This is a genomic window from Xanthomonas sp. WHRI 6108, assembly GCF_040202385.2.
Taxonomy (GTDB): domain Bacteria; phylum Pseudomonadota; class Gammaproteobacteria; order Xanthomonadales; family Xanthomonadaceae; genus Xanthomonas; species Xanthomonas arboricola.
Map to the genome: position 1 here is coordinate 3,086,197 of NZ_CP168198.1, position 56,959 is coordinate 3,143,155.

The 56,959-nt window shown below is 67.6% G+C and carries 47 protein-coding genes, 2 other RNA genes and 1 pseudogene (2 of these 50 running past the window's edge); 25 read left to right on the forward strand and 25 right to left on the reverse strand.

The features are described from left to right. The 3 genes from ABQ039_RS12970 to ABQ039_RS12980 all read left to right on the forward strand — a co-directional run. Nucleotides 1-262, forward strand: partial view of a hypothetical protein gene (locus ABQ039_RS12970; protein WP_104543374.1) — the final stretch only. 386 nt of this gene lie to the left of the window's left edge; the window shows 262 of its 648 coding nt (coding positions 387-648); its start codon lies beyond the left edge, outside the window; it ends in the stop codon at nucleotides 260-262. 152 nt (nucleotides 263-414) lie between these two features. Further along, on the forward strand, nucleotides 415-657 hold the full coding sequence (locus ABQ039_RS12975; protein WP_024939760.1) for an RNA-binding S4 domain-containing protein: 243 nt from the start codon (nucleotides 415-417) through the stop codon (nucleotides 655-657). Further along, nucleotides 654-974: a hypothetical protein gene (locus ABQ039_RS12980; RefSeq protein WP_046343502.1), complete on the forward strand. Its 321-nt coding sequence runs from the start codon at nucleotides 654-656 to the stop codon at nucleotides 972-974. The genes ABQ039_RS12975 and ABQ039_RS12980 overlap by 4 nt, the downstream gene beginning before the upstream one ends. Before the next feature lie 207 nt (nucleotides 975-1,181). Here the strand turns inward: ABQ039_RS12980 and ubiM are convergent, their stop codons facing one another. The 6 genes from ubiM to ABQ039_RS13010 form a co-directional block, all read right to left on the reverse strand. Continuing rightward, complete coding sequence (gene ubiM / locus ABQ039_RS12985) at nucleotides 1,182-2,360, reverse strand: 5-demethoxyubiquinol-8 5-hydroxylase UbiM (RefSeq protein ID WP_349778061.1); 1,179 nt, start codon at nucleotides 2,358-2,360, stop codon at nucleotides 1,182-1,184. Between the two features lie 31 nt (nucleotides 2,361-2,391). Continuing rightward, nucleotides 2,392-2,467: non-coding RNA, sX9 sRNA (locus tag ABQ039_RS12990), on the reverse strand. A 202-nt stretch (nucleotides 2,468-2,669) separates the two neighbouring features. Beyond that, nucleotides 2,670-3,071 (reverse strand): MAPEG family protein, encoded by a 402-nt coding sequence (locus ABQ039_RS12995; RefSeq protein ID WP_065049842.1) that lies wholly within the window; start codon nucleotides 3,069-3,071, stop codon nucleotides 2,670-2,672. Between the two features lie 25 nt (nucleotides 3,072-3,096). Further along, on the reverse strand, nucleotides 3,097-3,606 hold the full coding sequence (locus tag ABQ039_RS13000; RefSeq protein ID WP_349778060.1) for a DUF4019 domain-containing protein: 510 nt from the start codon (nucleotides 3,604-3,606) through the stop codon (nucleotides 3,097-3,099). 150 nt (nucleotides 3,607-3,756) lie between these two features. Further along, nucleotides 3,757-4,005, reverse strand: coding sequence for a hypothetical protein (locus ABQ039_RS13005; RefSeq protein WP_054591543.1), 249 nt, complete (start codon nucleotides 4,003-4,005; stop codon nucleotides 3,757-3,759). A 64-nt stretch (nucleotides 4,006-4,069) separates the two neighbouring features. Next, on the reverse strand, nucleotides 4,070-5,239 hold the full coding sequence (locus ABQ039_RS13010; RefSeq protein WP_349778059.1) for a hypothetical protein: 1,170 nt from the start codon (nucleotides 5,237-5,239) through the stop codon (nucleotides 4,070-4,072). Nucleotides 5,240-5,387: 148 nt separating this feature from the next. Between ABQ039_RS13010 and ABQ039_RS13015 the strand changes: the two genes are divergently transcribed. The 4 genes from ABQ039_RS13015 to ABQ039_RS13030 are packed head-to-tail and all read left to right on the forward strand — an operon-like array spanning nucleotide 5,388 to nucleotide 10,123. Then, the gene (locus ABQ039_RS13015; protein WP_127159171.1) at nucleotides 5,388-6,851 is read left to right on the forward strand and encodes an AlkA N-terminal domain-containing protein; all 1,464 of its coding nucleotides are present in this window, start codon (nucleotides 5,388-5,390) and stop codon (nucleotides 6,849-6,851) included. Further along, nucleotides 6,848-7,390, forward strand: a complete 543-nt coding sequence (locus ABQ039_RS13020) for a methylated-DNA--[protein]-cysteine S-methyltransferase (protein ID WP_016904575.1) — start codon at nucleotides 6,848-6,850, stop codon at nucleotides 7,388-7,390. The genes ABQ039_RS13015 and ABQ039_RS13020 overlap by 4 nt, the downstream gene beginning before the upstream one ends. A gap of 36 nt (nucleotides 7,391-7,426) precedes the next feature. Continuing rightward, nucleotides 7,427-8,740: an ectonucleotide pyrophosphatase/phosphodiesterase gene (locus tag ABQ039_RS13025; protein ID WP_349778058.1), complete on the forward strand. Its 1,314-nt coding sequence runs from the start codon at nucleotides 7,427-7,429 to the stop codon at nucleotides 8,738-8,740. A gap of 39 nt (nucleotides 8,741-8,779) precedes the next feature. Further along, nucleotides 8,780-10,123 (forward strand): chloride channel protein, encoded by a 1,344-nt coding sequence (locus ABQ039_RS13030; protein WP_024939916.1) that lies wholly within the window; start codon nucleotides 8,780-8,782, stop codon nucleotides 10,121-10,123. A 256-nt stretch (nucleotides 10,124-10,379) separates the two neighbouring features. Here ABQ039_RS13030 and ABQ039_RS13035 read toward each other — a convergent pair whose 3' ends face one another. Both ABQ039_RS13035 and ABQ039_RS13040 read right to left on the reverse strand, forming a co-directional pair. Next, complete coding sequence (locus tag ABQ039_RS13035; RefSeq protein WP_016904806.1) at nucleotides 10,380-10,562, reverse strand: 30S ribosomal protein THX; 183 nt, start codon at nucleotides 10,560-10,562, stop codon at nucleotides 10,380-10,382. A 135-nt stretch (nucleotides 10,563-10,697) separates the two neighbouring features. Then, nucleotides 10,698-11,114 (reverse strand): MerC domain-containing protein, encoded by a 417-nt coding sequence (locus ABQ039_RS13040; RefSeq protein WP_024939915.1) that lies wholly within the window; start codon nucleotides 11,112-11,114, stop codon nucleotides 10,698-10,700. Nucleotides 11,115-11,277: 163 nt separating this feature from the next. On the opposite strand from ABQ039_RS13040, the gene ABQ039_RS13045 reads away from it, so the two are divergent. From ABQ039_RS13045 to ABQ039_RS13060, 4 genes are all read left to right on the forward strand, one after another. After that, nucleotides 11,278-13,344 (forward strand): TonB-dependent receptor, encoded by a 2,067-nt coding sequence (locus tag ABQ039_RS13045; RefSeq protein WP_349778057.1) that lies wholly within the window; start codon nucleotides 11,278-11,280, stop codon nucleotides 13,342-13,344. A gap of 415 nt (nucleotides 13,345-13,759) precedes the next feature. Then, nucleotides 13,760-14,188 carry a MarR family winged helix-turn-helix transcriptional regulator gene (locus ABQ039_RS13050; protein WP_226427201.1) on the forward strand — a complete coding sequence of 143 codons (429 nt, stop codon included), beginning with the start codon at nucleotides 13,760-13,762 and terminating at the stop codon, nucleotides 14,186-14,188. Next, on the forward strand, nucleotides 14,185-15,408 hold the full coding sequence (locus tag ABQ039_RS13055; protein WP_349778056.1) for an MFS transporter: 1,224 nt from the start codon (nucleotides 14,185-14,187) through the stop codon (nucleotides 15,406-15,408). The genes ABQ039_RS13050 and ABQ039_RS13055 overlap by 4 nt, the downstream gene beginning before the upstream one ends. A gap of 411 nt (nucleotides 15,409-15,819) precedes the next feature. Next, complete coding sequence (locus ABQ039_RS13060) at nucleotides 15,820-18,195, forward strand: TonB-dependent receptor domain-containing protein (RefSeq protein WP_349778055.1); 2,376 nt, start codon at nucleotides 15,820-15,822, stop codon at nucleotides 18,193-18,195. 330 nt (nucleotides 18,196-18,525) lie between these two features. Here the strand turns inward: ABQ039_RS13060 and ABQ039_RS13065 are convergent, their stop codons facing one another. Together ABQ039_RS13065 and ABQ039_RS13070 are read right to left on the reverse strand one after the other, a co-directional pair. Then, entirely contained in the window at nucleotides 18,526-19,557 is a 1,032-nt protein-coding gene (locus ABQ039_RS13065) for an aldo/keto reductase (RefSeq protein WP_024939909.1), read from the reverse strand. Between the two features lie 153 nt (nucleotides 19,558-19,710). Continuing rightward, nucleotides 19,711-20,922 carry an MFS transporter gene (locus ABQ039_RS13070; protein ID WP_102251656.1) on the reverse strand — a complete coding sequence of 404 codons (1,212 nt, stop codon included), beginning with the start codon at nucleotides 20,920-20,922 and terminating at the stop codon, nucleotides 19,711-19,713. A gap of 100 nt (nucleotides 20,923-21,022) precedes the next feature. Here ABQ039_RS13070 and ABQ039_RS13075 point away from each other — a divergent pair, with 100 nt between their 5' ends. After that, the gene (locus tag ABQ039_RS13075) at nucleotides 21,023-21,937 is read left to right on the forward strand and encodes a LysR family transcriptional regulator (protein WP_104543398.1); all 915 of its coding nucleotides are present in this window, start codon (nucleotides 21,023-21,025) and stop codon (nucleotides 21,935-21,937) included. 910 nt (nucleotides 21,938-22,847) lie between these two features. Here the strand turns inward: ABQ039_RS13075 and ABQ039_RS13080 are convergent. Next, nucleotides 22,848-23,051, reverse strand: a complete 204-nt coding sequence (locus ABQ039_RS13080; RefSeq protein ID WP_024939907.1) for a hypothetical protein — start codon at nucleotides 23,049-23,051, stop codon at nucleotides 22,848-22,850. Between the two features lie 233 nt (nucleotides 23,052-23,284). On the opposite strand from ABQ039_RS13080, the gene ABQ039_RS13085 reads away from it, so the two are divergent. Then, nucleotides 23,285-24,193 carry an AraC family transcriptional regulator gene (locus tag ABQ039_RS13085; RefSeq protein WP_043088272.1) on the forward strand — a complete coding sequence of 303 codons (909 nt, stop codon included), beginning with the start codon at nucleotides 23,285-23,287 and terminating at the stop codon, nucleotides 24,191-24,193. Nucleotides 24,194-24,306: 113 nt separating this feature from the next. Here ABQ039_RS13085 and ABQ039_RS13090 read toward each other — a convergent pair whose 3' ends face one another. After that, nucleotides 24,307-24,780: a cupin domain-containing protein gene (locus ABQ039_RS13090; RefSeq protein WP_024939905.1), complete on the reverse strand. Its 474-nt coding sequence runs from the start codon at nucleotides 24,778-24,780 to the stop codon at nucleotides 24,307-24,309. A gap of 169 nt (nucleotides 24,781-24,949) precedes the next feature. Between ABQ039_RS13090 and ABQ039_RS13095 the strand changes: the two are divergent. Next, nucleotides 24,950-25,598 (forward strand): annotated as a pseudogene (locus tag ABQ039_RS13095) (LysR substrate-binding domain-containing protein); the annotation flags it as partial. 733 nt (nucleotides 25,599-26,331) lie between these two features. On the opposite strand, the gene ABQ039_RS13100 reads toward ABQ039_RS13095, so the two are convergent. The 4 genes from ABQ039_RS13100 to ABQ039_RS13115 are packed head-to-tail and all read right to left on the reverse strand — an operon-like array spanning nucleotide 26,332 to nucleotide 32,892. Then, nucleotides 26,332-27,015 carry a TetR/AcrR family transcriptional regulator gene (locus tag ABQ039_RS13100; RefSeq protein ID WP_349778054.1) on the reverse strand — a complete coding sequence of 228 codons (684 nt, stop codon included), beginning with the start codon at nucleotides 27,013-27,015 and terminating at the stop codon, nucleotides 26,332-26,334. Continuing rightward, nucleotides 27,008-28,504, reverse strand: a complete 1,497-nt coding sequence (locus ABQ039_RS13105; RefSeq protein ID WP_349778053.1) for an efflux transporter outer membrane subunit — start codon at nucleotides 28,502-28,504, stop codon at nucleotides 27,008-27,010. Before ABQ039_RS13105 ends, ABQ039_RS13100 begins: the two co-directional genes overlap by 8 nt. A 1-nt stretch (nucleotide 28,505) precedes the next feature. After that, a complete protein-coding gene (locus tag ABQ039_RS13110; protein ID WP_349778052.1) occupies nucleotides 28,506-31,649 on the reverse strand; it encodes an efflux RND transporter permease subunit in 3,144 nt (1,047 codons plus the stop codon). Nucleotides 31,650-31,665: 16 nt separating this feature from the next. After that, nucleotides 31,666-32,892: an efflux RND transporter periplasmic adaptor subunit gene (locus ABQ039_RS13115; RefSeq protein ID WP_039813086.1), complete on the reverse strand. Its 1,227-nt coding sequence runs from the start codon at nucleotides 32,890-32,892 to the stop codon at nucleotides 31,666-31,668. 130 nt (nucleotides 32,893-33,022) lie between these two features. Between ABQ039_RS13115 and ABQ039_RS13120 the strand changes: the two genes are divergently transcribed. Continuing rightward, the gene (locus ABQ039_RS13120; protein ID WP_349778051.1) at nucleotides 33,023-33,643 is read left to right on the forward strand and encodes a TetR/AcrR family transcriptional regulator; all 621 of its coding nucleotides are present in this window, start codon (nucleotides 33,023-33,025) and stop codon (nucleotides 33,641-33,643) included. 360 nt (nucleotides 33,644-34,003) lie between these two features. Here the strand turns inward: ABQ039_RS13120 and ABQ039_RS13125 are convergent, their stop codons facing one another. The 7 genes from ABQ039_RS13125 to creD form a co-directional block, all read right to left on the reverse strand. After that, a complete protein-coding gene (locus ABQ039_RS13125) occupies nucleotides 34,004-34,498 on the reverse strand; it encodes a transcriptional repressor (RefSeq protein ID WP_024939899.1) in 495 nt (164 codons plus the stop codon). A gap of 15 nt (nucleotides 34,499-34,513) precedes the next feature. Then, complete coding sequence (gene gltX / locus ABQ039_RS13130; protein WP_065032529.1) at nucleotides 34,514-35,917, reverse strand: glutamate--tRNA ligase; 1,404 nt, start codon at nucleotides 35,915-35,917, stop codon at nucleotides 34,514-34,516. 67 nt (nucleotides 35,918-35,984) lie between these two features. Beyond that, nucleotides 35,985-37,076, reverse strand: coding sequence for a DUF3616 domain-containing protein (locus tag ABQ039_RS13135; protein ID WP_349778050.1), 1,092 nt, complete (start codon nucleotides 37,074-37,076; stop codon nucleotides 35,985-35,987). A 172-nt stretch (nucleotides 37,077-37,248) separates the two neighbouring features. Continuing rightward, nucleotides 37,249-38,133 (reverse strand): carbon-nitrogen hydrolase family protein, encoded by an 885-nt coding sequence (locus ABQ039_RS13140; RefSeq protein WP_065032530.1) that lies wholly within the window; start codon nucleotides 38,131-38,133, stop codon nucleotides 37,249-37,251. A 46-nt stretch (nucleotides 38,134-38,179) separates the two neighbouring features. Beyond that, nucleotides 38,180-38,830, reverse strand: a complete 651-nt coding sequence (locus ABQ039_RS13145; RefSeq protein WP_349778093.1) for a GNAT family N-acetyltransferase — start codon at nucleotides 38,828-38,830, stop codon at nucleotides 38,180-38,182. Beyond that, nucleotides 38,827-39,249, reverse strand: a complete 423-nt coding sequence (locus ABQ039_RS13150; RefSeq protein ID WP_349778049.1) for a hypothetical protein — start codon at nucleotides 39,247-39,249, stop codon at nucleotides 38,827-38,829. Before ABQ039_RS13150 ends, ABQ039_RS13145 begins: the two co-directional genes overlap by 4 nt. Nucleotides 39,250-39,256: 7 nt before the next feature. Beyond that, nucleotides 39,257-40,576: a cell envelope integrity protein CreD gene (creD, locus tag ABQ039_RS13155; protein ID WP_349778048.1), complete on the reverse strand. Its 1,320-nt coding sequence runs from the start codon at nucleotides 40,574-40,576 to the stop codon at nucleotides 39,257-39,259. Between the two features lie 437 nt (nucleotides 40,577-41,013). Between creD and ABQ039_RS13160 the strand changes: the two genes are divergently transcribed. Then, the gene (locus tag ABQ039_RS13160; RefSeq protein WP_349778047.1) at nucleotides 41,014-41,826 is read left to right on the forward strand and encodes a C1 family peptidase; all 813 of its coding nucleotides are present in this window, start codon (nucleotides 41,014-41,016) and stop codon (nucleotides 41,824-41,826) included. 202 nt (nucleotides 41,827-42,028) lie between these two features. Further along, nucleotides 42,029-42,104: non-coding RNA, sX9 sRNA (locus ABQ039_RS13165), on the forward strand. A gap of 4 nt (nucleotides 42,105-42,108) precedes the next feature. On the opposite strand, the gene creC is transcribed toward ABQ039_RS13165, so the two are convergent. Next, the gene (gene creC / locus ABQ039_RS13170) at nucleotides 42,109-43,557 is read right to left on the reverse strand and encodes a two-component system sensor histidine kinase CreC (protein WP_349778046.1); all 1,449 of its coding nucleotides are present in this window, start codon (nucleotides 43,555-43,557) and stop codon (nucleotides 42,109-42,111) included. Nucleotides 43,558-43,605: 48 nt separating this feature from the next. Then, nucleotides 43,606-44,310: a two-component system response regulator CreB gene (creB, locus tag ABQ039_RS13175; RefSeq protein ID WP_349778045.1), complete on the reverse strand. Its 705-nt coding sequence runs from the start codon at nucleotides 44,308-44,310 to the stop codon at nucleotides 43,606-43,608. A 34-nt stretch (nucleotides 44,311-44,344) separates the two neighbouring features. Here creB and ABQ039_RS13180 point away from each other — a divergent pair, with 34 nt between their 5' ends. The 8 genes from ABQ039_RS13180 to ABQ039_RS13215 all read left to right on the forward strand — a co-directional run. Then, a complete protein-coding gene (locus ABQ039_RS13180) occupies nucleotides 44,345-45,253 on the forward strand; it encodes a 23S rRNA (adenine(2030)-N(6))-methyltransferase RlmJ (RefSeq protein ID WP_016902309.1) in 909 nt (302 codons plus the stop codon). A gap of 192 nt (nucleotides 45,254-45,445) precedes the next feature. Continuing rightward, a complete protein-coding gene (locus ABQ039_RS13185) occupies nucleotides 45,446-45,988 on the forward strand; it encodes a GNAT family N-acetyltransferase (RefSeq protein ID WP_039526258.1) in 543 nt (180 codons plus the stop codon). Nucleotides 45,989-46,715: 727 nt separating this feature from the next. After that, complete coding sequence (gene mfd / locus ABQ039_RS13190) at nucleotides 46,716-50,186, forward strand: transcription-repair coupling factor (RefSeq protein ID WP_104544101.1); 3,471 nt, start codon at nucleotides 46,716-46,718, stop codon at nucleotides 50,184-50,186. A gap of 505 nt (nucleotides 50,187-50,691) precedes the next feature. Beyond that, nucleotides 50,692-51,021: a lipid asymmetry maintenance protein MlaB gene (locus tag ABQ039_RS13195; protein WP_016905011.1), complete on the forward strand. Its 330-nt coding sequence runs from the start codon at nucleotides 50,692-50,694 to the stop codon at nucleotides 51,019-51,021. Between the two features lie 16 nt (nucleotides 51,022-51,037). Further along, nucleotides 51,038-53,044 carry a chemotaxis protein CheA gene (locus ABQ039_RS13200; RefSeq protein ID WP_349778044.1) on the forward strand — a complete coding sequence of 669 codons (2,007 nt, stop codon included), beginning with the start codon at nucleotides 51,038-51,040 and terminating at the stop codon, nucleotides 53,042-53,044. 68 nt (nucleotides 53,045-53,112) lie between these two features. Further along, the gene (locus ABQ039_RS13205; protein ID WP_349778043.1) at nucleotides 53,113-55,269 is read left to right on the forward strand and encodes a methyl-accepting chemotaxis protein; all 2,157 of its coding nucleotides are present in this window, start codon (nucleotides 53,113-53,115) and stop codon (nucleotides 55,267-55,269) included. Between the two features lie 10 nt (nucleotides 55,270-55,279). Then, entirely contained in the window at nucleotides 55,280-55,807 is a 528-nt protein-coding gene (locus ABQ039_RS13210; protein ID WP_184608984.1) for a chemotaxis protein CheW, read from the forward strand. A gap of 28 nt (nucleotides 55,808-55,835) precedes the next feature. Then, on the forward strand, nucleotides 55,836-56,959 hold the 5' portion of the coding sequence (locus ABQ039_RS13215) for an EAL domain-containing protein (protein WP_039519918.1). Its footprint extends 160 nt past the window's final position; 1,124 of the gene's 1,284 nt are visible here — the first part of the coding sequence; it begins with the start codon at nucleotides 55,836-55,838; the stop codon falls past the right edge of the window.

The window sequence follows — 56,959 nt, forward strand, 5'->3', positions numbered from 1 at the left end:
GGGCGTGGCGTTCTGGGTGCTGTGGGTGGCCGTGGCCGACGCCGGCTGGCGCGGGCTGACCGGCCTGACCCTGCCGCACGACTGGCTGCTGCTCAATCTGTTGGTGGGCGTGCTCGGCGGCATCGGCACCTGGCTCGGCTATCGACGGCTGCAGCGCAAACGCCATCCATGGCTGGAGCGCATCGACAACGCGCATGCCGGGCCCGGCGTCGTGCGCGCCGAAAGCATGCTGGACGAGATTGCACGTTTTCGACGCGAATAAGCGTGCCGCCCCGCACCGCGCCTCCGGCGTCGTGTCCGCCGCTGGCGCGCCTGCGTCGCGCACGACTCCACCTGCCGGGGCTGCGTTCGGCACAGTGGTGTTGCCGGCTGCGACAGGCGGATAATCGCCGTCTTCCTGTCACCGAGCGCACCATGCAATTTCTGGAATTCGACCTGGACGGCGAGTACATCGAACTCAACCAGTTGCTCAAGCTGGCGGGTATTGCCGACAGCGGTGGGCAGGGCAAGGCGATCGTCGCCAGCGGCGCGGTCAGCGTCGATGGCGTGCAGGAATTGCGCAAGACCGCCAAGATCCGCCCCGGCCAGTGCGTGCAACTGGACGATGTGGAGATCCGCGTGCTGGCGCTGGACCCCGATGCGGAGCCGGCAGAATGAGCGTGGTGCAGGTCAGCTGGCGCAACAACGCGCCCTCGGCTGAAGACCCGGACCACGATGTCTATATTTTCTCGATCGACGTCGATTCACCCACGCCGTTCTGGTTCGAGCAGTCGATCCGTGGCGGTCACGCCGAGCGTGGCGGTTGCAGCATGCTGGCCTTGCACGAGCTGGAAGCCTGGCCCGGCGGCTGGCGCGCAGACGTGACCAAGGCCGGCTGCGCCTGGGTCATTCCACTGTTGGAAGACGCCTTGCGCAGCGGCGATGCGCGCAGCGCGATCGATGCGATTCTTGCGCGGGTCAACACGCCGGCCTGATGGCTGCGTGCCCGATGCGGCGCGTGTGACGAAAGCCGACCTCATGCAAATCCGGTCTGATCGAGCCCGATTGCCGCAAAAGCACCTGCGAGCGAGCCGCTGACCGCATTGCGTGCCCGCATGTCGAACACCGTTACCAGCCACTGCGCGTGAGGACCACAGCGCAGCGCTGCACGCACTGTGCCTCCCTGCTCCCACTTCGATACGTCAGACGCTGCGCTGGGTCAGATGCGCCGCAATCGCCTGCTTGAACGGCGCCACCGCATGCGCCGCACGCAAGGCACCACGTCGCAGCAGGCGGGCCGGCGCACGGTCGTCGGTATACAGCGCGGCCAATGCGTTGGTCGCTTCATACAGCGGCCGCGTCGCCAGCCGGTGCGCCCGCTCGTAGCCCTGGAGCAGGGCCGCAGCCCCGATGTCGCGCCCAGCGGCGGCAGCGGCGCGCACACGCTCGGCCAGGCGCGCCTGGCTCTGCAATCCGAAATTAAAGCCGTGCGCGGTGACCGGGTGCATGCCCACCGCCGCATCACCGATCAACGCGGCACGCTCGGCGATCAAGCGTTGCGCATAGGCCGCCACCAGCGGATAGGCATGCCGGCTGCCGTCCTGCTGCATCGGCCCGAGCCGATGCTCGAACGCCTCGGTCACCGCCGCACTGAAGTCCACCGCCTCCATCGCCAGCAAGGCCTCCACCTGTCGCGGCGGCAGGGTCAGCACCGCACCGGCCCGATTGCCCTGCAGCGGCAACAACGCCAGCGTCTTGCCGTAGCCAAACCACTCCCAGGCGGCATGCCCGTGCGGCAGCGCATGCCGCATCCGGCACACCAGCATGGTCTTGCCGAAATCACGCAGCTGCGCACCGATGCCGAGCAGGCGCCGGGTGCTGGAAAAGCGACTGTCGGCCGCCACCAGCAGGCGCGCTGACACCGTTTCCCCATCGGATAACTGCAGCACCACGCGGTCGCGCTGCTGCTGCACGGCCTGCAGCGTGCAAGAGCAGCGCATCTCCAACGCAGCTTGTGCCTGCACCGCCTGCCAGGCCGCGCGACGGATCAGATGATTGGGAACCAGCCAGCCCAGATCGCCGGCACCACGCGCGGAGGCGGCGAAGGTCAGCGCGAAGTGCGAATGTCCGTCCATGACGCGGGCGTCGCGCAGCGGCGAGATCGCATCGGCGGGAAATTGCGGCCAGATGCCCAGTTGCTCCAGCAACGCACGCGAGGCATGGGTCAGCGCGATTTCGCGTGCGTCGAAGGCCGGCTCGGCCAGTTGCGCGCGCGGCTGCTGGTCGACCACCAGCACCGACAGGCCACTGCCGGCCAACGACCGCGCAAAACTCAGGCCGACCGGCCCGGCACCAATGACTGCGATATCCACCGATTGCATGCCGCGCTCCTTCACCACCGAGACCCAGAGGAGCTAACAAGACCTCGCGTGCAGTGGTCCGCTGGATGCGGTCGGCGCAGAGCAACCGGCATGTCCGCGTGGCACCTGCCGCACCGGGCTCGCCCGCCTGGCCGTGAGCGCAGCCGTCTTGGTAGCGGCTTTCAGTTTAACGGCAGTGGTGCTGGCCGGCGTTGATCAGGATCAAGCAGTGACCGGAACAGGCGACCTACCGCAGTCGCAGGCGCGCGATCTTTCGCTGCGTTTTCTCAGCCACTCACCACAGGCTGCGCACACGCAGCCTGGCCTGCGTCACCAGCCCAGCAACGCCCGCACCAGCTTGACGATGCCCCAGAACGACACCACCCAGATTGCGCTGCGCAGATAGGGAATGCCTGCCGCATACGCAGGCACGTAAGCCACGCGCGCCCACAGGTACAGCTGCACACCCAGTGCGGTGTCCGCGTTGGTACGGCCGGCAACGCTCACCGCCAGTACCGCAGCAGCGAAGATCGGGAAGGTCTCCTGATAATTGCGGAAGGCGCGATCCAGCCGCGCCGCAACGCCGGTCAAGGGCTTGGGGTCGCCATCGCGGGCGCTGGCATTCCACTTGGTCCCACGCTGGGCGGTCATGCTGGCCGAGGCGGCCAGCAGTTGCACCAGACCGAGCACCATGGCCCAGCCCAGCATCTGCAGTTCGATGGTCAATTCCACGCGGGTCTCCCGATGAGCTGCAAGATCACTTGATCGACGCGCGCAGGCTGTAACCGGCGAGCCGCCAGGTCTTGTCCTCGTCCAGGCGGAACGACACCAGCTCGCGCACCGGCTGCTGGGCCTTGGCAAACCGGGTCGGGAAGCTGACGTTGACGTACAGGCCTTCGGGCACCTGCGCGCCGGCAGCGTATTTGACCCGCGTCACCGAGCCCTGCCCGCGTCCGACCACCGGCCCCAGGCGCGCACGCTCGGCACCGATCTGGCTCACGAAGACATCGCGCTTGACCGCGGTCTTGGCGACGCTGGAGGCGCCATCCCATAGCGAGGCCACCTGGTTGGCATCCACCATCTGCGCCACCCGCAATGCCGCCTGGGTCATCTCGGTGTTCTGTTTGGTCAGCTGCGCCTGCTGCGCCGGGCTGGCCGTGGGCGCCGCCTGGGGAGCGGCGGCCGGACGTGCAGCCGTCTGCGGCTGTTGTGCCAGGACCAGCGAGGGAGCCAACAGCAGTGCGGCAAGCAGACGAGGACGGAACATGGGGCAGATGACCTTGTGCCTAGCAAACGGATGGGAACCGCCGCGGGGTTCGCGGCGAGTGCGGCAGTTTAAGACCTGCGCTGCATGGTGAGGTGAGTGTGCAAGCGACGCGCGAGCCGGGTGCCGGGAACGCACGCCTTGACTCAAAAATCAGATGTCGCCGCCCGGCGGAACCGCCGCGACGCCGCGTGGCCGCCACAGTCGCCAACTGACCCACAGTGCGCGCGCGATGGCCGCGATCAGGGCCGCCAGGCTCAGCCACACCGCCAGCGTCGCCGGCCACTGCACATGGCTGGCCGCAGCGATCACCTGCAGCAGTTCGGCCACGCCAAACCCGGCCAGCACCAACAGCGCCGATGGCAGATATGCCAGCGCAACGCCTTTCGTCTTTCCAAGCATGTCGCCCCCCGGCTCCGTGGTATGCCGCGACCATAGGCAGCCGGCAGTGCGGTGGGTGTGAAGCTCAGCCCTCGCCCTGGGCGGGGTCCGGCGCGGGTTCGGCAGCCGACTCTGCGGCAGGTGCCGCAGTTGGCGCTCCTGCCTCTGCGTCGGCCGACGGCGCGGCCTGCGCTGCGGCGGTGGCCGGCAGCGCGGCGGCATCGGTTTCGGCCAGCGGGCTTTCTTCCGGGCAGGCCGCATCCGGGAAGCCGAAGCGCTGCTTCAAGGCCAGGCCGCAGGCGTTGACCGCCTCCAGATCGGCCCCCTCGCCCTTGCACTTCTGGTCGAAGGCAACCAGAAACGCGTCCTTGCGGCGCACGAAGGCGTCGCCGCACTTGCGCATCTGGCGGATGCGCTCCAGGTCGTCCTGCACCGCGTTGGTGCCATCCAGCCCGTACTCGCGCAGCTCGTCCATCGTCAGCAGGCGCAGGCTGCGGTTGGGCACGGTCATCATCAGGTCGGCCACCGCCACCGCCACGCCGTTGCGCTCCAGATAATCCTTGACGTTGCCGTAGACCTCGCGCAACTCGCGATTGAGTTCCGCGCGCGAGGTGGCCTTGGAACTGATCCGCATCATGCGGTGGATACCGACCTTGCCGGCCACCAGCCGGTTGTCGCCGGCGGCCAGCACGAACACGCAGGCGCTGTGGCAGATCGAGCCTTCGCGCACCCAGATGGTCCAGTTGGATTCGCCGATGACATCGCCGGCGCGAATCGCCGCTTCCACCTGCCCGCCACTGGAATCCAGGTCCAGGATGCGATGCGGCAGCCGCAGTTGCTCGGCCACCGCAGCCAGCCGCCACACCAACGCAGCGAAGCCGGCGTTGATCTTGCCGGCGTAGCGCACCCGCAGCAGGCCGGTGTCGCGACACGGCGCCAGCGCCGCCTCCACGCTGGCGCGGTCCAGCGCAGGCAGCAGCGTGCCGTCGCCGGCTTCGCTGCTGTAATCGGTGGCGCAACTGATCCAGGCCTTGCCCGCGTCCAGCTCCGCCTGCGGCCAGCCGGCTTCGCCGGCCTGTGCACGCGGCCGCGGCGGCGCCACCGGCTCGGGCGTATCCACCGACACCATATGGTCGCCATCGCCCTGCCCCGCGCCGCTTTGCTGCGTCGCGGCGGCATCGGCCGAGGTACTGGTGCGGTCGCAGGCCGCCAGCGCCAGCACGTATGAAAGGGACAGGCAGAGCAGTTTCAGCATGATGTCAGGCAACGGACCGCGACGGAGATCACTCTCAGTCTATGGCTGAATGGGCGAAGCGTTTGACCCTGCCATGAACGCAGCGGCCTGGTGCAACCCTGTCCGAAAACGGCCAGCCCGGGCCGGGGCGAGCGCATAGACTGGCGCCATGCAGACCGCCACGCCCGACCGACTCCAATGCGACCGCGCCCGCCTGGCGCGCGATGCACGCTTCGACGGGCTGTTCTTTACCGCAGTGCGCAGCACCGGCATCTACTGCCGCCCGGTCTGTCCGGCGCCGCCGCCCAAGCCGGGCAACATCAGCTATTACCCCAGCGCGGCGGCAGCCAGTGCCGCCGGCTACCGGCCCTGCCTGCGCTGCCGCCCCGAGCTGTCGCCGCAGGCGCAGCAGCATCTGGGCGAAGAGAGCGTGCAACGCGCACTGGCGATGATTGCCGACGGTGCCCTGCAGGAGCAGCCTGTGCAGACCCTGGCCGACGCAGTGGGCCTGAGCGCACGCCAGCTGCAGCGGCAGTTCGTGCAGCAGCTCGGTGCCACCCCGATCCAGGTGCACGGCACGCGCCGGCTGCTGCTGGCCAAGCAACTGCTGACCGAGACCGCATTGCCGGTCACCGAGGTCGCGCTGGCGGCCGGCTTCAACAGCCTGCGTCGCTTCAATGCCGCGTTCCTGGAAGGCTGCGGGATGCCGCCATCGGCGCTGCGCAAGCAGCGTGCCGAGGTCCCGGGTGGCGAGTTGACCCTGCGCCTGGGCTACCGCCCGCCGCTGGATCTGCCGGCGATGCTGGCATTCCTGCAACGCCGCGCGATTCCCGGCATCGAGCAGGTCGACGCCAGCGGCTACCGGCGCGTGATCGGCACGCCGGGCAACGCAACGCTGATCGAGGTCAGCGCGGCGCCGCAGCGTGCGGAGTTGCTACTGCGCATCGGCGCCACCGACCCGCGCCAGATTCCGCAGATCGTGCGGCGGGTACGCCGCCTGTTCGATCTGGATGCAGACCTGCAGGCGGTGCACGCCACGCTGGCGACCGAGCCGCTGCTGGCCGAGGCGATCGCGCGCCGTCCCGGGCTGCGCGTGCCGGGTGGCTGGGACGGCTTCGAGGTGGCCGTGCGCGCCGTGCTGGGCCAGCAGATCAGCGTGGCCGGCGCGGCAACGCTGGCGGCGCGGCTGGTCGACCGGCATGGCGGCCATCATCTGGAGATGCCGCCCGGCCTGGACCGCATCTTTCCGACCCCGGCACAGCTGGCCGAGGCGCCGCTGGAACAACTCGGCCTGCCGCGGGCGCGCGCGGCCACGCTGCGGGCGCTGGCCTCGGCCTGCGCGCAAGGGCGGCTGCATTTCGGTGCCGGCCAGCGCCTGTCCGAGTTCGTCGCCGCCTGCACCGCGTTGCCCGGTATCGGGCCGTGGACCGCGCACTACGTCGCCATGCGTGCGCTGTCGCATCCGGACGCGTTTCCGGCCGGCGACCTGATCCTGCAGCAGGTGCTCGGCACGCCCGAGCGCCTGAGCGAGCGCGCCACCGAAGCGCGCTCGCAGGCCTGGCGGCCGTGGCGCGCCTACGCCGTATTGCACCTGTGGCATCTCGCTGTCGATCGCAAGGACACCCGCTCATGAGCACGTTGTATTACGACACCTTTCCCTCGCCGATCGGCGCGCTCAGCGTGGCCGCCGATGCTGCCGGCGTGCACCACATCCTGTTCGCGCAGAACCGCTACGACGCGGTCGGCCGCGCGCGTTGGCAGCACGACCCCGATGCGCCGCTGGTGCGCGAGGCGCGCGAGCAATTGCTCGACTATCTGTATGGCGGGCGGCGCAGCTTCGATTTGCCATTGGCCCCGACCGGCACGCCGTTCCAGCTGCAGGTCTGGCATACGCTGGCGCAGATTCCGTTCGGGCAGACCTGGAGCTATGCGCAGCTCGCGCATGCGGTGGGACGCCCCGCCGCCAGCCGCGCGGTCGGCGCTGCCAATGGGCGCAATCCATTGCCGATCGTGCTGCCCTGCCACCGCGTGATCGGCGCCAATGGTGCGCTGACCGGCTTCGGCGGCGGCCTGCCGACCAAGCAGGCCTTGTTGCAGCTGGAAGGCTGGTCGCCGCGCCAGGGCGCAGCGGCCGACGATCTGTTCGCCGCATCCGCCGCCGGCACGCGCTGACTTCGCGACGTCATTGCCAGGCCGTAAACTGGCGCGATGATCGATCGACGTTTTGCGTTTGCCGCGCTCGCACTGCTCGCGGCCTGCAGTTCTCACGCCCCTTCGCGCAGTACGCCAACGCCCGCCCCGGCGGCGCCCGCGTCGGCCGGCGCACCGCACAGCGATGTACCGCACAGCGTGCTGCTGATCTCCATCGACGGGCTGCGCGCGGACATGCTCGATCGCGGCATCACACCGACTCTGTCGCAGCTCGCGCACGACGGCGTACGTGCGCGCTGGATGACGCCGTCGTACCCGTCGCTGACCTTTCCCAATCACTACACGCTGGTCACCGGCCTGCGCCCGGATCACCACGGCATCGTGCACAACAGCATGCGCGATGCGACGCTGGGCGGCTTCTGGCTGAGCAAGCAGGATGCCGTCGGCGATGCGCGCTGGTGGGGTGGCGAGCCGCTGTGGGTGGGTGCGGAAACCCATGGCCTGCATGCCGCAACCTGGTCGTGGCCAGGCAGCGAGGCGGCGATCGGCGGCGTGCGCCCCACGCGTTGGCGCCATTACGAAGAAGGCACCAGCCTGGACGCGCGCGTGGACGAAGTGCGGGGCTGGCTGGCCGCCTCCGGCGCCGACCGCAACCGCCTGGTCACGCTGTATTTCGAACACGTGGACGAAGCCGGCCACGACCACGGCCCGGAGTCGCGCGAATACGCCGACAACGTGCGTGCGGTGGATGGCGCGATCGGCCGGCTGCTGGCCGGCATGCAGCGCGACGGCACGCGCGAGCGCACCAATATCGTCGTGGTCTCCGACCACGGCATGGCCGAGGTGGCGCCCGGGCATGCGATCAGCGTGGAAGACATGGCGCGCCCGGACATCGCCACTGCCGTGACCGACGGGCAGGTGATCGGCTTTGCGCCATTGCCGGGACAGCAGGCCCGCGCCGAAGCCGGCCTGCTCGGTGCGCATGCGCAGTACGACTGCTGGCGTAAGACGGAGCTGCCGGCACGCTGGCACTACGGCACGCATCCGCGCATTCCGCCGATCGTGTGCCAGATGCACGAAGGCTGGGATGCACTGTTCCCGGACAAGCTGGCCAAGCGCCCGCGCGATCAGATGCGCGGCTCGCACGGTTTCGATCCGGCGCTGCCGTCGATGCGCGCGGTGTTCCTGGCGCAGGGCCCGGATCTGGCGCAGGGCAAGAGCTTGCCGGGCTTCGACAACGTCGATGTGTATGCGCTGATGACCCGGCTGCTGGGCATTCCCGCCGCGCCCAATGATGGAAATCCCGCCACGCTGCTGCCGGCCCTGCGCGTGCCGCCGGCCGCCGGCCGCCGGCCGCCGGCCGCTGAGTGACGCGTCGCGGCCGCGCGGCGCGGATGCGACAATGGCGCCATGTCTGCTCCTGATCCCTCGCCGCGCCGGCTTCGGCTGCGGCCGTTGTTGTCCAGCCAAGGCTGGCGTCGTCGCGCCGCACTCTGGGGTGGCGCAATTGCAGTAGCACTGGTGGCGATCGTGTTCGCCAAGGCCAGCGACGCCGCCTTCCAGTTGTTCCAGCGCATCACCGCGCATTCGATCTGGTGGGCACTGCTGCTGACGCCGGGCATCTTCGCCCTGCTGGCCTGGCTCACCTCCGGCGCGATGCGGCCGACGCGCGGCAGCGGCATCCCGCAGGTCATCGCGGCGCTTGAACATGACGACGCGGCGTTCCGCCAGACCAATCTGTCGCTGCGCGTGTCGATCGGCAAGCTCGCCCTGACCACCCTGTCGCTGCTCGGTGGCGCCTCGGTCGGACGCGAGGGCCCCACCGTGCATGTCGGCGCCAGCCTGATGCATGTGTTCGGGCGCTGGTTCGGGTTCCGCGATCCGCGCGAGCTCTCGCATTTCCTGCTTGCCGGCGGCGCGGCCGGTATCGCCGCGGCGTTCAACACGCCGCTGGCCGGGGTGGTGTTTGCGATCGAGGAATTGAGCGGTCGCTTCGAGCACCGCTTCTCCGGCACCTTGCTGACCGCGGTGATCGTCGGTGGCGTGGTGTCGCTGGGCCTGCTGGGCAACTACACCTACTTCGGCAAGGTGGCGGTGGCCTTGCCGCTGGGCCAGGCCTGGCTGGCGATCGCGCTATGCGGCAGCGTGGCCGGCCTGCTCGGCGGCATCTTCGCGCGCCTGGTGCTGGCCAGCGTCAGCGGCAAACCGCGCTGGCTGGCAACGCTGCGCCAGCGCCATCCGGTGCTGCTGGCCGCGCTGTGCGGGGTGGCCTTGGTCGGGCTGGCGCTGGTGTTCGGGCAAGGCGCGTTCGGCACCGGCTACGAGCAGGCACGCAGCCTGGTGCAGGGCCATGCAGTGGTCGGCCACGAATTCGGGCTGATGAAGCTGCTGGCCAATCTGGTCTCCTACCTGGCCGGCATTCCGGGCGGGCTGTTCTCGCCGGCGCTGGCGGTGGGCGCCGGCATCGGCCACAACCTGTCGGTGCTGATGCCGGGCGTGGACCCGCGCACCTTCGTGCTGCTGGGCATGTGCGCGTATCTGACCGGCGTGACCCAGGCGCCGTTGACCTCGGCGGTGATCTCGCTGGAACTGACCGACACCAGCCAGATGCTGTTGCCGATCCTGGCTACCGTGCTGATCGCGCGCGCAATGTCCGGGCTGGTGTGCAAGACGCCGATCTATCGCGGCCTGGCCGAACAGTTGCTGGCGCCGACGCCGTCCCGCACCTCGCCGGCTACGGCGACGACGCACTGAACATCCCAGGCTGGAGAGCGGCGCAGGGCCGACCGACCGCAGTGTGCAGCTGCCGGCCGTGACCGCCGCGCACTGCGGCCGGCGCTGCCGTGCCATGCGCGAACCGACGCCAGCGGCGCGCAGGTAGCCGCTTCGACGCAGGCCGGTAGCGGAATGGCTGCTCGGGCGAGCGCTGCAGCGCGCGTCTGCGCCGATGCCGGACATAAAAAAACGCGGCGCAAGCGCCGCGTTCTGGTGTCGCGAAGCGGGCTAAGGATCAGCCGGCCTTGGCAACGGTCTTCTTGGCCACAGCCTTCTTGGCCGGCGCCTTGACCACGCCCTTCTTGGCAACCGGGGCAGCTGCACCCACGACAACCTTGCTCACCGCGTGCGAACGCGAATTGCCGTAGCTGGAATTGTAGCGCTTGCCCTTGGCGGTCTTGCGGTCACCCTTACCCATGTTCGTCGACTCCTGAATGTGAATACTGAATACAAAATCCCCGCGCTGAACACGGGTCTGGCGAGGTTTACGCCGGCGGCGCCCTCGCGCAAGGCCGGCAAGCCTACCACGTAGGCCCTGCCCGCGCAGCCCGGGCTAGTGCGCGCAGCTGGCGTCGTGGACGTGGGCGTGCCCGTGGTTCAGACGCAGGTTGACCAGGTGGGCGATGCCGACCAGCGCGCCGCCGAGCGTCATCACCACCGCATGCGGCACCACCGCGTGGTGCAAGGGGTCATAAAGCAGGCCGGCCCACAGCAGCAACAAGCCCGGCAGCAACAGTGCCAGCGCGTGCAGCGCCTTGTGGCGGCGATAGCCCAGCACCAGGCTGAACAGCCCCAGCAGCGTCACGAACACCACGATGGCCAGTTCGACCCCGTCGCCCAACCAGAACGACAGGCCCAGTGACGGGGCCAGGGCCAGGACCAGCGGCAGCACCGCGCAATGCACGGCACATAGCAGCGAACCGGTCGCACCGAAGCGGTCGAGCACATGGCGAAGGGACGGTAGAGGCATGACTTCCAGCAGGGGCTCGCGGCGACGTGGAATAATATAACATCTTCCTTGTTCCAGACCCGCACCGCTGCATCGCGCAGGTGAGCGGGTCCTGCCGTCGGCACAGCAGTCAAGCTGCGCCTTATCATTGATATACAGTAACAATCACAGAGTCCGGCCCGCCATGCACCCTCGCCTCGCTTTCTCTCTCCGCCGCTCCACGCTCTCGCTGGCGTTGACCAGCCTGCTGACGCCCGCCCTGGCCCTGGCCGAGGACGCACCGGCAGCCGCCGACCCGCAGACCCCGCCCAGCTCGGACACGCGCCACGACGCCACCGCTTCCAGTGGCCGCCATATCAAGGACCTGGACAAGGTCGTCGTCACCGCCAGCCCGCTGCGCGATGCGGCCGGCGAGTTGAGCCGCCCGGTCGAGGTGCTGGCCGGCGAGCGTCTGGACGAGGTACGCAGCTCCAGCCTGGGCGAGACCGTGGCCAGCCTGCCCGGCGTGCAGAGTTCCAACTTCGGCCCCGGCGTCGGCCGGCCGATCATCCGTGGCCTGGACGGTCCGCGCGTGGCGGTGCTGCGCGATGGCCTGTCGACCCAGGACGTGTCTACGGTCAGCCAGGATCACTCGCCGGCGATCGAGCCGTTCCTGGCCAACCAGATCGAGGTGCTCAAGGGCCCGTCCACGCTGCTGTACGGCTCCGGCGCGATCGGCGGCGTGGTCAACGTGGTCGACGGGCGCATTGCCGAAACCCCGGTGGACGGCTTCAGCGGCCGCGCCGAAGTGCGCTTCGACGGCGGCGACAAGGACGGCAACACCGACATGTTCCGCGTCGATGCCGGCAATGGCAGCGGCCTGTCGATCCATGCCGACGGCGTGTACCGCAACCAGAACGATTACGACACCCCGCAGGGGCGCCAGCTCAACAGCTGGATCGACTCCAAGGTCGGCTCGGTCGGCGCCTCGCTGTCCGGCGACTGGGGTTTCGTCGGCCTGTCGGCCTCGCGCTTCCGTGACAACTACGGCAACCCCGGCGAGCCGGGCGACCCGACGATCGGCGAGCGCGGGGTGTCGTTGAAGCTGCAGCAGGACCGCTACGACCTCAAGGGCGGGCTGACCGATCCCTGGGGCGAAGGCAGCGCACTGCGCTACAGCTTCGGCCACACCGATTACGCGCATACCGAGTTCGAAGGCGCCGAAGTCGGCACCGTGTTCACCAAGCGCGCCAACGAAGGCCGCGTGGAAGCCTCCTTCACCTTTGGCGGCGGCTGGCAGACCGCGTTCGGCCTGCAGGGCAGCGACACCACCTTCCAGGCGATCGGCGAGGAATCCTTCGTGCCCAAGACCGACACCCGCTCGCTCGGCGTGTTCGGCGTGGCGCGCAACAGCTGGGAGCGCGTCACCGCCGAAGTCGGCGCGCGCGTGGACAAGGTCAAGTACCGCACCGACATCGGCGTGAACCGCGACTTCACCCCGACCAGCTTCTCGGCCAGCGGCGGCTTCCGTTTCAACGAACAGTGGCGCCTGACCGCCAACCTCGACCACGCCGAACGCGCACCGGCCGAGGAAGAGCTGTTCGCCAACGGCCCCCACATCGCCACCCTCGCCTACGAGATCGGCGATGCGGATCTGAAGACCGAAAAGGCCAACCAGGCCGAGCTGGGCCTGAACTTCCAGAACGCATGGGTGGATGCCAAGATCGCCGCGTACTACAACCGCTACAACGACTTTGTCTACATCGTCGATACCGGCGGCCAGTGGTTCAACGAAGAAGACAACGACTTCCTTCCGATCCGCCAGTGGACGCAGAACGATGCGGTCTTCCACGGTTTCGAGGGCGAGGCCACCTTCCATCTGGCCGACAACGACACCGGCGCGTGGGATCTGCGCGTGTTCGGCGACACCGTGCGTGCGCGCCTGAAGGATGACGGCAACCTGCCGCGCATCGCACCGGGCCGCGTCGGCGCGCAGATGCGCTGGAACGCCGATGCATGGCGCGCCTCGCTCGGCGCCACCCGCACCATGAAGCAGGACAAGGTGGCGGTGAACGAAACCCCGACCGACGGCTATACCTTCGTCGATGCGCATCTGGCCTACCACGTGGACCGTGGCAGCAACGCGTGGGAAGTGTTCCTGGACGGCAACAACCTGACCAACCAGGACGCCCGCGTGCACACCTCCTTCCTCAAGGACGACGTGATGCTTCCCGGCCGCAGCGCCTCGTTCGGCGTGCGCCTGTTCTTCTGACGGTACCTCTCTCCCGCCGTCATAAGCGAGGCCGCCTTCGGGCGGCCTCGTCATGTCCGGCGGCGGGGCTGCCGGCCTCGGCGTTCTGCATTGCTGCGCGCATTCGCATGGCAATGGTGGTTCTGCGCCACATCGCTCCCTGTAACGAGCCGATGCAATGCATTGCACTGGCTGGCTCGACGCCCCGCTGACCGATCACACCGAGGCCGCTTGCCGGCGTTGGCCGATAGCCGACGCTGCCCGGTACGCACCAGCGCATGTGCCAGCGCCGTCATTGCCGCGCGTTGGGCGGCCTGCGATTGCCTTGCAGACTCGATCGATCCTGCTTCGACGGACAAGCGCCCCCACATTCGCCACGCGCTTGCCAATAAGTGCATATGCACGCAAAGTGCAAACATCCTCGTGGAGCATCGCCATGTCCGGGACCGGCCCCTGCACCTGCTTCCAGCTGCGCCGCGCCGCACGGCGTACCTCGCAGCTGTACGACCATGCCCTGGCGCAGGTAGGCCTGAGCCTCAACGAATACTCGATCCTGCGCCGGCTGATCAGCGCACAGCCGTTGGGCGCGTTGGCGCACTCGCTGGGCATGGATCGCACCACGCTGACCCGCAATCTCAAGCCGCTGCTGGCAGCGGGCTGGGTGCAGGCACGTCGCGGCGAGGATGCGCGCCAGAAACTGGTGGTACTGAGCCGCAGTGGGCGCGGGCTGCTGGTGCGCGCCTTGCCGCATTGGCAACGCGCACAGACGCAGCTGGAAACGCTGTTCGGCAGCGCTTCCACCGCGCAGTTGCACGCCACCTTGATGCAACTGGATGCGGCCCTGGACGCGGAGGCAGCGCCATGAATACCTCTGCGAGCGCCCGCACCGGCGCGCAGTGGGGATTGCTGCTCACCGCCTCGGCCATGCTGATGCTGACGATGGGCGCGCGCCAGACCACCGGCCTGTTCGTGGAGCCGATCCATCGCCAGACCGGGATCGGCATCGCGTCGATCAGCTTCGCGCTGGCGGTGGGGCAACTGGTCTGGGGCGCGGTGCAGCCGGTATTCGGCGCGATCGCCGATGCGCGCGGGCCACTGCCGGTGCTGCTGTTCGGCGGCGTGCTGTTGTCGCTGGGCCTGGGACTGAGCCCGTGGCTGGCCAGCGAGTGGGGCCTGATCGTCTCGCTGGGCATCCTGGCTGCCGCCGGTGCGGGCGCCGGCAGTTTTTCGGTGCTGATCGGTGCCACTGCCGGACGTCTGGCGCCGGAGCGGCGCTCGTTCGCGGCCGGGCTGATCAATGCCGGCGGCTCGCTCGGCCAGTTCGTGTTTGCGCCACTGGTGCAGCTGATGATCGGCGCCGCCGGTTGGGCCAGGGCGATGACCGGGCTGGCGATGATCTCCTTGCTGACCTTGCCGCTGGCCTGGCCGCTGCGACGCAGATCGCCGCCGCCGGGCATGCACATGCCGATCGCAAACGGCGACATCGGCTTGCGTGCGCAACTGCAGGTTGCCCTGCGCGATCGCAGTTACTGGTGCCTGCATCTGGGCTTTTTCACTTGCGGGGTGCATATCGCGTTTCTGGTCACGCACCTGCCCGGCGAGATCGCGCTCTGCGGCCTGCCCGCCAGCGTGTCGGCGGTGTCGATCGCGTTGATCGGCCTGTTCAACGTGGCCGGCAGCCTGGTCGCCGGCAAGCTAGGCGAACGCATCCGCATGAAGTGGCTGCTGTGCGCCTTGTATGCCAGCCGCGCGGTGCTGATCGGCTTGTACCTGATCGCGCCGCCGACGCCGCTGACCTTCTACCTGTTCGCCGCGGCACTGGGCTTTACCTGGCTGGGCACGGTGCCGCCGACGGCAGGTTTGATCGGCAAACTGTTCGGCCCGCGCTACCTGGGCACCTTGTTCGGCCTGACCTTGTTGTCGCACCAGATCGGCGGCTTCTTCGGGGCGTGGCTGGGCGGGCTGGCGCTGGAGCGCTTCGGCGATTACAGCTGGATGTGGTACGCCGACATGCTGCTGGCAGTCATCGCCGCACTGATCAACCTGCCGATCCGCGAAGCCGCGCCGGTACGCGCAGCAGCGTAAAACGGGCGCAAGCGCGCGCATGCCTATCGGCTTGCGTGCAGCGAGATCGCTGCGCCATCGCACGGTGCCTGGCAGCGCATGCGCAAGGTCATCATGCCGCCGCGATGGTTCGCATCGGCTGCCGCTGTGGCGCGCGTTGAAAGGCCTCACACGCGGTCCGATAGCGTCACGCGTGCACTGCGCACGCGCTGTCTGGCGCCTTGCCGCATTGATCGATGGCGAGCATATCGCCTGCGCTGAGTGCCGCAGCGCACAACAGCTTTTGCCGGCAACTCCGTTAGAACAACAGCGCGACGTGTGTCGCTGCGTTGCGCGACCGGCCACTGTGACGTGCTGCCGGTCACCCTTTGGCGGCGCGTGCACGCGTGCGCGCATTGCCGCCAGCTGCGACGTCATCCCAGGAGAGCTTTCATGACCGCATCGATGCCCCGCTATGCCCTGTCCCTTGCCATCGGCGCCCTGCTTGCGCCTGGCGCGCATGCGCAGACGTCCACCGCCGAGCCACGCAGCGAGGCCACCACGCTGGATGCAGTGATCGTCAGCGGCACCGCGCGCTTCAAGGGCCTGGCCAAGCGCGATGCCAGCTTCTCGATCACCACCGCCAGCCGGGAGCAGATCCAGCAGGCCGTACCGCAGAGCACTGCGGACCTGCTGAAGATCGTGCCCGGCGTATGGGCCGAGCCCAGCGGTGGCGGCACCGGCGCCAATATCTTCGTGCGCGGCATGCCGTCCGAAGGCGATGCGCCGTTCGTGACCATGCAACTGGATGGCTCGCCGCTGTTTCCGCCGCCGACCCTGTCGTTCCTGGAAAATTCCACGCTGTTTCGTGTCGACGACACGGTCGAGCGCATGGAGGTGTTGCGTGGCGGCTCCAGCCCGATCTTCTCCAACGGCCAGCCGGGTCTGACGGTCAACTTCATCCAGAAAAAAGGCCAGGACGAGCCCGAAGGCAGCGTGCGCCTGACCGGCGGCAACAACGCGCTGCGCCGCATCGATGTCTTCAACAGCGGGCCGATGGGCAACGGCTGGTACTACAGCGTGGGCGGTTTCTTTCGCGAAACCGACGGTGTGCGCGACCCGCAGTTTTCCGCCGACAAGGGTGGCCAGTTCAGCGCCACCTTGAGCAAGCGCTGGGACAGCGGCGAGCTGTCGTTCTACGCGCGGCATACCGACGACAACAATGCCTTCTATACCGCCATTCCGCTGCTGTCGCGCAACAACGGCAACGACCTGTCCAGCTTCCCCGGTTTGAATGCGCAGACCGGCACCCTGCTCGGCCGCGACTTCCGCAATGTCGATCTGCTGGTCGGGCCGGATGGACAGACCATCCGCCGCGACCTGGCCGACGGCCGCGGCGTCAACATCGATGTGTTCGGCGGCGAACTGAACTGGGAGACCGGCGACTGGACCATTGCCGACCGCTTCAACGTGATGAGCGGCAGCGCGCCGACCTATGCGTTGTTCACCGGCGATGCGCCGGTGCGATTGAGCGATTTCATCGCCAGTTACGGCACTACTGGCAGCGGTAGCTTCACCAATGGCGGCGGCGTCGTCGATCCGAATCAGCAAGTGCTGGAAGCCGGCTGGTGGTCGGTGGACAAGCGCCTGAATTCGGTCACCAACGACTTGCGCCTGAGCCGCGAATTGTTTACGGGCAACACGCTCACCGTGGGCGCGTACTATGCCAAGTACTCCTCGGCCGACACCTGGTACCTGGGCAACACCATGCTGCTCACCGCGCAGAACAACGCGCGCCGGATCGATCTGGCGCTGGACAACGGCCAGCAGGCCACGCGCCAGGGTTTCACCAGCACCGCGTTCTTCAACCTGCGCGCCAACTACGATGGCGAGAACGTCGCCGCCTTCGTCGCCGACGAATGGGAGCTCAACGCGCGGCTGCGCCTGGACCTGGGCGCCCGCTACGAACGCCAGAGCGTCACCGGCGATGTGCACGACACCGCCACCGTCGATCTGGACGGCAACCCGGACACGCTATACGACAACGCCACCTCGCTCGCCCTGGCCAGCACGCGCCGCATCGACCAGGACGATGAGGCGTTCTCCTGGACGGCGGGGCTGAACTTCACGCTCGATACCCACAACAGCCTGTTCGCACGCGTCAATTCAGGGGTGAAGTTCCCAGGCTTCGACAATTTGCGCGATGGCCAGAATCGCGTGCAGGAAGTGGATCAGTACGAACTCGGGCTCAAGTCCGGTGCCGGCAGCTACGACCTGTACCTGACCGCGTTCTACAACACCTTCAAGAACTCGCCGTTCCAGGCGTTCCTGGCCAATGGTGAAAACTTCACCACCGTTGGCGACTCGCGTGCGCGCGGGCTGGAGGTGGAAGGCGCCATCCGCCCGTTCGGCGGCTTCGAGCTGGCCGGCACCGGGGTGTGGCTGGATGCCAAGTACCGCAACTACCGCGAGTTCACCGGCAACCAGGTGATGCGCCAGCCAAAGCGCCAGTTCCGCATCACGCCCAGCTACTACTGGATGCTGCCGTTCGGCGACCTCAAGGTGTTTGCCACCTATTCCTACATCGGCGATCGCTTTGCGGACCTGGCCAACAGCCAGCGGCTGCCGTCCTACGACATGCTCGACCTCGGCGCCAACCTGCATGTGGGCGAGCACTGGGAAGTAAGCGCGAGCGGCAGCAACGTCACCGACACGCTGGGCCTGACCGAAGGCAATGTGCGTGTCCCGGGTGCAGCGACCGGCGGCGTGTTCATGGGCCGGCCGATCGCCGGACGGCAGTACCAGATGTCGGTGGCGTATCGCTGGTAGGCAAGCCAAGACGTCACCCCGCGCGGCAGTCCACGGCTGTCGCGCGGTCCACGTCCGAGCGCGCGGCCACGTCCTTGGACGCGCAACGCGGGAACGCAGGCGCGGCGCATGCCTGCCTGTGGCAGTGGTCCAGCTGCTACGCCTTCGCGGCCATGCGACCGCTGCGCTTTCTCACCGCCGGCATCGGCTGCGCAACCGCGCACCGGGAGCCGATCGACGCCCTGTCGCATCCGCCATTCAACCCGGATGCGCTCTTCCGGCTCTTTCGAGACATCGAGGTGCCCTGTCCCGAGGTAGTTCCGCGCACGGCACGGCCATTGCGATGCGGCATCACACCGGCAGCGGGCTGCGTTCGGCAAAGTGCCCGCGCCAGTACGGGTAGTACGGATACGGCGGCTCCACCGCGCTCACCGCATCCAGGCGCGCGCGTTGCGCGTCCGTCAGCGACCAGCCCACCGCGCCCAGATTCTGGCGCAACTGCGCTTCGTCACGTGCGCCGATCAGCACCGTGCTCACGGTGGGCCGTTGCAGCAGCCAGTTGATGGCGATCTGCGGCACGCTGCGGCCGCTCTCGTCGGCAATCGCGTCGAGCACATCGACGATGTCGAACAGGCGCTCGTCGCTGATCGCCGGGCCGGCGGCCGCGGTGGCATGCAGGCGACTGTGTTCGGGCAATGCCTGGCCGCGGCGCAGCTTGCCGGTCAGGCGCCCCCAGCCCAGCGGACTCCACACCACCGCGCCCACGCCCTGGTCGATGCCCAACGGCATCAGCTCCCATTCGTAATCGCGCCCGGCCAGCGAGTAATAGGTCTGGTTGGCGACAAAGCGGCTCCAGCCCTGCGCGTCGGCCACCGCCAACGACTTCATCAGCTGCCAGCCGGCGTAATTGGACGCGCCCAGGTAGCGCACCTTGCCGGCGCGGACCAGCCCATCCAGCGTGGACAGGGTTTCTTCCACCGGCGTCATCGCATCGAAGGCATGCAGTTGCAGCAGATCGATATAGTCGGTGCGCAGGCGCCGCAACGAGGCATCCACCGCGCGCAACAGGCGGAAGCGCGAGGCACCGGCATCGTTGGGCCCATCGCCCAGGCGCAGGCCGGTCTTGGTCGAGAGGATCACCTGATCGCGGCGGCCCTGCAGCGCCTGGCCGAGGATCTCTTCAGAGGCGCCGTCCGAATACACATCGGCGGTGTCGAACAGGTTCAGGCCCGCCTCCAGGCACAGGTCGATCATGCGCTGCGCCTGCGCCACATCGGTATCGCCCCATGCAGAAAACAGCGGCCCCTTGCCGCCGAAGGTACCGGCCCCCAGACCGAGCACCGGGACCTTGAAGCCGGAACGGCCGAGAAAACGTGTCTCCATCGCAATGCTCCTTGAAACCGAAAGAAAATCCGTGCGCTGCCGGTCGATCCGGCCATGCGCGATGCCAGGCGCCAGGCTCCGCTCGCCGACCACCCGCGCGATCGCGCAGGGCTGCCGGTTGCGCGGTCACTGCGCTCGTGCCTAAGAAACGAATCAACCTGCCGGCGCACACACGCCCGGCGCGGCGGTACGCCGGCGTTGCAGTTGCACGCTCCACAACGCGATGCCCAGGCCGAGCGCGCTCAACAGCGCGGCGACCCAGGGCGTGGCGACCAGGCCGGCATGGGTGGCGATCACCACGCCGCCCAGCCAGGCGCCCAGCGCATTGCCCAGATTGAACGCGGCGATATTGAGACTGGAAGCCAGGTTCTGGCCGGCGCCGCGCGCATGCTCGAGCACGCGCAACTGCAGCGGCGCCACGGTGGCGAAAGCGGCCACGCCCAGCAGCCCGACGAACACCACCATCGCGGTCTTGTTGTGCAGGACCAGGCCCATCGCGGCGAGCACCACCACCAGTGCCGCCAGGCTGCCCAGCAACGCGGCGGTGGGGCGCCGGTCGGCCAGACGCCCGCCCAGCAGATTGCCCACGATCATGCCGACGCCGAAGACCAGCAACACCGGCGACACCGCCGTCTGCGCAAAACCGCTCACGTCCACCAGCAACGGCTGGATATAGGTGAAGACCGCGAAGACGCCGGCATAGCCCACCACCGTGATCGCCAGGGCCAGCAGCACCTGCCCGCGCCCCAGCACTGCCACTTCCTGGCGCCACGATACCGGCGCGGCCGCGCCTGCGTTCGCCGGCACCCACAGCGCCACCGCGGCCGTGGCCAGCACGCCGACGACCGCAACCGCCCAGAACGTCGCCCGCCAGCCCAGTTGCAGGCCCAGCCAGGCGCCAGCCGGCACGCCCAGCAGGGTGGCCACGGTCAGGCCGGCAAACATCAGCGAGATCGCCGAGGCACGGCGCTCGGCCGGGACCAGCGAGGTGGCCACCACCGCGCCCACGCCGAAGAAGGTGCCGTGCGCCAGCGAGGTCAGCACGCGCGCAACCATCAGGCTGGTGTAATCCGGCGCCAGCGCGCAGGCCACGTTGCCCAGGGTGAAGATCGCCATCAAGCCGACCAGCACCGCCTTGCGCGGCAGCCGCGCACTGGCCAGGGTCAGCACCGGCGCCCCGACGAACACGCCCAGTGCATAGCCGCTGATCAGCAGGCCGGCGGCGCTGAGCGACACGCCCAGGTCGGTGGCCACCTGCTGCAGCAGGCCCATGATCACGAACTCGGTGGTGCCGATGCCGAAGGCACCGATGGTCAGCGCCAGCAGCGCTGGCGGAAAACGGGAAGAACGCGCGGAAGCGGACATGGGCATGGACCAGGGAAGACAACCCACAGCCTGCGCTCCAACGTCCTAAGCAAAAACCCCTGTTATCCTGATTCACTATCAAGCAATCATTGAGAATCGCATGGACCGCCTCGGCGATATCGCGCTGTTCCTGCGCGTGCTCGACTCCGGCTCGATCACCGCCGGTGCGCGCAGCCTGGACCTGTCGGTGGCGGTCGCCAGCCAGCGCCTGAAGCGGCTGGAGCGCGACCTGGGCGTGCGCCTGCTGCACCGGACCACGCGCCGGCTGCACCCGACCCCCGAAGGCCAGCGCCTGGCCGAGCGCGGCCGCGTGCTGGTGCAGGATCTGGACGCGCTGGCCGACGATCTGCGCGAGAGCGCACACGCGGTCGGCGGCATCCTGCGCATGACCATGTCGGCCTCGTTCGGGCGGCAGTACGTCTCGCCGTTGCTGCCGGAATTCCAGGCCCGTCATCCACGCGTGCATATCAGTGCGCACCTGAGCGACGACCTGGTGGACCTGGTCAGGCAAGGCTTCGATCTGGCGATCCGCATCGGCCCGCTGGACGACTCCGGGCTGGTAGCGCGGCGCATCGCCGACAACCGCCGCACCCTCGCCGCCTCGCCCGATTACCTGCAGCGCCATGGCACCCCGCGCACGCCGGACGACCTGGCCGGGCATGCCGGCGTGCTGCTGATGGGCCGCGACGGCCGCCAGGATGTCTGGCAGTTGCAAACGCCGGAGGGCGGCCTGGTGCGCGTCCGCATGCAGAGCCGCTTCGAAAGCAATTTCGGTGAGTTGATCCGCGATGCGGCCGTCGCCGGCCAAGGCATCGCGCTGCATTCGTACTGGCATATCGCCGAGGAGCTGCGCAACGGCCGGTTGGTCGAGGTACTCCCCGATTACCCGCCGCCAACCTCGCAGATCAACGCGGTGATGCCGGCGCGCCAGCTGCAGCCACCGCGTGTGCGTGCATTCGTGGATTTTCTGCAGGAACGCCTGGGCGACGTGCCGCCGTGGGAGCTGGGCGGTTGAACGCGAGCGCGTCGGTCGCGTCGGCCGATGTTGGCTGGATGCGGATCAATGCGTGGCTGCGAGGCGACGTCTTGCTTGGTTAGTGGCTGGATTGGACCGAGTCCCGCTGTTGGATCAGTGGCGGGCGGCGATCTGCGAGTTCGCTGCAGCCCCTGCCCGCTCACCACCGCGGAGCACGTTGCAAGCCGGAGAGCCCAATATGGGGGTTTGCGGATAGATCAGTTGTAAGGAAGGCGATCTGCCGCCTTGCTGCAGGGCCCTTGCCCCCCACCCTTGCAGCACACGCCGCAAGGCAGAGTGGACGATCTACGGCGTAGCGGATAGCTCAGCTGTAAAGCGGGCGATCTGTAGCTTGGCTGCAGGGCCCTTGCCCGCCTACCATCGCAGGACACGCCGCAGGTACGTCCCTGTAGGCTCTTACACGGCATCCATGCCGCGTAAGGTCCCGCGACGGTAGGCGGGCAAGGACCTGCCTGGATGGTCGGTGTGCACGATTAAAAGCAGTGCCAGATGCGCGTTGTTTGATGCCGATGTGCCAGCTCAACGCCCGATGCATCTCTAACGACAACCAGTCGGGATGGTCGGTGCGCATGGGCAAGCGCAGTGCGTCATGTGCATTTGGATAGCGATGTACCTGCGCGGCCCAACAGTCAACGACCAATGCACTTCGCGCGACAAGCAGCTCTTATGCGAGCGCCGACCACCTTTCTGGTGCGGTGTCCTCGCCGCTTGCGGGACCCGTGACGGCATGCATGCCGCCAAGGAGTCTCCACGGACGGATTCACGGCGTGTCCCGCAAGTGGTGAGGGCACCGCGCACTCGACTCACCAATCAATAAAGCGCGTGCGGCCGGCACGTTGGCACCGTCGCTCTAGCGTCAAGGATGTGGTTGGCGTCCTAGTGGCTCCGTTTAGCGTCCCGCACGCAGCAAGCGCCGGTGCAATCCGCGCCGCTGCGCCTCGCTGAGCAGATGCCCATGCGTGTTCAACAATCCCAGGATCTGCTGATGCGCTTGCGCCGTGCGGCGCGCAAGTTCGGCCGTGGCGGCAGCCTCGAGCGCCTTCCAGTCGGCCGGGCTTGCCGGTGCGGGGATGGTCGAACGTTTTGCGGGCATGGGACGGGATGGTCACGGGAACAGACACCCATGATACGGCGCGTGTGTGAGCGCAGGATCGTGTCTGGCCTGCGATTGTCGGGCGTCGGGCGCGCGGGCCTGCCCGCCGGTGCCGGCGCCACCCGGCGCTGCCTTTGCCGCTGCTGCGGTCGTCATGTGGGCTCCATGACAGTGGGTCTTGTACGATCGACGGCATCGCGGCCGAGCCGCCTGGTGCCACCGCCGAGTCCTGCATGTCCGCCTTGACCGAGATGACCGACATCCTGCTGCGCCATGCTCCTGGCGACGGCATGCACGCCACCCGGATTGCCGGGCTGCAGATCATGCGCAGCGCCTCGCCCACCGTGTCGGTGCCCACGGTCTACACGCCGATGCTGTGCCTGGTGGCGCAAGGCCGCAAGCAGGCGATGCTGGGCGCGGCGGCGTATCTCTATCACCCGCAGATGTATCTGGTGGCCTCGGTGGATCTACCGATCGTCGGTTCGGTGATCGAGGCCAGCGCCGCGCAGCCGTATCTGTGTTTCTGCCTGGATCTGGACACCGCCGTGCTGAGCGACCTGGCCGTCAGCCACCCGGAGCTGGTGGAGCCGCAACGCGATGCGGCGCAGGCCGGCTTGTTGCTCAACCACAGCACCCCGCCATTGCAGGACGCTGCAGTGCGGCTGGCGCGTCTGCTCGACCAACCGCAGGAGATCGCCGCGCTGGCACCGCTGGTCCTGCGCGAAGTGCTCTATCGCCTGATGGCCGATCCGGCCAATGCGGTGGTCCGCCAGATGGCCATCGCCGACAGCCGGCTCAACCAGATTTCCAAAGCCATTGTCTGGCTGCGCGAGCACTACGCACAGCGCTTCCGCATCGAGCAGATCGCCGATCTGTCGGCAATGAGCCGCTCCACCTTTCATGCGCATTTCAAGGCGGTCACTTCGATGACGCCGCTGGAATATCGCTCGCATCTGCGCGTGCACGAAGCGCGCCGGCTGATGCTGGCCGAAGCGCTGAATGCCGCCGATGCCGGCTTCCGCGTCGGCTACGAGAGCGCCTCGCAATTCAGTCGCGACTACGCACGCATTCTCGGCGCGCCGCCCGCACGTGACGCGCAACGGTTGCGTGCCGGAGCACAGGCTGCGACACAAGCGGCGTAAGCTCATTCGTGCGCAGTGACGCAGCGGAGCCTAGTCACGCGCTCCTGCACTAAGCGACATGCATCACCCACGACGACGCGGCAGACCGCACCACGTCACCGTTGAGCGCCGTGTCACTCGGCCGCGTACTGCGCCTCGCTGACCTGCTCCAGCCACGTCACCGGCGAGCCGTCCTGCGCTTCGGCGATGGCGATATGCGACATCGCCACGGTGGCGTTGGCCCCGTGCCAGTGCTTGACGCCCGGCGGAATCCACACGATGTCGCCCGGGCGGATCTGCTGCGCCGGCTTGCCCCATTCCTGCACGCGCCCGGCACCGGCGGTGACGATCAGCGTCTGCCCCAGTGGGTGGGTGTGCCAGGCGGTGCGCGCGCCAGGTTCGAAAGTCACCGTGGCGCCGCCCACCCGCGCCGGCGCGTCGGCCTGGAAGGGCGCATCGATGCGCACCTTGCCGGTGAAATAGTCGGCCGGGCCGGCCGCAGATGCGGCGCCACCGGCCTTGCTCACCCTGATCGCCTGTTGCTCTTCACCACCGGGCGTGACGGCGGCCATCATCGACAGCGACATCGCAGTTGCGAACAGATTCATGGCAGTGCTCCTCGATCCAAGTGCCTGCACTGTAGCGCGCGTGTGCGCCGGCATTACCCGGGCAACCGCGCATGCACCTAGAAACACAGCGCATCAATGCGGCAATGACATCTCGGATTTGAAGCCATCACGCACCATCGCGCAGCATGCAGCGGCATGAATGGCATGCGCGCTCACCGACTTCCGCGACAAGCCGGCCGGCACCATCCGTATCACCACCGCCGGCCACGCCGCCGATGCCTATATCTGGCCGGCGTTGTCGAACGTACTGCCCGACTATCTCGACCTCAAGATCGAGGTCACCGTCGATTACGGGCTGGCCGACATCGTTGCCGAGCGCTACGACATCGGCATCCGGCTGGGCGACCAGGTCGCCAAGGACATGATCGCGGTGCCGATCAGCCCGGTGCAGCGCATGGCGGTGGTGGCGGTGCCGGACTACTTCGTGCACCACACCATCCCCGCCGCGCCGGCCGAGCTGGCCCGGCACAACTGCATCGGCTTGCGCCTGCCCACCCATGGCGGCCTGCTGCCCTGGGATTTCGAAAAGGACGGCCGCGAGGTCAAGGTGCGCGTGGACGGCCAATGGACCTTCAACGGCAGCAGCGCCATCCTGCCTGCCGCGTTGGCCGGCGGCGGACCCGCGTTCTTGCCGGAAACCATGGCGCTAGGGCACATCGCCGCCGGCCGGCTACGCCGCGTGCTGGAGGACTGGTGCGAGCCGTTCGATGGCTCACGCCTATTACCCCAGCCGCCGCCAATCCTCGCGCGCACTCAAGGTAGTGATCGATGCGTTGCGGCACGACCTGGCGCGCTGACACACCCGTGTAGGAGCGTGCCTGCGCGCGACCAGGCCTTCTCAGTAACGCCCCATCGCGCGCGGGCACGCTCCTACGACAGCGTCGGCTTGCGGACGGGTTGAAGGGGTGATCGATGCGTTGCGGTACGACCTGGCGCGCTGACACGCCCGAGTAGTAGCGTGCCTGCGCGCGACCAGGCCTTCTCGGTAACGCCCCATCGCGCGCGGGCACGCTCCTACGACAGCGTCGGCTTGCGGCCGGGCTGAAGGGGTGATCGACGCATTGCGGCACGATCTGACGCGCTGACACACCCGTGTAGGAGCGTGCCTGCGCGCGACCAGGCCTTTGTCGGTAACGCCCCATCGCGCGCGGGCGCGCTCCTACGACAGCGTCGGCTTGCGGACGGGTTGAAGGGGGTGATCGACGCGTTGCGGCGCGCTCCGGCGCGGTGACACGCTTGTGTAGGAGCGTGCCTGCGCGTGACGAGGCCTTCTCGGTAACGCCCCATCGCGCGCGGGCACGCTCCTACAACGACCTCGGCTTGCGGCCGGGTTGAAGGGGGTGATCGACGCATTGCGGCTTGACCTGGTGCGGTGACACGCTCCTACGACAGCGTCGGCTTGCGGCTGGGCTGAAGGGGTGATCGACGCATTGCGGCACGCTCCGGCGCGCTGACACACCCGTGTAGGAGCGTGCCTGCGCGCGACCAGCCCTTCTCGGTAACGCCCATTGCGCTGTCCTGCCGCCGCAGCTAGAACCCGCTCGGTACCTCGCGCTTGCCTTCCGCTGTCACCACCGGCGGTTGCGGCCGATACGCGCGCAGAAACAGCGCCACCGCACTGGCGACATACCCGTGCTGCGTGGCGGCCGGTGCTGGCAACGTGCTGCCATGCAGTGCCGCGTTGGCCGGCATGCCGGTCATCAATCCGAAGAAATGCACCGAGGCATCCGGCAGATTGTCGATGACCAGGCTGCCCTGCTCCACTTCGCGCGCCAACACCGCACGCATCGTGGTGTCGTAGCGCTCGAAGCCCAGCGTCCACATCTCCTCGCGTATCTGGCTGGGCAGTGCCGGCGGCCGCACCAGGCCGTAGGCAGCATCGCCCAGCGCATTGCTGGCCGCCATGCGCACGACCGCGTCGGCGATGGCGAGCAGACGCACGGGCAGCGGCCCGCGCATGTTCAACAGCGCCTCCCAGGGATTGGGCGACTGGTGCGCCAGCGCCTCCAGGGTGGTACGGAACAGCACCTCCTTGGACGCGAAGTGCGCATACACCGTGGCCTTGGACACCACTGCGCGCTCGGCGATGCTGTCCATGCTGGTCTTGTCGAAGCCCTGGCGTGGAAACAGCTCGGCTGCCGCGCGCAGGATCGCGCCACGCTTGTCGTGCGGTGCGCGCCTGGGCGCCGGGGCCTCGGCAGCGGCGTCATCCATGTGGCTGCCCCGTCGCCGTCGTGGCCACCGCCGGGTCGGCCGATTGCAGCCAACCGCCGCCCATCGCCTTGTAGAACGTCGCCAGATTGGTGAAGCGCGACAGCTGCGTGGTGATCAAGTTCTGCTGCGCGCTGTACAGCGCGCGCTGCGCATCCAGCGCCTGCAGGTAGCTGTCCACGCCGCGTTCGAAGCGCGCTTGCGACAGCCGGTAGCTGTCGGCGGTGGCATCGACCAGGGCCTGTTGCGCCTGCAACTGCCGGCCCAGGGTCTCGCGTTGCGCGAGCGCATCGGAGACCTCGCGGAACGCGCTCTGGATCGCCTTTTCGTACTGCGCCACCTCGATATCGCGGTTGGCCTTGGCCATGTCCAGGTTGGCGCGGTTACGCCCGGCGTTGAAGATCGGCAGCGTCAGCGTGGGCACGAAGCTCCAGGCGCGGGTGCCGGAATCGAACAGGTTGGACAGGCTGCTGCTGGACGAGCCGGTCGATGCGGTCAGGCTGATGCTCGGGAAGAACGCCGCGCGTGCCGCACCGATGTTGGCATTGGCCGCACGCAGGTTGCGCTCGGCCTCCAGGATGTCCGGGCGGCGCTGCAGCAACTGCGACGGCAACCCGGCCGGCACGCGGGCCAGCACGTTGCCGTCCACGCTGGCGCCATCGGGCAAGGCACGCGGCAGCAATTCCGCCGGCACCTGCGTGCCGACCAGCAGCACCAGGGCATTGCGGTCCTGCGCCACTTGCGCGGTATAGCGCTCCACATCCACGCGTGCGGTTTCCACCGTGGTCTGCGCCTGGCGCAAGCTGAGCTGCGAGGCCACACCCAACTCGAAACTGCGTTGCTGCAGGCGATAGCTGTCGCCCTGGCTGCTCAAGGTGGACTGCGCCAGCTGCAGCAACTGCTGATCGGCCGCCAGCGTCAGATAGGCAGTGGCCACTTCGGCCACCAGGCTGATATGGGTGCTGCGGCGTGCCTCGGCAGTGGACAGGAACTGCTGCAGCGCCTGTTCCTTGAGGCTGCGCACACGCCCGAACAGATCCAGCTCGTACGCACTGACGCCGATGTTGGCACTGTAGGTCCGGAACACCTGCGGCTGGCCGGGAATGGCCAGCTCCGACGGCGTACGCGCGTTGTTGGCGGTGCCGGTGCCCTGCACGGCAGGCAGCAGCGCGGCGCGCTCCACCCGGTACTGCGCACGTGCCACTTCGATGTTGAGCGCGGCCACGCGTAGGTCGCGATTGTTCTCCAATGCCAGCGCGATCACCTGCTGTAGCGCCGGGTCAGTGAACACCTGCCGCCAGCCGATGTTGGCGATATCGATCGCCTGCGCGGGGCTGGCCGCATCGGTGGAAGTGGACGCCGTCGAGAGCTCGGTGCCGGCAAAGCGCTCGGGCACCGGTGCGTCGGGCCGTGCGTAGCGCGGCATCAGCGTGCATCCGGACAGCACGCCGGCCACCGCGATCGCGGTCAATGTCATGCGGATCGGTGTCATCTCAGTGTCCTGCCGGTTGCGGTGCGGGCGAAGTGGGCTGTGCGCGGCGGGTGAACAAGCCGCTGATCAGCACGAAGAACAACGGCACGAAGAAGATCGCCAGAATCGTGCCGGACAACATGCCGCCGATCACCGCGGTGCCCAAGGCATGCTGCGCGCCTGCACCGGCACCACTGCCGAGCACCAGCGGCACCACGCCCAGGATGAAGGCCAGCGATGTCATCAGGATCGGCCGCAGGCGCATGCGCGCCGCTTCCAATGCGGACTCGATCAGGCTCTTGCCGCTTTCATGCAGCTCCTTGGCAAATTCCACGATCAGGATCGCGTTCTTCGATGCCAGGCCAATCGTGGTGAGCAGGCCCACCTGGAAGTACACATCGTTCATTTTCCAGGTCAGCATCGCGCCCAGCAGCGTGCCGAACACGCCCAGCGGCACCACCAGGATCACCGAGAACGGAATCGCCCAGCTTTCGTACAACGCGGCCAGACACAGGAACACGATCAGGATCGACAACCCGTACAACAGGCCGGTCTGGCCGGTCGAGGATTTCTCCTGCCGCGACAACCCGGTCCACTCGTAGCCGATGCCCGGGGGCAACTTGGCCGCCGCCGCTTCGACGATCTGCATCGCCTCGCCACTGGATGCAGCACCCGGCATCGCCATGCCCAGGATCTCCACCGACGGCACGCTGTTGTAGCGCTCCAGACGCGGCGAGCCGGAACTCCAGCTGGCAGTGGCGAAAGCGTTGAACGGCACCATCGTGCCGGCGCTGTTGCGCACGAACCAGCGGTCGATGTCCTGCGGATTCATGCGGTACACCGCATCGGCCTGCAGCATCACCTTCTTGACGCGGCCCTTGTCGATGAAGTCGTTGACGTAGGTACTGCCCCAGGCGCTGGAGAAGGTGTTGTTGATATCCGCGATCGACACGCCCATGGCCTGCGCCTTGTGCGAATCGATTTCCAGCTTGAACTCGGGCGTGTCCTCCTGCCCGTTCGGGCGCACCGCCACCAGCCGCTTGTCCTGCGACAGCTCGGCCAGCAACTGGTTGCGCGCCTGCATCAAGGCCTCGTGGCCGAGGTTGGCGCGGTCCTGCAGCATCAGGTCGAACCCGGTCGCATTGCCCAGCTCCGACACCGCCGGCGGTGCGAATGCGAACACCTTGGCATCGCGGATGGTGCTGAAGAACGCACCGGCCTTGCCCGCCACATCGGTGACGCTCTGGCCCTTGCCGGTGCGCTCGTCCCACGGGCGCAACTTGACGAAGGCAAAGCCCACGTTCTGGCCGGTACCGGCAAAGCTGAAACCGGAGACCGCGAAGATGCCGGCAACCGAGTCCTTCTGATCGACCAGGAAGTGATGCTCCACCTGCTTGAGCACCTCGCCGGTGCGCGCATCGGTGGCACCGGGCGGCAACTGCACCAGCACGAACAGCGTGCCCTGGTCCTCGTCCGGCAGGAAGCCCACCGGCAGCTTCATGAAGCCGAACACCACCAACGCCAGCAACACCGCATAGGCCAGCATGTAGCGCCAGCCCTTGCCCAGCATGTGCCGCACCACGCCCTGATAGCCGCTGTTGCCACGATCGAACAGGCGGTTGAACCAGCCGAACAACCCGGTGGTCGCCAGACCATGGCCCTTCTCCACCGGCTTGAGCAAGGTGGCGCACAGGGCCGGAGTCAGGATCATCGCCACCAGCACCGACAAGGTCATGGCCGAGACGATCGTGATCGAGAACTGCCGGTAGATCACACCGGTGGAACCGCCGAAGAACGCCATCGGCACGAACACCGCGGCCAGCACCAGGGCCACGCCGACCAGCGCGCCGGAGATCTGGTCCATCGACTTGCGCGTGGCGTCCTTGGGCGACAACTGCTCCTCGCCCATCACGCGTTCGACGTTTTCCACCACTACGATGGCATCGTCCACCAGCAGGCCGATCGCCAGCACCATCGCGAACATGGTCAGCGTGTTGATGGTGAAACCGAACGCCGCCAGCACGCCGAAGGTGCCGAGCAACACCACCGGCACCGCGATGGTCGGGATCAAGGTCGCGCGGAAGTTCTGCAGGAACAGGTACATCACCAGAAACACCAGCACCACCGCTTCGATCAGCGTATGCACCACCTGCTCGATGGAGATGCGCACGAACGGCGTGGTGTCGTACGGCTTTTGCACCTTCATGCCGGGCGGGAAGAATTTCTCCTGCTCCTCCAGGCTCTTGTCGATCGCGCGCACCGTATCCAGCGCATTGGCGCCGGTGGCCAGCTTGATCGCCAGACCGGCGGCCGGCTTGCCGTTGTAGCGGCCCACCGTGTTGTAGCTCTCGCTGCCCAGCTCGATGCGTGCCACATCGCGCAGGCGCACCTGCGAGCCATCGGACTGCGTGCGCAGCAAAATGTTCTCGAACTCCTCGGCGGTCTTCAGCCGGGTCTGCGCGGTGATGGTGGCATTGAGTTGCTGGTTGGGCACCGCCGGCAACGCGCCCAGCTGGCCGGCGGAAACCTGCGCGTTCTGCGCCTGGATCGCGGTGCGCACATCCACCGGAGTCAGGCTGAAGTTGTTCAACTTGTTCGGGTCCATCCATACCCGCATCGCGTACTGCGAGCCGAACAAGGTGGTGTCGCCCACGCCTTCGACGCGGCTGATGGTTTCCTGCACGTTGGCCGCCACGTAATCGGACAGGTCCGAATCGCTCATGCTGCCGTCTTCGGAAGTGAAGGCCAGCACGTTGAGGAAGTTGGTGGCCGACTTGGTCACCGTCACGCCCTGCTGCTGCACTTCCTGCGGCAACAACGGCGTGGCCAGCGACAACTTGTTCTGCACCTGCACCTGCGCGGTGTCCGGATCGGTGCCGTTGTCGAAGGTCAGCGTGATGGTCACCGCACCGCTGGATTCGCTGGTGGAGGCCATATAGCTGAGGTGGTCCAGCCCCTTCATCTTCTGCTCGATGACCTGGGTGACGGTGTCTTCCAGGGTCTGCGCCGAGGCGCCCGGATAGTTGGCGGTGATGGCGACGGCGGGCGGCGCGATGCTGGGGTATTGCGCAATCGGCAAGGTGGCGATGGACAGGATGCCGGCCAGCATCACGATGATGGCCAACACCCAGGCGAAGATCGGACGATCGATAAAGAAGCGTGCCATGACGTGTGATCCCGCCTCAGTTGGCCGCACGCGGTGCGGTCGGGGCGGAAGGAGTGCCGGCGGCTGCATTGCCGGCACCGGCGGCCGGCCTGCCCTTGGGCTGCCACGGCACGGTCTTGACCTCGATGCCGTCGCGGGCGCGCGAGACGCCTTCGACCACCAGCTGCTCGCCGGCCTTCAGGCCGCTGCGCACCAGCCATTGGTCGCCGACTTCGCGGTCGGTTTCCAGCACGCGCAGGTGCAGCTTGTGGTCGGCGCCGACCACGAACGCGGTCGGCTTGCCGGCGCCATTGCGCGAGACCGCCTGCTGCGGCACCAGCACGCCCTGCTCCTTGATGCCTTCCTGCAGCACCGCGCGCACGTACATGCCCGGCAACAACTCCGCATTCGGGTTCGGGAACACCGCGCGCAAGGTGATCGAGCCGGTGTTCTGGTCGACGGTGACATCGGAGAACGCCAGGTGGCCCTGCAGCGGATAGGTGCTGCCGTCTTCCAGCAGCAGCGACACCTTGGCCGCGTCGTCGCCGGCCTTCTCCAGCTCGCCGCGCGCCATCGCCTGCTTCAGGCGGAGCAAGGCCGCGCTGGGCTGGGTGACGTCGATGTAGATCGGGTCCAGTTGCTGGATGGTGGTCAGTGCGGTGGCCTGGTTGGCGGTCACCAGGGCACCCGGGGTGACGCTGGAGCGGCCGATGCGGCCGGAGATCGGCGCGTCCAGGCGCGCGAAGGCCAGGTTGATGCGCGCGGTTTCCACGCTGGCCTTGCCGGCGGCCACATCGGCCTCGGCCTGGCCCAGCGCGGCGGCGGTGTCGTCGCCGTCCTGCTGGCTGATCGCCTTGATCTGCACCAGTTCGGTGTAGCGCTCGGCCTTGAGTCTGGCGGTGCGCAGGTTGGCCTGCGCCTTGGCCAGGGTGGCCTGGGCGCTGGCATAGCTGGCGCGGTAGGTCGCCGGATCGATCTGGTACAGCGTCTGCCCGGCCTTGACGTCGCCGCCCTCGGTGAACTGGCGCGACTGCACGATGCCGCCCACCTGCGGGCGAACTTCGGCGATCAGGTAGGGAACCGTGCGTCCAGGCAGCTCGGTGGTCAGCGTCACCGGCTGCGGCTTGACGGTCAGCACGCCCATTTCGGGCATGCCCTCCTCCGGCGGCGGGCCGCCCGGCGGGCTGCCGCAGGCACTGAGCAGGACGGTGGCAGCAACGGCAGCAGCGAGCAGGGGCAGGCGAAACGAGGCATGAGGACGCACGAGGAGGTCTCCGACGGGACGCAGGATGGTTAAATCTAAACGGTACGGTTCGGTATCCTAATAAGCGCATCAGCGGCCGTCAAGCATTCCTGCCCAGTCGGTATACTTAAGCACCCAAGGGAGTCAGTGGATGCGGGTCAGAACCGAAGAAAAACGCGACGCCATCGTGCAGGCGGCCAGCGAGGTGTTCCTCGAACTGGGCTTCGAAGGCGCCTCGATGTCGCAGATCGCCGCCCGTGTCGGCGGCTCCAAGCGCACGCTCTACGGCTATTTCCCGTCCAAGGAGGAGTTGTTCGTGGCGTTTGCCAAGGACATGTCCGACCGCTACATCGACCCGCTGCTGGACGCACTTTCGCAGAGCAACGGCCCGGTCGCCGAGACCCTGCAGCGCTTCGGCGAGGACATCCTCGGTTTCCTGTGCGCGCCCAGCTCGATCACCATCTGGCAGACCATCATCGGCGTGTCGGGGCGGTCGGACGTGGGCGCGCTGTTCTTCAATTCCGGTCCGGAAGAAGGCGTGCAACGCATGGCCGATTACCTGCAGACGCAGATGGATCGCGGCGCGATCCGCTGCGCCAACGTCCTGATCGCGTCAAGGCAGTTCGGCGGGCTGCTGGAGGCGGAAACCCTGATGCCTTGCCTGTTCGGCGCACTCAAGGACCCCTCGCCCGAGTATCTGCGCGGCGCCGCGCAGCGCGCGGTCGCCCTGTTTCTGGCGGGCTATGGGTGCAAGACCGACGCCGCGGCGTGATGCGTGGTGGTGTCTGATAGCTTGGGTAAGCGATGAGTCGCTGGCGACCCCACTGATGCGCGTGCATGGCACCCGTGCACGCGCGTACTGCTCGAAGCTTGGTTGGTGTGACAACAACAGCGCATTTGTCTGCAGCAGATGGCTGCGTCTGCGCACTGCCGGCAACTTATAGAGCGGCTAACAAAACTCTGTCACGCCAGCTGATCTGCTGCCTGGCAGCAGGGCCCTTGCCCGCCTAATGTCGCGGCACACGCTGCAAGTACGTCCCTGCAAGCGCTTGCGCGGCATCCATGCCGCAAGGTGCCCGCGAGGGTTTGTTAGCCGCTTCAACTGAACCGCCCTGCGTTTGCCTTGCGATGCTTACTCGGCCACCGCGCACTTGGCGCACAGGCCGTGCACTTCCAGCGTCTGCGCCTGCGGCTGGAAGCCCAGCGCCTTGGCGCGCGCTTCCAGTTGCGCCACCACCTCGCGGTCTTCCAGTTCCACCGCGCTATGGCAGCGGTCGCAGATCAAGAACGGCACCGAGTGCTGGGCGCTGTTGGGGTGGTGGCAGGCGACGAAGGCGTTGACCGACTCGAGCTTGTGCACGAAGCCATTGGCCATCAGGAAATCCAGTGCGCGGTACACCGTGGGCGGAGCGTCGGCGCCAACGCCCTTGCCTTCGCGCACCCAGTCCAGCAGTTCGTAGGCCTTGACCGGCTTGCCGGCGTCGGCGATCAGCCGCAGCACATTGGCGCGGATCGGCGTCAGCCGCAGGCCGCGCTCGCTGCAGGCGCGCTCCACCGCGCGCACGAAGCCGTTGGCGTCGTCGACATGGTGATGCGGTGCAGTGCAGGCGTGTTCGTTGGTTTTCATCACAGGCTCCGGCGGTCAGCCCGCCCCTATCTTGATGAGTGCCGCATCGATGCGTTTCAAGGCGCCCTCGCGTCCGGCCAGGTACACCGTCTGCGAAATGTCCGGGCTGACCTGGGTGCCGGTGATGGCCACGCGCAGCGGCTGGGCCACCTTGCCCATGCCCAGCTCCAGCGCGGCGGCCGCGTCGTGCAACGCGGCCGAGACGGTCTCCACGCTCCATTCGCTCTGTGCCGCTAGCAGTTCGCGCGCCTTGCCCAGCGGCACTTCTGCGCCCAGCTTGAGGTGCTTCATCACCGCCGCTTCGTCGTAGGTTTCCAGCGGCTGGTACCAGACCACGGCTTTTTCGGCCATTTCCTTCAAGGTCTGCACGCGTTCGCGCAGCGCCACCACCACATCGGCGGCGGCCGGGCCGGCGGCGACATCGATGCCCAGCCTGGCGAGCTGGTATTCCAGCTGCGGGGCGATGCTGGCCGGGTCGTCGGTCTTGAGGTAGTGCTGGTTGACCCAGCCCAGCTTGGCCATGTCCAGCCGCGCCGCCTTGGAATTGACGTTCTTCACGTCGAACAGGTCGAGCAGTTCCTGCCGACTGAACAACTCCTGGTCGCCGTGCGACCAGCCCAGACGGGCCAGGTAGTTGATCAGCGCATGCGGCAGATAGCCGGCGTCCTTGTACTGCATCACGTCGGCCGCGCCGGTGCGCTTGGACAGCTTGGCGCCCTGCTCGTCCAGGATCATCGGCATGTGCGCGAACTTCGGCACCGGGGCCCCCAGCGCCTCATAGATATTGATCTGGCGCGGAGTGTTGTTGATGTGGTCGTCGCCGCGGATCACCTCGGTGATGCCCATGTCCCAGTCGTCCACCACCACCGCGAAGTTGTAGGTGGGGAAGCCGTCCGGGCGGAAGATCACCATGTCGTCGAGCTCGCTGTTGGCGATCTCGATGACGCCCTTGATCAGGTCGTCGAACACCACCGTGCCGCCGACCGGATTCTTGAAGCGGATGACCCGGTTGGGGTCGTCGCGGTACGGCAGGTTCTGCTCGCGGGCGGCGCCGTTGTAGCGCGGCTTTTCCTGCCTGGCCATCGCGGCCTCGCGCATGGCGTCGAGTTCTTCGCGGGTTTCGTAGGCGTAATAGGCCTTGCCCTGGGCCAGCAGCTGCTCGGCGACCTCCTGGTAGCGGGCGACGCGCTGGGTCTGGTAGATCGGGCCCTCGTCGTAGCCCAGGCCCAGCCATTCCATCGCCTCCAGGATGGCGTCGATCGCGGCCTGGGTGCTGCGCTCACGGTCGGTGTCTTCGATGCGCAGCACGAACTGCCCGCCGCGGCGGCGCGCCTCCAGCCAGCAATACAGGGCGGTGCGGGCGCCGCCGATGTGCAGGTAACCGGTGGGGCTGGGGGCAAAACGGGTGCGGCAGGTCATGGAGCGCTCGGCAAAACGGGAGTCGGCCGATTTTACCTTGACCAGCGCAGACCTGCCCGCGCGCGGCTCAGCGGTTGCGTAACAGGTCGCCGTAGACCACGTCATCGCCGCCGCTGCGCGCCGGGCCGGGCGCGTCGTACAGCACCAGCCAGCTGGGCGTGTCGCCGGCCAGGTGGCTGGGAAGATTGCAGATCGCCTCGGCGCGGTCGCTGTCGGTGCCGTGCGGCAACACCGCCGATTCCAGCAGCGCGTGCTGAAAGCGCACCGGCGCCTGGTTGGCGGCCAGCACCGCACGCGCGCCCGGCCATTTGAACAGGCGGATTTCGCCGTTCAGCACCATGGTCGGGCCAGCCAGCAGGTACAGGTCGTCGCCGGAATAATGCAGGTCGCGGATGCCCAGCCCGCCCAATTGCAGGAAGTGCTTGCGCAGCAGCGTGCCGTCCTCGTCCAGCGGCGCCAGGCGCAGGTGCTCGCCATGCGCCTGCACCCGGATCTCCAGCAGCGCCGACCAGCCGCGCAGCACCGGGCCACGCAGGCCCAGCAGCAGGCGCTCGCCGTCCACCACGATGCCTTCGATATCGAAGCCGTTGTCCTTGCCCGGGATCTTCAGGAACGGGCCGAAGTGCGGGTCGTCGGCCAGCAGCTCGGTGAGCTGGTTGTGTTTGGCATCGCCCTTGAGCCGCAGCGCGCGACGGCCGTCGGCGGCTTCGCGCACCAGGCGCGGGGTGCCGTCGGCATCGCGCTCGATCGGCAGGCAGGCCAGCAGGCGGCGGTTGGCGTCGAGCTTGAGCTTGGTCAGGCGTTTGGCGTTTTCGGCATCGTCGCGACTGCGCTTGGCATTCTTGCGCTTGAGCCCATGCGAGCCGATCACCCAGAGGAATCCCTCCGACAGCGCCATGCCTTCCAGATCCGCCTCCTCGGCCGCCTCGCCGGGCAGGTCCAGCAACTCGGCCAGCGCAAAGCTCTGCCCCTGGCCGAAGCGCAGCGTCTCGCGCTGCACGGGTTCGAGCCTGCGCAGGCGATCCACCGCGCAGGCCTCGTCGCCGGCCACCCACAGCCAGTCGTCGGTGAAGGCCGCACCGGACAGATTGCTATGCACCAGCGCGCCAGGCGCGAACTCGAGACGGACGCTGTGCGGAATCAGGGTTTTCTTGGCCATGGGAACCTGGTGGGAGGTATTGCAAGGGATGAAAGTGGCTGAGGTACCGTAGCGCGCGGTCACCACTTGAGGCACGGCGGGTGAACGTTGCAGCGTACGTATGGCAGTGCCGTCGCGAACACCGGCTGCGCTCGCCCGACGATGAACATCGTCCTTTGAGGACCACGCTCTATCAGTCGAACGTGGCCAGCCTGGCACGTGCAACGTGAGCGCCCAATTGACCGACCCAATCGCGATCGTTGGCGACCTGCGCCTGCGCGCGGCTGGCCTCGAAGGCGGCGAAATCAAGCTCCGCATAGGCCCACACGGCAGTGCCCTGGGTCTGCGCCAGCACGCCATCGGCCGGGAAGCCGACATCCATCGGTGCGAACACCGCCGCTTCGCCGGTATTGACGTCCAGCGCCGGGCTCCACGGTGCTTGCCCGGCCGTGACCGATTGCGCGACGAACACACGGTTTTCCAGCGCGCGCGCCAGGCAGCCGACCCGTACCCGCATCGCCCCGGCGGCGGTGTCGGTGCAACTGGGCACGATCAACAGCCGCGCGCCGGCCTCGTACTGCGCGCGCACCGGCAGCGGGAACTCGCTGTCGTAGCAGATCGCGATCGCCGCACGCACGCCATCCAGGTCGAACACCTTCAGCGCATCGCCCGGCTCGATCAGCCCGGTGGCCTTTTCGAAGCCGGTCAGCTGCAGCTTGTCCTGCCAGCCATGCCGGCCATCGGGGGTGAACCAGTCGCTGCGATTACGGTAACGGCCCTGGCCCAGGTCCAGCAGAAAGCTGCCGGCCACCAGATGCAGCTGATGCTGGCGCGCCAGGCCGGCAAACAGCTCCAGCCACGGCGCACGCAGCGCCTGGATCGCCGCCAGCGACTCCGGCAACCCGGCAGAAATCTGCGGACCGAAGGTCGCGCCCAGCTCCAGCGACAGATACTCCGGCAGCACCAGCAGGCGTGCGCCAGCGGCGGCAGCCTCGCCCACCAGCGCCGACTGGCGTGCGGCGAACGCGGCAAAGTCGGCAGGTTTGCCGATCGGGTATTTGGCGACGGCAATTTTCATCTGCTGGCCTGGTTGCGATTGATCGATGGCGTAAGAAGTGACTCGGTCACGGCGGCAGTGGCCGCGTCCATACCCGCAGACTGTGGTCGATCTCGCCGTGTTGCAACTCCACCCATGCCAATTGCACGCGCATGTCCGCTTGCGGTGCATAGCCACGTTTGCGCCAGAACACGTCGTTGGGTCGATGGTCGGCCGGCTTGCGCGGATCGTCTTCTGCGCGTTCCACCGCGCAGAACGCAGTGAGCGCGAAGCGGTCCAGTGCACGTGCATGCGCCTCGCGCTGGTCGAAAAATGCGTGGCCGATTCCCTGCCCGCGATAGTCCGGCAGCAGCACCGATTCGCCGAAATAGAACACGCTGGCCGGGTCGATGCCGGCTGCACGGAACGGCGCATGGAAGGCTTCGCTGTCGTCGAGCAGCGGCAGCCCGGTGGAGGCGCCGATCACCGCATCGCCATCGCGTGCCAGCACGAACACGCTGTCCGGCGAGGCCGCGTAGGCGGCCAGATAGCCGCGCTCGTAATCGGCGTCGCCGTCGTACAGATACGGCCAGGCGCGGAACACCGCGATGCGCAGTTGCGCCACCGCAGCCAGATGCGGCAGCACCTGCGTGCCGCGCACCGTTTCAACGATCAGGGAGGAGCCGCTCATGCCGGCCATGGTAAGCCAGCCTAGCGCAGCTGCGCCGCCGTACGTCAGCGCAGCCAGCCGCCATTGCCCGGAGCCGCCGCAGCCGGCTGCTGCCACAGCAACCACACCGCCGCCTCCTCGCTGGCCAGCAGCACACCGAGCAGTGCATCGGTGCTGCGCGCCCAGTAGCTGCCGTTGCTCAACCGCTGCCACGGCCCGTAGCGGCGCGGACGCGCGTTGCCTGCCGCCGCGTCCTGCCGCCGCGCCGCCTGCAGGAAGCCGCTGCCGCCCAGGCGCAATGCCTGCGCGGTGCCTGCATGCAGACGCAGGCCGATCACGCCGCGGCGTCCGTCGCGGCGCAAGGGCAAGGCCGACAACGGCGAAGCGTCCCAATACTGCGGCAGCGCTGCGGGAAGCAGCGCCACCGTGTCGATCCCGGCGGGCAGCAAACGCTGCGCCCGCCGGTGCAACTGTGCGTGCGTGCGCATGTCGGCCTCAGCGCAGGCTGTTGCCAAGCTCGTACCAGTCGAGCTTGCGGGTCACCCACATGATGCTGGCCAGGATGCCGAACAGCAGCAACGATCCCATCAGCAGCGAGTTGTCTTCGGAGATCAACAGGCTGTAGAGCACCCCGTACAACGCCGTGAGCATCGCCGAGAACCCGGCTGCACGCGCCCAGCTGCGCAACACCCCGGACAGATAGAAGAACTGCAGGCCGATACATGCCGCGGCAGAGACCAGGTACGCCTGCCAGAACGCGATGTGCTCGGACAGGCTCAGCAGCAGCAGGAAGAAGATCGCCAGCGCCAGACCCACCAGCAGGTATTGCAGGGGATGGATCGGCAGACGCTTGATCAACTCGAACAACACGAACGCCACAAAGGTCAGCACCACGAACAGGATGCCGTACTTGCTGGCGCGGTCGGCCTGGGTATACACGTCCACCGGATCGACCAGCCGCACCTCCAGCGTGTCCAGCGACGACTGGCTGGACTGCAGCTGGCTCTGTGCACCGGTGGCCAGCGACGACAACGACCAGCTCGCATCGAAACCGCGCGCACCGATCGTCGGCGCATTCGGCAGGAAGCGCCCGCCGAACAGCGGATGCGGCCAGGCCGAGCGCAGCGCGATGTCGTTGTTGTCGGCAATCGGTGCGATCGCCAGGCTGCGGGTGCCGTCCAGCACGAACGACATCTCCACCAGGTTGCCGTCACCCAGCGTGCCGGCCAGCGCATCGCCCAGCGGCTGCAGATCGGCATGGATACCGGCCGAGCGCCCCACCAGGCCGCCGGCTCCGCTCTCCAGCGGCAAGCTGCGGCCGTCCACCCGCAGGCTCGGCGTGCCGACCAGGCCGCGCACATCGGAAATGCCCACCGCCAGATGCGGCCGGCCATAGCGGCGACCGGCCACGGCCGGATAGTCGAACGGGTCGAACTCGGCCTTGAGCCTGGCCTTCCACGAATACACCTGCACACGGAACAGGCCGATCTTGCGCTCGGACGGGGTCAGCTCGCCGCTCAGGGTGAGCGTGCGCGGGGTCTGCAGCAACTGGCCGTCGCGCTTGCGCCAGACCTTGCGCGGGTTGCCCTGCTCGTCCGGCTCGGTGACCTGCACGTCCTCGGTAAACGGCAGCACCCGCACAGGCGCGATGAACTGCTGCTCGCCGGCCTTGCTCTGCGCCACCCGCTCCACCGCCTCGTCGCGGTAACGCGCACGGTCCTGCACCGTGCCGCGGATCAGCAGCAATGGAATCAGCAGCAACAGGATCAATCCGCCAATGGTGGCGAAGCGCAACAACAGTTTCAGGGATTTCATCGACCTTCCTCAGTCTGGGAGGTCGCCAGGGTGCGTTGCGCCGGTGTCGCAGGTTTGAGGCGAATTTGAAGCGAATGTGAAGTGGGCGATCGGCAGGCTCGGCGACCGGCACTGTGATCCCGTTAGGAAATGCAGGTTTTGCCCTGCAAAAATGCAACAGAGGCCCAGGACATGCTTCCGTTGCATCGCCAAGGCTTCGCATCACCGCCGCGCGCTTCGCCGCCAGGCGCAACGATGCCAGTGCAGTTGCGCATCACGGGGCCATTGCTTTTCTCGAGTCTGTGTTGATCACGGCGTTGCAGTTCCGTGGTTCCGCGGCATCCGCATTCAACGTCACGCGCGCCGCAGCGGCGGTGTCGCACACGCATGCCCGCCTGCCGGTCATGGTTCCAGAAACGCGCACGACTGCATTCCTCTCTCGCCTGGAGTTTGCCTTCATGACCAAGCAACGTTCGCTCACGCTCTGCCTGCTCGCTGCCCTGAGCCTGTCCTCCGCCGCCGCACAGGCGGCAATGCACGGGATGGGCCTGAAACCCTCGTCGTTGATGCAGCCGGTCACTCCGTTGTTCGGCATTGCCAGCGCCGCCAAACCCCTGCCCGCCACGGTCGACCTGACGGCCTGGGCAATTACCCCGGGCGACCAGGGCCAGGTGGGGTCGTGTGCGTCATGGGCAACCGCCCACACCCTGACCGGCTGGTATGCCAACGCCAACAAGCAGGCGCAAACCCGCTTCGCCCCGATGTATCTCTACAGCCAGGTCAACGGTGGCGTCGACGAAGGCTCCACGCTGGAAGCGCCGCTGGACGTCGCGCTGGCCCAAGGCATCGACACCGAGCAGCATTATTCGTGGGGCAACTACAACTGGAAGAACCCACCCACCGCGGCCGACCGCGCCAACGCCGCCAAGAACCGCACGCCGTACCGCAAGTACACCGTGCTGTATTCGGGCGACGGCAATGGCGGGCGGGCCCTGATCGAACAGATCAAACTCGCGCTGGCCTCGTCCACGCCGGTGGCGATCGGCTTCTATGTCAGGCAGGGGTTCGAAGACCTCACGCCAAAAAACCAGGTCGACTACGACACCAAGACGCCGATCCTGGGCGGGCACGCGGTGATCGCGCTGGGCTACGACAGCGAAGGGCTGCTCGTCGAAAACAGCTGGGGCACCGAGTGGGGCAACAAGGGCTTTGGCAAGCTGTCCTGGTCGGCGGTCGCCAAGGACGTCATCGGGGCCGACGTGGTGCACTGACACACAGCGGCTGCGCACGGTGAGGCGCGGCGGACACGGACACGGATGCGGCATGTACCTGGCGCATGCCGCTTGCGTGCCACCGCGATGCCGCCGCCGTCGGCCGCCGGCCTGTGCACTGACGGCACGCAATGCGGTTCAGAGCCGCCGACACACCTGCTACACAGCCGCCAGGCGGGCGCGGACGGCGCGCGGAATCGGCGCGTACCACTCGTCCACTCCGGTTGCTCCTCGCCGTCCTCACCTACCTGACGACTGCGCACTACGGTTTGTTAGCCGCGCTTAGCCGATGGGCAGGCGCAGGGTCGCGATCGCGCCGCCACCCTCGCGGTTACCCAGCGTCGCCTCGCCACCATGCAGGCGCGCCACTTCGCGTACGAACGGCAGGCCGAGGCCGGAGCTGCGCTGTCCGGTCTGCGGGCGGGCCAGCGAATAGAAACGCTCGAACACCCGTTCCAGTGCGTAGTCCGGCACGCCGCTGCCGCGGTCCTCGACCACCAGCTGCAGCTGTTCCTCCAGCACCTGCGTACGCAGCTGGATGGTGCTGCCCTGCGGTGAAAACGCGATGGCATTTTCCAGCAGGTTGATCAGCGCCTGGCGCAGCAGGAATTCATCGCCGAGCACGTACTGCCCGCGCGCCGTGTCGGATGCGGCATCGCTTTCCAGCAGCACGCCGGCCGCTGCCGCGCGCGGCAGCACGGCATCCACGGCCGCCTGCAGCAGGCCAGCCACCGCGATGCGCTCGCGCGTCTGCAGCCAGCCGTGCTGTTCCACCTCGGCCAGTGCCAGCAGCTTGTCGATGGTTTCGGTCAGGCGCAACTCCTGCGCGCGGATGCTGGCGACAAAGTGCTGGCGATCGGCTTCCGGCAGTGGCTCGCTCAACAGTTCGGACGCACCCCGGATTGCCGCCAGCGGGCTCTTCATCTCATGCGTCAGCGACTGCACGTACTGCTCGACGTAGGCCTTGCCTTCCAGCTTGCGCCGCATGCTTTCCAGCGCCTGGCCGAGGTCGCCGATTTCATCGCCGCGCGGCTCCGGGGGCGGCACCGGCACGCCGGCGCTCACCGCCTGTGCGTAGCGATTGAGCCGGCCGATGCCGCGCATCAGCCACCAGGTCATCCAGATGCCGATCAGCGCGGAAATGCCGATCAGCCAGGCACCGCGCTGCAGGATGTTGCGCTGGCTGGCCTCGATGAACGGGTCGATGCTGCGATTGGGCTGCGCCAGCGTCAGCACGCCGATCAACTTGGCCGGGTCATTCGGCGCGTAGATCGGTGCGGCCACATGCATCACCGTGGCGGTCGGGTCGCCATCGACCTCGGGGCTGGAACGCGCGCCGTATTCACCGCGCAAGGTGCGATAGACATCGTTCCAGCGCGAGTTGTCGCGGCCCACATCGCGGCCCAGCGAGTCGAACACCACCACGCCGCGCGCGTCGGTGACGGTGACGCGGTAGGCCACATCGTTCTTGCGGAACCGCCACACCCAGGCCTTGGGGTCGCGCCGCTGCGCCTGCGCCACGTTGCGCGCAAAGCTGCCGCTGGCGATGGTGCCGGCAGCCAGCTCGCTGCTGGCCATTTCCGCCAGCACATTGGCCGCGTCCACCAGCGTGGATTCCATCGCCTGGCGCACACCCGGCTTGACCTCGTTGACGAACACCCGCATCACGAAGAACGCGGCCAGCCCCACGATCAGGAAGAAGCCCAGGAACAGCTTGAGACCGAGCCGCATCTCAGGCCCCGACCCGAAGAACAACGCGATGCCTGCGCGTGGCCATGGCTACAGCTCCAGCGCGTAGCCGAGGCCACGGTGGGTGCGGATCGGGTCGGCCGGCACGCCGGCCTGGCGCAGCTTGCCGCGCAGCGTCTTGATATGGGTGTCCACGGTGCGGTCTGCGCTGTCGGCGCTGGCGTCCCAGCCGCGGTCCATCAGCTGTGCGCGGCTCAGGATCGCGCCGGGGCGCTGCAACAGCGCCGACAGCAGCGCGTACTCGTAGCGGGTCAGCGGCAGCAGCGCATCGCCGTAGCGGATGCGGCTGCCCTCGCGGTCGATCGCAAACGCGCCATGCGGCTGCCAGCCCGGCTCCGCCACGGCGGCCGCATGGCGACGACGCAGCCGCGCGCGCACCCGCGCCACCAGCTCGCGCGGGGAGAACGGCTTGGCCATGTAGTCGTCGGCGCCCAGTTCGAAGCCGAGCACGCGGTCGATCTCGTCGTTGCGCGCGGTCAGGAGGATCACCGGCACGTCGCTGAACCCGCGCAGCGTGCGGCACACCTCGAAGCCGTTGATATCCGGCAGGCCCACGTCCAGCACCACCACATCGGCCGGGTCGGCACGCAGGCGTGCCAATGCGTCACGGCCCAGCAGGCAGTGTTCGGGCGCGTAGCCTTCGCTGCGCAGCGCGTACAGCACGGTATCGGCAATGGCGGCTTCGTCTTCGACGACGAGCACGCGGGCGGGAGACTCGGACATGGCGCGCAGCATAGCCGCATGCTGGCGCGGCCCGTACACTGCCGCGATGAACTATCGCCACGCCTTCCATGCCGGCAACCATGCCGACGTGCTCAAGCACATCGCCTTGCTGGCGCTGATCGACACCCTCAAGCGCAAGGACACGCCGTTCTTCGTGCTCGACACCCACGCCGGACGCGGGCGCTACCAGCTCGGCGGCGAGGAAAGCCGCAAGACCAACGAGGCCGATGCCGGGGTGATGCGGCTGATGGCCGAGTCGACCCTGCCCGAGGTGGTCGAACGCTATCTGCGCGCGGTACAGGCCGACAACCACACCGTCGCCCGCCCGGCCACGCCCGGCCAGAAGCCGGCGCGCCCCACCGCCGGCATCCAGATCAACCATTACCCCGGCTCGCCGTTGCTGGCGGCGCAGGCGCTGCGCGAACAGGACCGCATGGCGTTCTGCGAGTTGCAGCCGGAAGAGGCCGAGGCGCTCAAGCGCCTGTTCGCCAGGGACAGCCGCGTGCGCGTGCATGCCGGCGATGGCTACGAGGCGATTCGCGCCTTCGTGCCGCCGCGCGCGGGCGAGACCAAGATCGGCCGCGGGCTGGTGCTGATCGACCCGCCCTACGAGGCGCAGGAAGCCGAGTACCCGCAGGTCATCCATAGCGTGCGCGAGACGCTGGCGCGCTGGCCGCAGGCGATCTGCATGGTGTGGTACCCGATCAAGCTGCGCCGCAGCCTGCAGCCGTTCATGCGCAAGGCGGCCACGCTGCCGGCCAAGTCGGTGCTGGTGGCCGAGCTGCAGGTGCGCCCGGACGACTCGCCGCTGCGCCTCACCGGCAGCGGGCTGCTGATCGTCAATGCGCCATGGCAGTTCGACCAGGTGCTGGCGCCCGCGCTGCCGGTGCTGAAGCAGCACCTGGGCGAGGCAGGTGCCTCGACCCGGCTGGAGTGGCTGCGCCAGGACGCCTGAGTTGCCTGTACCGGGCGCCTGTTCGCGCTGGCGAACGCGGCTGCATACTCACGACTGGATCACGGTATCGCTCGGTACAGTGATCAGGGAAGCACTGCCACCCCCTGACGACCCCCAGCGGCGCACCGGATTCATTCACGGTTGTGCGCTGGGCGGGTGCCAGAATCTTCCGATCTTTAAGGAACACCGGTCATGGCCATTCGCAATCGCATGCCTCCCTGGCATGAAAACTTCAGTCTGCCCAATGGCCGCACACTCCTGCTCCGTCCGATCCGTCCCGAGGACGGTCCGCCGCTGCAGGGTGCTTTCAGCCTGTTGGGGCCGGAGGAAATCCGCGCGCGCTTCGTGCGTTCCTCCGCCGAAATCACCCCGGAGATGGTGCAGCGCCTGACCCATCCCAACCCCAAGAGCGAAATCGTGCTGGTGGCCGCCGAACAGCTGCCCCCGGGCGAAGCCCTAGTAGGTGCGGTGGCGCGCGCGGCGCTGGTGCCGGGCACCCGCCAGGCCGAGTACACCATCCTGGTCAGCAGCTTCGTCGCCGGCCAGGGGTTGGGACGGCAGCTGATGCGCAAGCTGGTCAAGTGGGCACGGCGCAAATACCTGGATTGCCTGTTCGGCGACGTGCTGCAAAGCAATGTGCCGATGCTGCAGCTGGCCGAGTCGCTGGGCTTCAAGCCGCAGCCGCATCCGGAGTCGCCGGAGTTGGTGCGGATGGTTCTCGAGCTGGATGCCTGAGGGGCTGGGATTCGGGATTCGGGATTCGGGATTGGGGATTCGGGATTGAGAAGGCCGCCGCGCTCTTGACTCACCTAGCTTCGGTTGTTGATGTGTCGCTGGCTGCAGGGCCCTTGCCCGCCCACCATCGCGGGACACGCCGCAAGTACGTCCTTGTAGGCTCTTACGCGGCATCCATGCCGCGTAAGGTCCCGCGACGGTGAGCGGGCAAGGACCTGTCTAGATGGTCGGTCCGCATAGTGCGAGCAGCACGGTGTCAGGCAAGAACGTGTCAGCTCGTTTTCGCAAGAAAGCCAGTGCAGCGGAGCAGCTTTTCAAACAACCGACCAACTGTCTGGGGCGGTGTCCTCGCCGATTGCGGGACCGTGTGGCGGCATGGATGCCGCCACCGAGCCTCCACGGATGGATTCACGGCGTGTCCCGCGAGCGGTGAGGACGCCGCACCCTCGACTCACCTGGCTTTGATTATTGATCTGTCGCTTGGCTGCAGGGCCCTTGCCGGCCCACCATCGCAGGACACGCCGCAAGTACGTCCCTGTAGGCTCTGGCGCGGCATCCATGGCGCTCAAAGTCCGGAGACGGTGAGCGGGCAAGGACCAGTCGAGCTGGTCGGTATGTAGATGGCGAGAGCGCCGCACATCCGACCAAGGCGGCGCAGGTGGGCCGACGCCGGCTTTCACGCCGGATGGACCGGCCGCGGTGGGTGCTCTGATAAAATTGCCGGCTGATGCCGTCGCCAACCACCTTCCCCTCTCCGCCGCTGCCCAAGTCCGGCCAGCTCCGCGCCTATTGGCGCGCTCCGTCTTCGCCGACTGCGCTGGCCTGGTCGATCGCACGCGCCGCCGAGGCGCATGCCGGCCCGCTGCTGGTGATCGCCCGCGACAACCAGAGTGCGCATCAGATCGAGGCGGATCTGCATGCCTTGCTCGGCGAGCATGCGACGCTGCCGGTGGTGCCGTTTCCCGATTGGGAAACCCTGCCCTACGACCAGTTCAGCCCGCACCCGGAGATCATCAGCCAACGCCTGGCCGCACTGCATCGGCTGCCCGCACTGACCCGTGGCGTGGTGATCGTGCCGGTGCAGACGCTGATGCAGCAGCTGGCACCGCTGAGCTACATCGTCGGCGGTAGTTTCGATCTCAAGGTCGGCCAGCGGCTGGATCTGGATGCGGAAAAACGCCGCCTGGAAAGCGCCGGCTACCGCAACGTGCCGCAGGTGATGGACCCGGGCGATTTTGCAGTGCGCGGCGGCCTGCTCGACGTGTTCCCGATGGGCGAAGCCACGCCGTTGCGGATCGAGTTGCTGGACGAGGATATCGACTCGATCCGCGCCTTCGACCCGGAATCGCAGCGCTCGCTGGACAAGGTCGAGGCCGTCAAGCTGCTGCCCGGCCGCGAAGTGCCGATGGACGATGCCAGCGTGGAGCGTGTGCTGGCCTGCCTGCGCGAGCGTTTCGACGTGGACACCCGGCGCAGCGCGCTGTACCAGGATCTGAAATCGGGGCTGGCGCCGTCGGGGGTGGAGTATTACCTGCCGATGTTCTTCAGCAAGACCGCCACCTTGTTCGATTATCTGGACAAGCGCGTGCTGCCGCTGGTCGCCACCGGCGTTTCCAATGCGGCGGACACGTTCTGGGCGCAGGCGCAGGACCGCTACGAGCAACGCCGCCACGATGTGGAGCGCCCGTTGCTGACGCCGGACGAGTTGTATCAGTCGCCGGACGCACTGCGCGAGCGGCTCAACAAGCTGGCGCGCATCGAAGTCTGGGCCAGCGACCATCCGCGCATCGACGAGGCCGCCGCGCTGGGCGACCAGCCGTTGCCGCCGCTGCCGGTGGCGGCAAAAGACGCCCCGGCCGGCCAGGCGCTGGCCTCGTTCCTGGACCATTACCCCGGCCGTGTGCTGGTGGCCGCCGATACCGCCGGCCGGCGCGAAGCCTTGATGGAAGTGCTGGCCGCCGCGCAGCTAAAGCCGGAGGTCGTCGCCGACCTGCCCGCCTTCCTGGCCGCGCCCAAGCTGCGCTTCGGTATCACCGTGGCGCCGCTGGAAGACGGCTTTGCGCTGGACGCTCCGCAGATTGCGGTGCTGACCGAGCGCCAGCTGTTTCCCGAGCGCGCCAACCAGCCGCGCCGCAGCCGCCGGGTCGGACGTGAGCCGGAAGCGATCATCCGCGATCTGGGCGAGCTGTCCGAAGGCGCGCCGATCGTGCACGAGGACCACGGTGTGGGCCGCTACCGCGGCCTGATCGTGCTCGACGCCGGCGGCATGCCCGGCGAGTTCCTGGAAATCGAATATGCCAAGGGCGACCGGCTGTATGTGCCGGTGGCGCAGCTGCATCTGATCAGCCGCTATTCCGGCGCCTCGGCCGAGACCGCGCCGCTGCATTCGCTGGGCGGCGAGCAATGGACCAAGGCCAAGCGCAAGGCGGCCGAAAAGGTCCGCGACGTGGCGGCCGAACTGCTGGAAATCCAGGCCCGCCGACGTGCGCGTGCCGGCCTGGCGCTGCAGGTGGACCGGGCGATGTACGAGCCGTTCGCGGCCGGCTTTCCGTTCGAGGAAACCGGCGACCAGCTGGCGGCCATCGATGCGACGCTGCGCGATCTGGGCAGTAGCCAGCCGATGGACCGCGTGGTCTGCGGCGACGTCGGCTTCGGCAAGACCGAGGTGGCCGTGCGCGCCGCATTTGCCGCCGCCAGCGCCGGCAAGCAGGTCGCCGTGCTGGTGCCGACCACGCTGCTGGCCGAGCAGCATTACCGCAACTTCCGCGACCGCTTCGCCGATTACCCGATGAAGGTGGAAGTGCTGTCGCGCTTCAAGAGCACCAAGGAGATCAAGGCCGAGCTGGAGAAGGTCGCCAGCGGCGAGATCGACGTCATCATCGGCACGCACCGGCTGCTGCAGCCGGACGTCAAGTTCAAGGACCTGGGCCTGGTCGTGGTCGACGAAGAGCAGCGCTTCGGCGTGCGGCAGAAGGAAGCGCTCAAGGCGATGCGCGCCAACGTGCATCTGCTCACGCTCACCGCGACCCCCATCCCGCGCACGCTCAATATGGCCATGGCCGGGCTGCGCGATTTGTCGATCATCGCCACCCCGCCGCCGAACCGGCTGGCGGTGCAGACCTTCATCACTGCCTGGGACAACGCGCTGCTGCGCGAGGCCTTCCAGCGCGAGCTCAGTCGCGGCGGGCAGCTGTACTTCCTGCACAACGATGTGGAAAGCATCGTGCGCATGCAGCGCGAGCTGTCCGAACTGGTGCCGGAGGCGCGCATCGGTATCGCGCATGGGCAGATGCCCGAGCGCGAGCTGGAGCGGGTGATGCTCGACTTCCAGAAGCAGCGCTTCAATGTGCTGCTGTCGACCACGATCATCGAATCGGGCATCGACATCCCCAATGCCAACACCATCATCATCAATCGCGCCGACCGCTTCGGCCTGGCGCAGTTGCACCAGCTGCGCGGCCGCGTCGGCCGCTCGCATCACCGCGCCTATGCGTACCTGGTGGTGCCGGATCGTCGCTCGATGACCTCCGATGCGGAAAAGCGCCTGGAGGCGATCGCCTCCATGGACGAGCTCGGCGCCGGCTTCACCCTGGCCACCCACGATCTGGAGATCCGCGGTGCCGGCGAGTTGCTGGGCGAAGACCAGAGCGGGCAGATGGCCGAGGTCGGTTTCAGCCTGTACACCGAGCTGCTGGAACGCGCGGTGCGCAGCATCCGCCAGGGCAAGCTGCCGGATCTGGATGCCGGCGAGGAGGTCCGCGGCGCCGAGGTCGAGCTGCATGTGGCCGCGCTGATTCCCGAGGATTACCTGCCCGACGTGCACACGCGCCTGACGCTGTACAAGCGCATCTCCAGCGCACGCGATGCCGATGCGCTGCGCGAATTGCAGGTGGAGATGATCGACCGCTTCGGCCTGCTGCCGGACCCGGTCAAGCACCTGTTCGCGATTGCCGAGCTCAAGCTGCAGGCCAATGCGCTGGGTGTGCGCAAGCTGGACCTGGGCGAGAACGGTGGCCGGCTGGTCTTCGAGGCAAAACCGGCGATCGACCCGGTCGCGGTGATCCAGATGATCCAGAAGCAGCCCAAGATCTACACCATGGACGGCCCGGACAAACTGCGCATCAAGCTGCCGCTGCCGGAAGGCGCGGACCGTTTCAACGCCGCACGCGGCCTGCTGACGATGCTGGCGCCCAGGTAGAAACGCGCGCCGGGCGGTTGCGCCTGCTTTACGCAGCGTGCTGGACCGTGCAGGACGCAAGGATGCGTCGAGCGCGTCGCAGGCGGGGGCCGCTGCGAATCCAAGCCGATGCGGCATTTTCACTAACGCCCAACGCCGCAGACGATGCCGGCGCGGTCCCATGTTGCCTGTTTCATGCGTGTTCCCCGCTGCGGTCACGCACATGCGCCCGACGCAGCGAGTGAAGAAGTCGGCTGAAAGGTAGCGCGGTGTCCTGCACGACTGTCCGGGACACCGGCTTCCTGAGTCTGCTTGCGACAAAGCTGAGCAGTTAATACGCGGGAAGTGATGGATTTCGCAAATCCGTCACCGCGGTGAATTTGGCCTAAATATTCCTGCCGCGCGCCGATACCTGCATGGACCGACGTGATCGCCGTGTGCAGAGCTGCCCATGCGACCCCGCGCCGGGGCGACCTTTTCCGCGTCAGGCACGCATCCGTGCGCCACCGCATCGCTTGAGGCATCCATGAACACGCCACTGTCCGATCTACCCGCGCCGCTGACGCTCGCCCTGGAAGGCGAGATGACCATCCGTCGTGCTGCCGAACTCAAGCCGCTGCTGCAGCCGGCCTTGCTGCATCCGGGCGGGTTGCACCTGGACCTGGGGGCGGTCAGCGAGATCGACACCACCGGCCTGCAGTTGCTGCTGGCGACCAAGCAGGCGATCCAGGCCGACGGCCGGCCGTTTTCGCTGACCGATTCCAGCCGCGCGGTGGTCGATGTGATCGAACTGCTCGGCCTGCTCGAAGCCTTGTACCCGCATGCGGTTGCGGGTATCGGCGAACGCATTCACTAAGGGACCGGCAACGCGTATGGATATGAACCAGCTGATGCAGACCTTCCTGGCCGAGAGCCGGGACCTGCTCGAAGACATGGAACGTCACCTGCTCGAAGCCGAGCGCGGCGAGTCCTCGCCGGATGCGGTCAACGCGATCTTCCGTGCGGCGCACACCATCAAGGGCTCGGGCGGCCTGTTCGATCTGCCGCAGCTGGTCGGCTTCACCCATGTCGTGGAAAGCGTGCTGGACCTGGTGCGCGACGACGCGCTGACGCTGAGCTCGGAACTGATCGCGCTGCTGCTGGTGTGCTGCGACCACATCCATGCCCTGGTGGAAACCGCCGCCGACCCCGCTCACGCCGATGCCGACGCACTGGCGGCAGAGGCCGACCCCCTGCTGGCACAACTGCAGACCTACCTGCAGGCCAGCGCATGCGGTGTCACCGCCTCCGCCATCCAGCACAGCACCCCGGAAAAACAGAGCGGTTACTGGCGCATCACGCTGAAACTGTTCGCCGACGCGCTGCGCTACGGCAACTCGCCGCTCAAGCTGATCCGCAACCTGCGCGGGCTGGGCTCGGTCGAGTCGATCAGCACCGATGTCAGCCAGCTGCCGAGCTTCGAAGCGCTCGATCCGGAAGCCAATTACCTGGGCTTCCAGATCCTGCTGCGCAGCGATGCCGACCGTGCCGCGATCGAGGACGTGTTCGAGTTCGTGCGCGAGGACTGCGACCTGGAGATCCTCTCGGTGCCGGCACCGATGGACGCCAGCGCCGTGCCTGCCAGCGAGCCGGTCGTGGCTGCCACGCCGGTGGTCGGCGCGCTGGCTGCCGTGCCGGCCGCAACGCCGGCACGCGCGCCGCAGGACACCGGCGCACGCAACCCCGACGCGCGCTCGATCCGCGTCGATGCCGACAAGCTCGATCGCATGATCGATCTGGTCGGCGAACTCATCATCGCGGTGGCCGGCACCAATGCCAACGCACAGCGCACCGGCGACGCGCAGTTGCTGGAATCGGCCTCGATCCTGGCCGGCCTGGTGGAAGAGGTGCGCGAAAGCGCCCTGCAACTGCGCATGGTCAAGATCGGCGGCACCTTCAGCCGCTTCCAGCGCGTGGTGCACGATGTGGCGCGCGAACTCGGCAAGGACATCGCGCTGGTGGTGGCCGGCGAGGACACCGAGCTGGACAAGTCGGTGGTGGAAAAGATCGGCGACCCGCTCACCCATCTGGTGCGCAATGCCATGGACCACGGCATCGAACCGGCGGACGTGCGCGTGGCGCGCGGCAAGCCCGCACGCGGCACGGTTGGCCTCAACGCGTATCACGACTCCGGCAGCATCGTCATCCAGATCACCGACGACGGCGGCGGCCTGAACCGCGACCGCATCCTGGCCAAGGCGCTGGAGCGCGGCCTGATCGAGCCGGGCCGCCAGCTCAGCGACCGCGAGGTGTTCGCGATGATCTTCGAGCCGGGGTTCTCCACCGCCGAAAAGGTCACCAACCTGTCCGGGCGCGGCGTCGGCATGGACGTGGTCAAGCGCAACATCACCGCGCTGCGCGGCACCGTGGAAATCGACAGCAGCGCCGGCGTGGGTACCACCATCTCGGTGCGGCTGCCGCTGACGCTGGCCATCATCAACGGCTTCCAGGTCGGCGTCGGCAAGTCGGTGTTCGTGGTGCCGCTGGACGTGGTGGAGGAATGCGTGGAATTCACCCCTGACTACGCCAGCGACTACATCGACCTGCGTGGCAGCGTGCTGCCGTATGTGCGCCTGCGCGAACTGTTCGCGCTTGGCGGCAGGACGCCGGCGCGCGAAAGCATCGTGGTGATCCGCCAGGGCGCCCAGCGCTTCGGCCTGGTCGTGGACACCTTGCTGGGCGAATGGCAGACCGTGATCAAGCCGTTGTCCAAGGTCTTCGCGCAGGTCAAGGGCATCAGTGGCTCGAGCATCCTGGGCAGCGGCGATGTCGCGCTGATTCTCGATGTGCCCAGCCTGCTGCAGCAATTGCATCCAAATCAGGACGCCCTGGCGGCCTGAGTCACCACACCAGCACTCCCCACATCACCGCGTCATTCGTTGTTCCCTGAGCCCAGGAAGCTGCCGCCATGTCACACCGTCTCCCGATCGCCACGCAGTTGTGGTTCACCGCCGCCCTCGCCCTCGCCTTGCCCGTCGCGGTGGTGGTCGCCGGCTTTGCGCTGACGCTGTCGCACGGCGCCCTGCTCGCCGCCAGCGTCCTGGCCGCGCTCGTCAGCGGCGCGTTGCTGTTCCATGCGATCCGCAGCGCGACCGGCTCGCTGCAGCTTGCCACCACTACGCTGGATGCCTTCGCGCGCGGCAACTTCGCCGTCGCCTTGCCGCAGCTGCGCGATGAGCAGGCCTGCGAGGTGCTGCGTGCGCTGCGCAAGGTGCAAGGCAACATCGCCCACGTCAATGAGGAGATCAATCGCGTCTCGCAGGAACACGATGCCGGCGAGATCGATGCACGCATCGACGTGGCGCGTTTCGACGGCGACTTCCGCACCATGGGCGAAGGCATCAACCGCATGGTCGCCAGCCACATCGCGGTCAAGAAGCAGGCAATGGCGTGCGTGGCCGAGTTCGGCCGCGGCAACTTCTCCGCCGAGCTGGAACGCCTGCCGGGCAAGAAGGCCTTCATCAACGAGATCGTCGAGCAGATCCGCGGCAACCTCACCGGCATGGTCGCCGAGGTCAACCGCATGGCGGCCGAGCACGACGCCGGCGATATCGACGTGGTCATCGACACCCAGCGTTTCAGCGGCGATTTCCGCCGCATGGCCGAAGGCATCAATGCGATGGTGGCCAGCCACATCGCGGTCAAGAAGCAGGCCATCGCCTGCGTGGCCGAATTCGGCCGCGGCAACTTCACCGCGCAGCTGCCGTTGCTGCCGGGCAAGAAGCGCTTCATCAACGAAACCCTGGAACAGGTGCGCGGCAACCTCACCGGCCTGATCGCCGAGATCAACCACATGTCGGCCGAGCACGAGGCCGGCGACATCGACGTGGTGATCGACAGCAGTCGCTTCGACGGCGATTTCCGCAGCATGGCCACCGGCATCAACCAGATGGTGGGCGCGCATATCGCAGTCAAGAAACTGGCGATGGGCGTGGTGGCCGAGTTCGGCCGCGGCAACTTCGAGGCACCGCTGGCGCAGCTGCCGGGCAAGAAGGCCTTCATCAACGACACCGTGGAGCGTGCGCGCGGCAACCTGCGCAGCATTTCCGAGGTGATCCAGGTGATGGGCGCAATGGCCGACGGCGACCTCACCCACACCGTGGAAGGCCGCTACGAAGGCGCCTTCGCCGACATGCAGCGCTACGTCAACACCACCATGAGCCGGCTGACCGAGATCGTCGATGAGGTCAACCGCAACGCCGAGAACCTGGCCAGCGCGTCCGAACAGGTCAGTGCCACCGCGCAGGCACTGGCCCAGGCCGCCAGCGAACAGGCTGCCGGCGTGGAAGAGACCAGCGCCTCGCTGGAGCAGATGACCGCCTCCATCGCGCAGAACACCGAGAACGCGCGCGTCACCGACAGCATGGCCGCCAAGGCCGCCAGCGAAGCGGCCGACGGCGGCGACACCGTGCGCGCCACCGTGGTGGCGATGAAGGACATCGCCAAGAAGATCGGCATCATCGACGACATCGCCTACCAGACCAATCTGCTGGCGCTCAATGCCGCCATCGAGGCCGCGCGTGCCGGCGAACACGGCAAGGGCTTTGCGGTGGTGGCGGCGGAAGTGCGCAAGCTGGCCGAGCGCAGCCAGATCGCCGCGCAGGAGATCGGCGAGGTGGCCGGCTCCAGCGTGGACCTGGCCGAAAGCGCCGGCCGCGTGCTCGGCGAGATGGTGCCCTCGATCCGCCGCACCTCCGACCTGGTGCAGGAAATCGCCGCCGCCTCCGAGGAACAGACTGCCGGCGTCAGCCAGATCAACACCGCCGTCGGCCAGTTGAACCAGACCACGCAGTCGGCCGCGGCCAATGCCGAAGAGCTGGCCGCCACCTCTGAGGAAATGAGCGCGCAGGCCGAACAGCTGCAGCAGTTGATGGGCTTCTTCCGGCTCGGCAACGGCTCGCGTGCGGCGGCGTCGACCAGCAGCAAGCCTGGCCCGCGCCGGATCGCAACGCATGGCAGCAGCACCGCGGCCAGCGCACCGCCGCGTCGCAGCAACGTGCGCCAGATCAGCGCGGTGGCGACCACCGCCGATGCGATCGACGAATCGCAGTTCGCCAGCTTCTGAGGAAACGACGATGCAACCGCACAGCGCAGCCATCACCACCACACGCACCGTTGCGCCGTCATCGACGGCTCCGCAGCAATACCTGACCTTTCTGCTGGGCACGGAGATGTTCGGCCTGGGCATCCTCGGTATCAAGGAAATCATCGAATACCGCGCGCCCACCGATGTGCCGATGATGCCGCCGGCCCTGCGCGGCGTGATCAACCTGCGCGGCGCGGTGGTGCCGGTGGTGGATCTGCAGCAACGCTTCGGCCGCAACGCCAGCGCGATCACCAAGCGCAGTTGCATCGTGATCGTGGAGATCGCCCATGCCGAGGTGCATCAGGTGCTCGGCCTTTTGGTGGACGCGGTGAACGAAGTGCTGGAGATCGCGCCCGACGCCATCGCCGGCGCCCCCAGTTTTGGCGCCGGCATCGCACGCGACTGCATCCATGCGATGGCCAGGATCGGCGAGCGCTTCGTGATCCTGCTCGATGCCGACGCGGTGGTGGGCAACGACGCACTCGCCCAGCTGCCTGTCGCCGAGCTGGCAGCCTGACATGTCCAGCATGCACGCAAGGACTCCCATGCGCCCCACCCTTCTCTCCTGCAGCTGCGCGCTGGACGGCCCCGTGTTGGTCGTCGACGACAGCGTGGTCCAGCGCGAACACGCGATGGCGCTGTGCCGCCAGCTCGGCGCCGTCGCGGTCGATGGCGCGGTCGACGGCCACGCCGCGCTGGCCTGGCTGGGCAGTGCGATTTCACCATCGCTGCTGCTGATCGATCTGGAAATGCCGGGCATGGACGGCGTGCAGCTGCTCGATGCGCTGGCACGCGGCAAGTACAGCGTGCCGGTGGTGGTGGTCTCGCAGCGCGGCGGCGCCCTGATCGATGCGGTGATGCAGCTCAGCCGCAGTGCCGGCGTGCGCGTGCTCGGCGGCATCGAAAAGCCGATGCATCTGCAGGACCTGGCCAATGTGCTGGAGTGCGAACCGGGGCTGGCCACGAACGCGCCTGCATTTGCACAGCCGGCGATATCGCCGCTGATGTCCAGCGGTGGCGCGGCGGCATCGCGGCTGGACCGGGCCATGCGCCGCGGCGAAATCCGCGTGGCCTACCAACCCAAACTCGATCTCAGGGATGGTCGCCTGCGCGGTGTGGAAGCACTCGCGCGCTGGCGCCGCCCGCAAGGCGACATGATCGGGCCGGAGCGCTTCATTCCGCTGGCCGAACGCGAAGGCCTGATCCATGCCTTGACCCAGCAGGTGATCGACCTGGCGGTTGCGCAACTGGTGGACTGGCGCGCAGAAGGCTTCGAGCTGAGCCTGGCCTTGAACCTGTCGCCCAACCTGCTCAGCGAGCAGGGCTTTCTCGAACAGCTATGCGGCAAGCTGAGCGACAACGGCCTGAGCCCTGCCGATCTGGTGCTGGAACTCACCGAAAGCGCCATCGTCGAGCCAGCCAATGCCCTGAGCATGCTGGCGCGCCTGCGCCTGCATGGTTTCGGCCTGTCGATCGACGACTACGGCACGGGGTTTTCCTCGCTGCAGCGCCTGGCCAGCATTCCCTTCACCGAACTCAAGCTCGATCGCAGCTTCGTGCATGCCGCCCATCGCAGCCGCAGCCAGCGCACCGTACTCGAATCCACGCTGGAACTGGCGCACCGGCTCGATCTCACCGCCGTGGCCGAAGGGGTGGAAACCCCGGACGA

Coding starts and splice junctions, on each gene's coding strand:
- ABQ039_RS12975 (WP_024939760.1), top strand. CDS start 415: ATGCAATTTCTGGAATTCGACCTGGACGGCGAGTACATCGAACTCAAC.
- ABQ039_RS13150 (WP_349778049.1), bottom strand. CDS start 39,249: ATGCGCACGCACGCACAGTTGCACCGGCGGGCGCAGCGTTTGCTGCCC.
- ABQ039_RS13180 (WP_016902309.1), top strand. CDS start 44,345: ATGAACTATCGCCACGCCTTCCATGCCGGCAACCATGCCGACGTGCTC.
- creD (WP_349778048.1), bottom strand. CDS start 40,576: ATGAAATCCCTGAAACTGTTGTTGCGCTTCGCCACCATTGGCGGATTG.
- gltX (WP_065032529.1), bottom strand. CDS start 35,917: ATGACCTGCCGCACCCGTTTTGCCCCCAGCCCCACCGGTTACCTGCAC.
- ABQ039_RS13010 (WP_349778059.1), bottom strand. CDS start 5,239: ATGCTGAAACTGCTCTGCCTGTCCCTTTCATACGTGCTGGCGCTGGCG.
- ABQ039_RS13140 (WP_065032530.1), bottom strand. CDS start 38,133: ATGAAAATTGCCGTCGCCAAATACCCGATCGGCAAACCTGCCGACTTT.
- ABQ039_RS13195 (WP_016905011.1), top strand. CDS start 50,692: ATGAACACGCCACTGTCCGATCTACCCGCGCCGCTGACGCTCGCCCTG.
- ABQ039_RS13005 (WP_054591543.1), bottom strand. CDS start 4,005: ATGCTTGGAAAGACGAAAGGCGTTGCGCTGGCATATCTGCCATCGGCG.
- ABQ039_RS13030 (WP_024939916.1), top strand. CDS start 8,780: ATGTCTGCTCCTGATCCCTCGCCGCGCCGGCTTCGGCTGCGGCCGTTG.
- ABQ039_RS13210 (WP_184608984.1), top strand. CDS start 55,280: ATGCAACCGCACAGCGCAGCCATCACCACCACACGCACCGTTGCGCCG.
- ABQ039_RS13160 (WP_349778047.1), top strand. CDS start 41,014: ATGACCAAGCAACGTTCGCTCACGCTCTGCCTGCTCGCTGCCCTGAGC.
- ABQ039_RS13110 (WP_349778052.1), bottom strand. CDS start 31,649: ATGGCACGCTTCTTTATCGATCGTCCGATCTTCGCCTGGGTGTTGGCC.
- ABQ039_RS13100 (WP_349778054.1), bottom strand. CDS start 27,015: ATGGATGACGCCGCTGCCGAGGCCCCGGCGCCCAGGCGCGCACCGCAC.
- ABQ039_RS12980 (WP_046343502.1), top strand. CDS start 654: ATGAGCGTGGTGCAGGTCAGCTGGCGCAACAACGCGCCCTCGGCTGAA.
- ABQ039_RS13040 (WP_024939915.1), bottom strand. CDS start 11,114: ATGCCTCTACCGTCCCTTCGCCATGTGCTCGACCGCTTCGGTGCGACC.
- ABQ039_RS13120 (WP_349778051.1), top strand. CDS start 33,023: ATGCGGGTCAGAACCGAAGAAAAACGCGACGCCATCGTGCAGGCGGCC.
- ABQ039_RS13035 (WP_016904806.1), bottom strand. CDS start 10,562: ATGGGTAAGGGTGACCGCAAGACCGCCAAGGGCAAGCGCTACAATTCC.
- ABQ039_RS13135 (WP_349778050.1), bottom strand. CDS start 37,076: ATGGCCAAGAAAACCCTGATTCCGCACAGCGTCCGTCTCGAGTTCGCG.
- ABQ039_RS13205 (WP_349778043.1), top strand. CDS start 53,113: ATGTCACACCGTCTCCCGATCGCCACGCAGTTGTGGTTCACCGCCGCC.
- ABQ039_RS13050 (WP_226427201.1), top strand. CDS start 13,760: ATGTCCGGGACCGGCCCCTGCACCTGCTTCCAGCTGCGCCGCGCCGCA.
- ABQ039_RS13060 (WP_349778055.1), top strand. CDS start 15,820: ATGACCGCATCGATGCCCCGCTATGCCCTGTCCCTTGCCATCGGCGCC.
- ABQ039_RS13125 (WP_024939899.1), bottom strand. CDS start 34,498: ATGAAAACCAACGAACACGCCTGCACTGCACCGCATCACCATGTCGAC.
- ABQ039_RS13070 (WP_102251656.1), bottom strand. CDS start 20,922: ATGTCCGCTTCCGCGCGTTCTTCCCGTTTTCCGCCAGCGCTGCTGGCG.
- ABQ039_RS13200 (WP_349778044.1), top strand. CDS start 51,038: ATGGATATGAACCAGCTGATGCAGACCTTCCTGGCCGAGAGCCGGGAC.
- mfd (WP_104544101.1), top strand. CDS start 46,716: ATGCCGTCGCCAACCACCTTCCCCTCTCCGCCGCTGCCCAAGTCCGGC.
- ABQ039_RS13090 (WP_024939905.1), bottom strand. CDS start 24,780: ATGAATCTGTTCGCAACTGCGATGTCGCTGTCGATGATGGCCGCCGTC.
- ABQ039_RS13020 (WP_016904575.1), top strand. CDS start 6,848: ATGAGCACGTTGTATTACGACACCTTTCCCTCGCCGATCGGCGCGCTC.
- ABQ039_RS13080 (WP_024939907.1), bottom strand. CDS start 23,051: ATGCCCGCAAAACGTTCGACCATCCCCGCACCGGCAAGCCCGGCCGAC.
- ABQ039_RS13065 (WP_024939909.1), bottom strand. CDS start 19,557: ATGGAGACACGTTTTCTCGGCCGTTCCGGCTTCAAGGTCCCGGTGCTC.
- ABQ039_RS13015 (WP_127159171.1), top strand. CDS start 5,388: ATGCAGACCGCCACGCCCGACCGACTCCAATGCGACCGCGCCCGCCTG.
- creC (WP_349778046.1), bottom strand. CDS start 43,557: ATGCGGCTCGGTCTCAAGCTGTTCCTGGGCTTCTTCCTGATCGTGGGG.
- ABQ039_RS13075 (WP_104543398.1), top strand. CDS start 21,023: ATGGACCGCCTCGGCGATATCGCGCTGTTCCTGCGCGTGCTCGACTCC.
- ABQ039_RS13185 (WP_039526258.1), top strand. CDS start 45,446: ATGGCCATTCGCAATCGCATGCCTCCCTGGCATGAAAACTTCAGTCTG.
- creB (WP_349778045.1), bottom strand. CDS start 44,310: ATGCTGCGCGCCATGTCCGAGTCTCCCGCCCGCGTGCTCGTCGTCGAA.
- ABQ039_RS13055 (WP_349778056.1), top strand. CDS start 14,185: ATGAATACCTCTGCGAGCGCCCGCACCGGCGCGCAGTGGGGATTGCTG.
- ABQ039_RS13105 (WP_349778053.1), bottom strand. CDS start 28,504: ATGACACCGATCCGCATGACATTGACCGCGATCGCGGTGGCCGGCGTG.
- ABQ039_RS13045 (WP_349778057.1), top strand. CDS start 11,278: ATGCACCCTCGCCTCGCTTTCTCTCTCCGCCGCTCCACGCTCTCGCTG.
- ABQ039_RS13085 (WP_043088272.1), top strand. CDS start 23,285: ATGTCCGCCTTGACCGAGATGACCGACATCCTGCTGCGCCATGCTCCT.
- ABQ039_RS13000 (WP_349778060.1), bottom strand. CDS start 3,606: ATGTTCCGTCCTCGTCTGCTTGCCGCACTGCTGTTGGCTCCCTCGCTG.
- ubiM (WP_349778061.1), bottom strand. CDS start 2,360: ATGCAATCGGTGGATATCGCAGTCATTGGTGCCGGGCCGGTCGGCCTG.
- ABQ039_RS13025 (WP_349778058.1), top strand. CDS start 7,427: ATGATCGATCGACGTTTTGCGTTTGCCGCGCTCGCACTGCTCGCGGCC.